Raw genomic sequence first — 55,048 nt, 5'->3', positions numbered from 1 at the left:
TTGATACATTACGTGACAAATATGGCAGCGGACATTGTCGTTATGTCACGGCGCGGTCATAAAAAAAACACATCATACCGGCGACGGTTTCAAACATGAAGCCATGAGCTTCTTCCTTTGTTGTTCACACCAGGTAGCCACTATGAAAAAAATCTGCTCCGCAGCCATCCTGCTGGCGGCGTTTGCCTCCGCACACGCCGAAAACTTCACCTTCGCCTATACCTTCGGCGACAGCCAGGCCATCACCGGCTCGCTGTCCGGCCATCTGAACGGCGATCTGGTGGAGAACGTCTCCAATGTGCACATCAACTTCAACGGCACCGATTTTACCGGCTCGCTGGCCGGCGCATCGTGGGACGCTTCCACGCACAACTGGAACAGCGCAGCGGGCGCCGTCGTGTCGACTGTCGCAGGCAAGAACAACTTCATCTTCGCCGATGCGAATCCGCAGACGAACTACAACGACATCAACAACTACTTCTTCTTCGTCACCAGCAGCGATGTGAAGATCGGCAACCAGGCCTACGCCTTGAACTGCAACGGCAACTGCACCGACCTGGCGTTCGACCAGCTAACCAACAACATCAGCTGGTCGCTGGTGGCCGCACCGGTGCCGGAACCTGGCAGCGCCGCGATGCTGATCGCCGGCCTGGGCGTGGCAGGCGTCGTCGCCCGCCGTCGCCGCCAGGCTTGATACCGCCATTCCGCCATTGACGAGAGAATACCCATGCTAAAAACTACCCTGATTTCGAGCGCCGTCGCCGGCGCCGTGCTGGCGCTGTCGGCGCCGGCCCATGCCGCCACCGCGCCTGTCACCGTGCGCGGTGTCGTCTCCGGCACCTGGTTCACGCCGCCGGTCATCGCCAACTCGCCGGCCGCCAGCGCCGCGTCGAGCACCGTCGCTTCGGTGTTCCAGTCGGTGAAGGTCTGCATCGACGCCAACGACAACGGCGTCTGCGACGCCGGTGAAACCAGCACCCTGACCAAGGCCGACGGCAGCTTCCTGCTGGCCACCCGTACGCCGGGCGCACTGGTGGCCGAAGTGTCGGCCACCTCGCTCAACGGCGGCCATCCCGCCGGCCAGCGCATGGTGCTGCGCGCCGCCGCCGACCAGGTATCGGCAGCGCTGATCAACCCACTGGTGCCGGCCAAGGTGGCGATCTCGCCGCTGACCACCGAAGTGGTGCGCATGATGGAAGAAGACCGCATCAGCTTTGAATCGGCCAAGAACAACCTGGCCATCCGCCTGAACGTTACCTCCGACACCGTGCTGGCCGACATGACCGCCGCCGGCGCCGACCTGCTGAAGGAATCCGTCATCCTCAGCAACCGCTTCGCCTTTGCCGCCAAGATGGTGGACCGCCGCGACGTATCGCCCGCCGCTCTGGCTGCGGATCCAGCCGCCACCGGCCCTGCGATCACGATGAAGGAAGCGCACCAGGCCGCGATGAACCTGGAAGGCATTCCGCGCTACGATCATGTCTTCATGATCGTCCTGGAAAACAAGGCCACGTCGTCGATCAAGAACTCGGTCTACGCGCCGCGCATCAACGCCTATCTGAACGCGGGCAACCAGTTCACCAGCTACTACGCCACCGGCAATCCGAGCGAGCCCAATCGCCTGGCCATCGCGGCCGGCGACGACTTCGGCATCACCGACGACAGCGCCTTCAACTGCTACCCGAGCGGCACCGCCGCCGCCAACGCGATTGAAGACCTGCCGCTGCCGCCTGGCGTCAACGCCTGCAACAACAACACCAACCACAATATCAAGAGCCGGCCGAACCTGTTCAACGCCTTGACCAGCAAGGGCATGAGCTGGCGCGTCTACAGCGAGTCCAAGAACCCGGGCGGCGACTGGCGCAAGGACGGCAGCGCCGACGCCACCATCACCGCGCCGGACAATCTGTACACCGCGAACGAGCCGGTCGGCGCCATCGGCACGCCGAACCTGAATGTGCGCCTGGCCGGCGCGCTATACGCGGCCAAGCACAATGGCAGCGTGTTTTTCCAGAACGTGCGCAGCTCGCCGGAATTCCTGAAGAATAACCGCACGCTGGGCGGCGGCCAATGGGATGCGGCGCTGGCGGCAGCGGCGCCGGCAGGTTGGAACGTCGACCAGTTCGGCGACGATCTGCAAAGCGGCGACGTCGGCCAGATCAACATCCTGGAACCGGACCAGTGCGACGACATGCACGGCGTCACGCTGGTCGGCACGCTGCCGGGCAGCGCCACCACCAAGCCGGCCAGCGACTGTTCCGGCAGCCCGCTGATTTATCGCGGCGATAAATACACGGATTATCTGATCAAGAAAATCCAGGCTTCGCCGCTGTGGAACAACCCGCAAAAGCGCGTCGCCATCGTCATGATGTTCGACGAAGGCACGGCCACCAGCGGCTTCAACTCGTGCTGCGGCTGGAATACCAGCGGCAGCCCGGCGGCATTGGGCCCGTTGGTGCGCAACGCCGACGGCAGCGTGTCGGTGGAAGCCGTCACCAACTACAAGCAGGGCAACAAGGGCCACGGCACCAGCATCTTCGGTGTGTTGAACAACCAGCCGGGCGCGCCGAAGGGCGTGGTCGACAGCGACGCCTACAGCCACATCTCGCTGGTGCGCACCTTGCAGGACATGTTCCAGCTGGCCGACCCTGCGGACGACTGGTCGTACATGAACCGTTCGAAGTACAGCCAGAAGTTCATCGCTGCGAACATCCTGAACCTGCCCGAATATGCAGGCAGCGCCGATGCCCACTTCGATGCGGTGCGTCCGATGAATCACGGCTACGTGATCCCGGCCGGCTACGTGCAGAAGAACGGCTACCCAACCATCAAGCAGGTTGGCCCTGACGCCGATCAGCGTAACGGCTGGGCGCTCAAGTAAATGAGACTGGCCTTGATGTTGGTGTTGAGCGTGGCGGCGGCGCAAGCCGTCGCCGCGCCGGCGGTGGCGCCGCTGAGCGCCGCCGCCGAAATCGGCAAGCAGATGTTTTTCGATCAATCGCTGTCGGGTTCCGGCAGGATGTCCTGCGCCACCTGCCACGATCCGGCGAGCGCCCACGCGCCGCCGAACAAGCTCGCGGTCCAACTGGGCGGCGCCAGACTGGCTACGGCGGGCGTGCGCGCGGTGCCGTCGCTGCGCTACCAGGAGTACACGCCGCCGTATGAGGACATGCTGGACAACCCGGACGGCATCAGCACGCCCGGCCCCGGCGGCGGCCACACGCAGGACGGCCGCGCCGCAACGCTGGCCGAGCAGGCGCGCATACCGCTGCTGGCGAAGCATGAGATGGCGAACAAGAGCGCGGCCGACGTGGTGCGCAAGCTGCGCGCCTCGGCCTATGCGGAGCAGTTCCGCCAGGCGTTCGGGCCGGAGGTGTTCAAGAACGATCAAAAGGCCTTCAGGCACGCGCTGGAGGCGCTGCAGGCCTATCAGCTGGAGGACAGCAGCTTCCACCCCTACAGCAGCAAGTACGACCTCTACTCCAGCAACAAGATCGGCGGCGAATTGTCCGCGGCCGAGATGCGCGGGTTCGCCGTCTACAGCGATGCCAACAAGGGCAACTGCTTCGCATGCCACTACAACGGCGCGGGCCTGAACGGCAGCGTCAAGCTGTTCACCGACTTCACCTATGCGGCGATAGGCGTCCCCCGCAACAAGGACATTCCTGCCAATGCGAAGGCCGGCTATTTCGACATGGGCATCTGCGACCGTCCCGATCATCCACGTCCGGCCAGCGGCCAGTACTGCGGCATGTTCAAGACGCCGACGCTGCGCAACGTCGCGACGCGTTCGGCCTTCTTCCACAACGGCGCGTTGAAGTCGCTGAAGGATGTGATCCGTTTCTACAACACGCGTGATACCCAGCCCGAGCGCTGGTATCCGACCGTCAAGGGCGTGGTGCAAAAGTACAACGACCTGCCGAGGCGCTATCGCGCCAACCTCGATAAGCAGATGCCGCTCGACGGCCGCAAGCGCGGCAGCGAACCGCCGATGACCGAGCAGGAGATGCAGGACCTGGAGGCGTTCCTCAACACGCTGACCGATAACGATCTGGTGGTGAAAAAATGAAGATGATTTCGATGGTGGCAATGCTGGCGGCGGTTTCGGTTTCCGCGCACGCCGCACCGCAACCCAGCAACAAGGCGCTGGCCGCAGGCTTGAGCAAATACCTTGCGCAGCAAGGCGACGTTTGTGTCGGCAAGTTCGACTGGCCTATCGACGTGGCGCCGGGCGACGCCGAAGCGGGCAGCCGCGATGCGGTACAGCTGCCGGTGCTGGAGCAACTTGGGCTGGCGGAAGCGGTTGGCGGCATGGTGGTGCGCCGTAACGCCGAAGGTGTGGAGCAGGAGGTTCCTGTACAGCGTTACAACCTGACCGAGGCCGGGAAAAAATTCTACTTGAAGCGCGACACCAGCACCGTCGCACCGACCGGTGAGAAGATCGCGCGCACGGGCGATTTCTGCGTCGGCAAACTCAGTCTGGTCAAGGTGGTGGCTTGGGATGCTGCGACCGCAACGGCCAGCTACACCTACAAGTTCGCCGCCGCGCCGTGGATGCACGAACCGTCCGCGCAGCAGGTATTCCCGATGATCGCCTACATCATGAAAAACGAAGGGCGGATGCCGATGAAGCAGCGCCTGCGTCTGGATAACGGCCGCTGGGTCGGCGTGCGCGATTAGTCCTGTTGCGCTATACCCGGTATCGGCGTTGCCGGCCATCGTGTCACGTTGCGGTAACAAGGCATCACTACACTTCTGCGTTCTTATTCATTCGACAGGAAGTACCATGCCATCCTCACGCTTCAACAGCGCAATCGCCTTGTGCGGCGCGCTTGCCCTGACTGCTGCGGCGCCAGCGTCCGCGCTGAACATCTTGCTCTGCAACGATGACGGCATCACCGCCGCCAACCTGCGGGCGTTGAAAACGAAGCTGTCTTCAGCTGGGCATAGCGTGGCGGTGGCTGCGCCTATCGACAATCAATCCGGCCGTGGCGGCTACATCGCTTTCCTCACACCGGTCAGCGCGCTGACCGGCAAGGAGCGCGGCGCGGTGGCCCTGGGTCTGGCCGCCGGCGCGCCTGGCGTAGGTGTGGACGCGGGCGATGCCGATGTCTCCTACGTCAACGGTACGCCAGTGGCGGCCTGCCTGTATGGCGTGGACGTGCTGGCCAAGAAGAAGTGGAACGGCGCGCCCGACCTGGTGATCTCCGGTCCCAACGAGGGCAATAACACCGGCGCGATCAACGCCAGCAGCGGCACGTTCAATAACCTGATCTATATGATCAACCGCGGCTTGCCGGCAATGGCCGTCAGCGACGCCGCCACGGCGCAGGTCAACTGGAGCGGCGCGCTGCCGGCGTCGCACCGTGCGTATGAAGTGGCGGGCATCGTGGTCAAGCTGGTCGACACGCTGATCGCCAACAAGGCCAAGGCCGGCGGCCTGTTGATGCCGGATGGCGTGGGCCTGAACGTCAACGTGCCGGACTTCGGCGCAGGTGCCGGCGCGGCGCTGCCGTACCGCTTCACCCGCATCGGCAAGGCCAGCAGCTACGTCCCGGCGTTCTATGAAAAACTGTCGGACAGCCCGCTGGCCGTCGCTTCGGGCGTCAACTTCCCCGTGCCCGGCATCAGCCTGGCCACCGGCGGAACCACGTTGCCGAGCGGCGTGGTGCTGCCCAAGGATACAGCCGCCACCTCGGAAGACAATGTGATCGCCGCGAAGACGGCGGTGACGATTTCTCCTGTCGAAGGCGTACCGCAAGCGCGTCGCGCGTTTGAAGATGCGATGAAGATCAAATTGAACGGGATCGCGCAATGAACAACACGATGAAGGCGGCCTTGCTGGCCATGGTTGCCGGCCTCGCGGGATGCAATGGCACGTCCAGCAACGAGCCGGCACCGACCAGCAGCGTGCCGGTACTGGGAGAGGGCGCTTTGCAAGGCTATGCAAATGGCGACACGGTGTCCGGCGCCAGCATCTACACCAACAAGGATGGCAAGGGCTATGTGCTGCTGTCGGCCGACGGCGACGGCGCCGCCACCGTGATGCACGTAGTCGATGGCAGCAAGGGCCGCCGCGTGCCGGTGTCCGTTGGTGGCATGGTGACGCTGGCCTACGACCGCACGCAGGCGCTGGCGCTGAATGCGCTGTCGCCCGCCAACGCGGCCGGCAACTACCAGGCGCTCATCGGCGGCAAGCCTGCGCTGTTCACGGTGGCTGCCGACGGCGCCATCAGCGCGGGCGGCAGCGATTGCAAATTGTCCGGCAAGGTGGACTTCGCCGCCACCTATGGCGGCGCGGCCGCGCTGACCCTGACAGCCAGCGGTTGCGGCAGCGCTGCCGAGGGGAGCTACAAAGGCCTGGCGCTGGCATCCGCCGACTCCGCACCCGCCGCGCTGCAACTGGTCGGCGAGAACGGCAACGCAGTGCTGGACGTGCTGGCCTATCGCTGACTTGGACTTCAGTAAGCAGCCGTGCCGGGAACTGTCGCAATGACTTCCGTGCCCATGCCCGGCTTGCTGTCGATAGCCAGGCGGGCGCCGATGTTGTGGGCGCGTTCGCGCATGCCCACCATTCCCCAGTGGCCGGGCCGGTGGCCTGCTGCGGCGACGGCGTCGTCCAGGCCCTTCCCGTTGTCGCGGATGCGCACGACGAAGGCGTTGGCGTTGTAGTCCAGTTCCAGCTCGATGCGGCTGGCGTCCGCATAGCGCGAGGCGTTGAACAGCGCTTCGCGCGCGATGGCGTAGACCTCGTCGTGGACATGCGGGCGCAGTTGTCGCGGTACGCCGTTGACCTTCATCGCAAAGGCGTGCGAGCGGTGTTCAGCCAGCCCTTTACCGAACTGCTCCAGCGTGAGCTCCAGCGCATCCGGCGAGGCGGACGCGCGCAGGTCCATGATCTGGTCCCTTCCTTCCATCAGCAATTGCTCGGCCAGATTGAGCGTCTGGTCCAGGCGCGCGCGCTCCGTTGTGCCTTCCTTCAGATTCCGGCTATGCGCGTCGAACGACATCAGCAAAGCCTGCATGCTTTGTAGTAGCGTATCGTGCAGCGCGCGCGCGATACGCGAACGTTCTGCCAGGCGCGCTTGCAGGCTTTCCTGCATGCGCTGCGTCAGGTGGCGTATCCGCAATGCGTAGGCGCTGTACAGCAGCAGCATCCCCAGCGCCGCCAGCAGCAGCTTGAACCAGCCGCTTTGGACGAAGGTCGGAGGAATGCCTATCTCCAGCGCTGCGCCTTTGGTATTCCAAAGATTGTCCTCGTTCGATGCGATGACTTCGAAGCGATAATTTCCCGGCGCCAGATTGGTGTAATACGCTTGCCGGCGGCCTGTCGCTTCCTGCCATGCGTGATCCAGGCCGACCAGCCGGTATCGCACGCGCACGCGCTCGGGTATCGACAGGCTCAGTGCCGTGAAGTCGATCTGCAGATTCTGCGATCCCGCAGGCAGGCCGAGTTCACGGCCCGACGGAATGGTGTAGCGCATGCCATCGGAAGTCACGCTGATGATTTCCACCGGAGGCGGCAGCCGATTGCGCAGGATGTTGGCCGGATCGATGGTGCCGGTCGTCGTCGATGTCGCATACCACAGCAAGCCGTCGCGCGAGAGCCTCAGCGAGGGTACCGGCCGCAGTTGCGGCGCGTGACCCATCATGCCGTCCTGCGCGTCGAAGCGCTCGAATGCCACGGTGGCATGGTCGTGGTTCAGCCATGCGTCGACATCGGCGGCGGCGATGTGATACAGGCCGTCGGCGCCGTGCAGCCACAGGTCGCCGCCCGGCAGCCTGACGATGCCGGATACTCCTCGAAAGATCTCATTGCGCTCGCCGCGCAAGGTGGCGAAGCGGCCGTCGCGATAGAGCATGACGCCATTTTCTCCACTCGCCCACATGGCCTGGCCGTCGGGGTACACCTGCATGATCGTCCCCAGTTGCAGGCCTTCCTTCGGCCCCAGTGTGCGCACCGTGCCGCCGTCGATGATGGTGATCTGGCTGCGCAGATGCGCCATCCACAGGTTCCCCTTGGCGTCGCGTGCCATCGAGGTGGTCAGCAGGTCGGTGAGTCCTTGCAGTCCGCCCGATTTGGTCCACTGGCCTTCAACGAGTTTGTACACGCCTTTGCCGGAAGAGAAGGCGGCCCACAAGGCGCCGTCTCTATCCTGCTGCAGGGCGTGGACGCGCAGGCTTTTCAGTTCGGGCGGGTAGGGGATCGACGTCACGGCGCCATCGCGGTCGCGTCGCAGCAGGGCTTCCGTCCCGCCCAGCCACAGGACGCCGTCCGGCGCGGTGTAGCTGGCGGTGATCGGCCCCAGGGCCTCGCGGCTGACGCGTCCCGCGGGGCTGTACTTCCAGAGGTCGCGTGCATAGTCGCCCACCCAGACATCGCCGGACGGCCCGGCCACCAGCGCGGGATATTCCAGTTGCGTCTCCACTGGCATGGTTCTCAGGCGATTCGGGCGCAGCCGGTCGATGCCGCCCGCCGTGCCTATCCACAGGTTGCCTTCGCGGTCCTGGAACCTCGTGCTGAGTATCGGGCCGCTGATGCCGTTTTCCTTCGACAGCCGTTGCTCTGGAAGGCTGGACCCTGCGGCCGCCACTCTGCGTTCCAGTCCATCGGTATGCATCATCCACATCGTTCCCTGGCGGTCGAAGTGCATGCCATAGCCTTCGAGTTCGGGCTTGAGGGACTCGCCCACTGAAGGCTGCGTTGAACGCACCCTGTAGTAGCCATTCTTGAAATCGTTGCCCCATATCGTACCGTCCGGCGCTTCGCACAACCAGACCAGCGCAACATGCGGCCAGGCTTGGGTGAAGCGGGTTTCGCCTGGCTTGCGGAAGAAGGCACCCGTGTTCGTCCCTATCCATGTCGTGCCGTCGCGGGCGAACAAGATCTGGAACACGCCCAGCGCTGGCAGTCCTGCCTCGGGGCCAAGGTATTGGAAGCGGCTGCCGCCACGGGGCAGCACGGCCACGCCGTCGCGCATCGCGACCCATACCGCGCCATCAGGGGCCACCTCGATATGCAAGGAGCCGACCGGGTGCAGCCCGTCCTGCTCCGCGTAGGTGCGGGCGCCATCCTTCCTGAACACGGACACGCCGCCGACGCGGTAGCCTACCCAGACCGCACCATCGGGCGCGGTGGTCAGGCCCATGATGTTGCTGGACTCCAGAGGATGGCCGTGGATGTTGTCGGTGCGTTCGAAGCGCACGCCGTCGAACCGGTACATGCCGGTTGGCGTGGCGATCCATAGCCAGCCGTCGGGGCCTTGCGCGAACTTGGTGGCGCCAGTCGGCGCACCATCCCTTTCGGACCAGGCGGTATGGCTGTAGTCGATGAGCAGCGGGCTTGGTTCTGACGCATGGGCGAAGTGCTGCCCGGCGATCAGAAACAGAAGAAGCAGTGCGTTGAGACAGCGTAAAATCAAGCAATGACCGCCGCAGTCTGGTCGAACGTAGCAACGCCGTCGCTATGGGCTACTCGCCCCCGCGCCGCCAGTTCTCCGTTGACATCCCTGAGCTCTGCGTCGGAGACAGCGCCGGAGGTGGACAGGGACAGCTGGTAGCCATCAGGCGCCACCGCTGCTGCGTTATCCAAGGCCACCGTGTGCAGCCTGTCGGTCAGCGCACGCACGACGCCTGTGTCGTAGTCGACCATGGCATGGCGCTCCAGGCACTCAGGAACGCCCAGGTCGATCTTGTAGCCATACGGTTGGCTGACGGGGGCTGCCTTGCCGCGCGTCAGCGTCCACCCCTTGGTCCACGCTGCCGCAGTGGGAACCACCTCGAATGCCGTGTTCAACGTCGTACTCTCCATGCTTAGCGGCCGGGTATCCAGTTCATCAGCCGGTCGTTCTGGGTTTGGTACTGCTTGCTCAGGCATGCATTGATGTCCGCGGCGGTGGCGCAGGCGGCGTCGCGGTCTTTCAGCCATTTGCGCTGGAAGTCGCGCAGCTCGTTGCGGGAGGCGATGTTGTCGTGGCCTTGGCGGATTTCCTTCAACAGCTTGGCCAGCGCCAGATCCTGCCTGGACAAAGCCGCATCGGCGCAGATGGTTTTTTCAACGCGCGTGGCTGCCGCCTTGCAGTCATAGGATGGACCTTCGGCCGAAGGCTCGAAGTGCGCCGCAGGTTTGAACTGTGCGGCGTCCACGCTGGTGCTGGCGCCGCGGTTGTCGATGAATTCCACGCTGACCGGTGTGACGTCGTTGGCGCTCATCCAGTCGATCAAGGCGCGGCGCGCAGGCGCCGGGATCTGTTTTGCGGACAGGCTGTTGGAACCGAGGCGCAGCGCGCCGTCGATGATGTCCGCGCCGAGGCCCTGGCCGGTCTGGGTGTCGATCCAGAAGAAGCCCTTTTCCGGGCAGGCGTGCGGCACGCAGGCCGATGCGCTGACGTAGCGCTTGTCGACCACGAATACCGGCTCCGGCGGGCCGCCCAGTCCCGCCAGCACGTCCCTGGCCAGCTTGCCGGGCACGCGCGTCTGTATCAGCTCCTTGGCGCGCTTGTCCCAGATGAAGGCGTTCGTCGATTTGCCCTCGTAGCTCAAAGGCCAGTCTATCGTGGCGGCGTGGGCCAGCGTGGATGCGCTCAAGGCCAGCAGGGCAATCAGTTTTTTCATTGGGCTTCCGTAAAGAGGCGTTTGAGTTTGCGGCCACCGGTGATTTCGAAGCCATGACGCTCATAGAACGCCAGGCTGCGGTCGTATTCCGGCAGCGGCGGCGTGCAGACTTCCAGGCGGTTCCAGCGACGCTTGCGCGCCAACTCTGCGGCGGCGTTCAGCAACTGGCCGCCGACGCCGTTGGTGCGGAAGGGCGGGGCGACGAAGAACTCCTGCATGGTCGCCAGCGCGCCTTCCGCATACAGTGCGCGGCCTTCGGAGATGCCGACGAAGCCGATAGCCTCGCCTTCCGCAATCGCGATCAGCGCCAGGTATTTTTCCTCGCGCAGCAGGGCGTGGCACAAGCTGGCGGTTTTTTGCTGCTCCAGGTTGAAGGTTTTCACACCAAGTCGCTGCGATATTTCTTCGGTCAGCGCAACGGCCATTGCGGCGATCGCGGCTGCATCTTCAGGCACGGCCAGGCGTATTCTCGTATCGGTCATTGCGTTGGTTCTTTAGTCGTAGGGTTGAACAGGATAGCAGTTTGCGATCCTTGAATACTCGCGCATTATCACGAACGAGTGACAGCCAAAAAAAAGGACGCCGTGGCGTCCCTTTCAAGGTCTGCCATCTTTAGCCGGCCAGCTTGGCCTTCAGCAGCTCGGTCAGCTGCGCCGGGTTGGCTTTGCCGCGCGATGCCTTCATCGCCTGGCCGATCAGCGAGTTCAACGCCGCTTCCTTGCCTGCGCGGTACTGCTCCACCGATTTCTCGTTGGCGGCGATGACGTCGTTGACGATCGCTTCCAGCGCGCCGGTGTCGGAGATCTGCTTCAGGCCCTTGGCGTCGATGATGGTGTCAACCAGGTTCTCGTCCGTGGATTTGGCTTCCCACATGCCGGCGAATACTTCCTTCGCGGCCTTGTTGGAGATGGTGCCGTCGGCGATGCGCTTCAGCATGGCGGCCAGCTGCACTGCCGACACCGGCGATTGATCCAGGTCCACGCCTTCGCGGTTCAGCGTCGACGACACGTCGCCCATCAGCCAGTTGGCGGCGGCCTTGGCGTTTTCCTTGCCGGCTTTTTCCACCACGGCGACGAAGTAGGTCGCCATCGCTTTTGATGCGGTCAGCACCAGCGAGTCATATTCCGGCAGCGCGTATTCGCTGACGAAGCGGGCGCGCATGGCGGCCGGCAGTTCCGGCATCGAGGCCTTGACCTTCGAAATCCACTCTTCGGAAATCATCAGCGGCGGCAGGTCCGGATCCGGGAAGTAGCGGTAATCCTGCGCGTCTTCCTTGCTGCGCATTTCACGGGTCTCTTTACGATCAGGGTCGTACAGGCGGGTTGCCTGGACCACCTTGCCGCCGTCTTCGATCAACTCGATCTGGCGGCGCACTTCGACGTGCACTGCCTCTTCGATGAAGCGGAACGAGTTCAAGTTCTTGATCTCGCAACGGGTGCCGAATTCCTTCTGGCCTTTCGGACGCACGGAAACGTTCACGTCGCAGCGGAACGAGCCTTCCTGCATATTGCCGTCGCAGACGCCCAGCCACATCACCAGCGAGTGCAAGGCCTTGGCGTAGGCCACGGCTTCGGCGGCGCTGCGGATTTCAGGCTCGGAGACGATTTCCAGCAGCGGCGTGCCGGCGCGGTTCAAGTCGATGCCGCTCATGCCGGCGTAGTCTTCGTGCAGCGATTTGCCGGCGTCTTCTTCCAGGTGGGCGCGGGTCAGGTTGACGGTCTTGGTGACGAATTCGCCATCCTTCTCGTAGCCGAAGGTCAGCGCGCCGCCGATGACGACCGGGTCTTCGAACTGGCTGATCTGGTAGCCCTTCGGCAGGTCGGGATAGAAGTAGTTCTTGCGGGCGAAGATGGACGCCGGAGCGATCTTCGCACCCACCGCCAGGCCGAAACGGATCGCGCGGTCCACCGCCTGCTTGTTCATCACCGGCAGCACGCCAGGCAGCGCCAGGTCCACAGGGCTGGCTTGCGTGTTGGCGTCGGCGCCGAACTTGATCGGCGATCCGCTGAAAATTTTAGATTCGGTCGTGAGCTGCACGTGGTTCTCAAGACCGATGACGACTTCCCATTCCATATGATTCTCGCTGTATTTTTTAAGTTAGATGCCGGCAGGTGCGCGGGTGTGCCAGTCGGTCGCCAGCTGGTACTGGTGGGCGACGTTCAGCAGTTTCGCTTCGCCGAAATGCTTGCCGATGATCTGCAGGCCCACCGGGCGGTTCTTGGCGCCGAAGCCGACCGGGATCGACATGCCAGGCAAGCCGGCCAGGCTGGTGGACAGCGTGTAGATGTCGGCCAGGTAGGCGGCAACCGGGTCGTCGGACTTGTCGCCCAGGTCCCATGCCACGGTCGGCGCGACCGGTCCCATGATGACATCGCATACGGCGTTCGGGCCGTTCAGCACCGTTTCGAAATCCTGCGCGATCAGGCGGCGGATTTTTTGCGCCTTCAGGTAGTAGGCGTCGTAGTAGCCGTGGCACAGCACATAGGTGCCGACCATGATGCGGCGCTTGACCTCCGCGCCGAAGCCTTCGGCGCGGGTCTTGCGGTACATGTCGGACAGGTCCTTGTATTCCGCAGCACGGTGGCCGTAGCGCACGCCGTCGAAGCGCGACAGGTTAGACGAGGCTTCGGCCGGCGCGATCATGTAGTAGGCCGGGATCGACAGCGCGGTGTTCGGCAGCGAGATGTCCACCAGGGTCGCGCCCATTTCGACGTACTTTGCCAGCGCTGCGCGCACGGCGTCTTCCACGTCCTTGGCCAGGCCTTCGCCGAAGTATTCCTTCGGCACGCCGATGCGCAGGCCTGCCAGCGGCTGGCCCAGTTCGCGGGTGTAGTCTTCGTCGACGCCGCCCATTTCAGGCGTCAGCGAGGTCGAGTCGCGTTCGTCGAAACCGGCCATGGCGTTGAGCAGCAGCGCGCAGTCTTCGGCGGTTTGCGCCATCGGGCCGCCCTGGTCCAGCGACGAGGCGAAGGCGATCATGCCGAAGCGCGATACGCGGCCGTAGGTCGGTTTGATGCCGGTGATGCCGCAGAAGGCTGCCGGCTGGCGGATCGAGCCGCCGGTGTCGGTGCCGGTGACGGCCGGCGCCAGGCGCGCGGCCACGGCGGCGGCGGAACCGCCGGAGGAGCCGCCGGGCACGGCGTTCTTGTCCCACGGGTTCTTCACCGCGCCGAAGGCCGAGTTTTCATTGGCCGAGCCCATGGCGAATTCGTCGCAGTTCAATTTGCCCAGCGTGACCATGCCGGCCGCGCGGAACTTTTCCACCACGGTGGCGTCGAACGGGCTGACGTAGTTGGCCAGCATTTTCGAGCCGGCGGTCGAGCGCCAGTCGCGGGTGACGAAGATGTCCTTGTGGGCGATCGGCACGCCGGTCAGCGGGGTGGCGGTGCCGGCGGCGATGCGGGCGTCCGCTTCGGCCGCTTGCGCCAGGGTCAGCGCGCGGTCCACGTGCAGGAAGGCGTTCAGGTCGCTCTTTTCGATACGGTCGAGGAAATGCGTCGCCAGTTCGGTGGCGGTGATGGCTTTGCTTTGCAGCAGCGCGGACAGCTCTTTAATGGTTTTGGTGTGCATGGCGTTTCAATTCAGATTCGGTGATCGGGATGGAGTCGGGACGCAGCCGTCCTTATTCGATCACTTTCGGCACCAGGTACAGCCCGTCCTGGGTCTTGGGCGCGACGGCCTGATAGTCTTCGCGGCGATTGGCCTCGGTGGCCACGTCTTCGCGCAGGCGCAGGGCGATGTTGTTCATGTGCGCCGCCAGCGGGTGGCTCAGCGGGGCGACGCCGTCGGTGTCGACCGCCTGCATCTGTTCGGCCAGCGCGAAAATGCCGTTCAACTGGTCCAGCGCGGTAGCGGTCTGCTGCTCGCTCATCTCAAGTTGTGCCAGTTTTGCAATGCGTGTTACGTCGGATAGGGTCAGGGACATGGCGAATGGCGCGGGCGGGCCGCGCTAGGTTTAATTGTAATATTGATAAAAAACTGGAAATTCTGCCTTTTCGCTGGCAAAAGAGAACGAATACCGCTTAACTCGCGGACTCAGCCGATACACTTTTGGCGGGATTTTCGGCAAATCGCATTCAAATTATAAGGTAGAATGGCGGGTTGATGCGTTGCCGGCGCTGAATCATTGCAGCCGCCGCCTCACCACAGGATTTCTTTCTAACGGCTTACGCGCACACCAGTAGCGCCACAGGACACACATGTTTGGTTTTTTACGCAGGTATATTTCCACCGATCTGGCCATCGACTTGGGCACGGCCAACACTCTGATCTACGTTCGCGGCCAGGGCATCGTCCTGGATGAACCGTCGGTCGTCGCGATCCGCCAAGAAGGCGGCCCTAACGGCAAGAAGACGATCCAGGCAGTTGGTAAGGAAGCAAAACAGATGCTGGGCAAGGTCCCAGGCAATATCGAGGCGATCCGCCCGATGAAAGACGGCGTGATCGCCGACTTCACCGTCACCGAACAAATGCTGAAGCAGTTCATCCGCATGGTGCACGACTCCAAATTCTTCCGTCCTTCGCCGCGCATCATCATTTGCGTACCGTGCGGTTCGACCCAGGTTGAGCGCCGCGCGATCCGCGAATCGGCGCTGGGCGCGGGCGCCTCGCAGGTCTACCTGATCGAAGAACCGATGGCTGCGGCGATCGGCGCCGGCCTGCCGGTGTCGGATGCCACCGGCTCGATGGTGGTCGACATCGGCGGCGGCACCACCGAGGTGGGCATCATCTCGCTGGGCGGCATGGTGTACAAGGGTTCGGTGCGCGTGGGCGGCGACAAATTCGACGAAGCCATCGTCAACTACATCCGCCGCAACTACGGCATGCTGATCGGCGAGCAGACCGCCGAAGCGATCAAGAAGGCCATCGGTTCGGCCTTCCCGGGTTCGGAAGTGAAGGAAATGGAAGTCAAGGGCCGCAACCTGTCCGAAGGCATCCCGCGCTCGTTCACCATCTCGTCCAACGAGATCCTGGAAGCGCTGACCGACCCGCTGAACAACATCGTTTCGGCCGTGAAGAACGCGCTGGAACAGACGCCGCCGGAACTGGGCGCCGACATTGCGGAAAAAGGCATGATGCTGACGGGCGGCGGCGCGCTGCTGCGCGATCTGGACCGTCTGCTGATGGAGGAAACCGGCCTGCCGGTGCTGGTGGCGGAAGATCCGCTGACCTGCGTGGTGCGCGGCTCGGGCATGGCGCTGGAGCGGATGGACCAGCTGGGCTCGATCTTCTCCTACGAATGATCTGACAAGACGGGGCCGCGAAACAGCGGCCCCGATGCATTGGGATGAGTTGACAGTCTCGTTGGCGCGCGAGCGCCGGATTATTGGAAGTCATGGAATACAGTCCTCCGCCACTTTTCAAGCAAGGCGCCTCCGCCCGCGTCAAGATGACGGTGTTTGCGTGCATTTCGATTGCACTGCTGCTGGTCGATGCGCGCATGCGCACCTTGACCACCGTGCGCAAGGCGGCAGCCACGGTGCTGTATCCGCTGCAAATGGCAGCCTTGCTGCCGCGCGACGCCATCTACGGCGTCGGCGATTATTTCTCCACTCTGTCGTCGCTGGAAAAGCAGGTGCGCGAGCTCAAACGCCAGCAGATCGCCGGCGCGCTGGTGCTGCAGCAGGCCCAGCTCCAGACGGCTGAAAACAACCAGCTGCGCCGCCTGATGGCCGCGCGCGAGCATCTGCCGGTGAAGTCCATGCTGGCCGAGATCCTGTACGACGCGCGCGATGTCAACAGCCGCAAGGTGATCCTCGACCGCGGCACCCAGCAGGGTGTGGCGCTCGGCCTGCCGGTGATCGACAACCAGGGCGTGGTTGGCCAGGTCACGCGGGTGTTCCCCTTTACTTCCGAAGTGACGCTGCTGACCGACAAGGAGCAGGCGATACCCGTGCAGCTGCTGCGCAACGGCTTGCGCAGCGTGGCCTATGGGCGCGGCAAGTCCGGCGCGCTGGAGCTGCGCTTCACGGCGCCGAACGCGGATATCCAGGTCGGCGATATCGTCGTCACCTCGGGCCTGGACGGCGTCTACCCGGCCGGCCTGGCGGTGGCGCGCGTGAGCCAGGTGGAAAACAGCGCGGCCGGATCGTTCGGCGGCGTGGTGTGCCAGCCGCTGGGCGGCATCTCCAACAATACGCAGCTGCTGATCTTGATGTCGACGCCGGAGATGCCTCCGCGTCCGCCGGATGAAGAGACGCGCGCGCTCAAGAAGCACAATAACAAGATGGCGCCGATCAAGGAGGCGCCGAAAGAGGGCGTCGAACCTGCTGCGCCTGCGGCCGCCGCGCCGGCCAACAACGCGCCGCCCGGCCTGATGCCGGTGATGCCGCCGCCCGCACCCAAGCCGGCGCCTGCGCCGGCCGCTGGTGCGCCTGCCGCAGCCGCGCCGGGCGCGGCACCGGCTGTGGCGCCGGCCGCAGCACCTGCCGCCACCGCCGCAGCACCTGCCGCCACCGCCGCAGCACCTGCCGCCGCAGCCGCGAACGGCCAGCCCGCAGCCGCTGCCACCAAACCGAAGGAGCCGGCACGATGAATCGTCCCCACTATATCCTGCTGCCGGTCAGCCCGCTGTTCATCGCCTTCAGCCTGTTCTGCGCCTTCCTGCTGAACCTGCTCCCCTGGGGGAACTTCATCGGCGTGCCGGACTTCGTGGCGCTGGTGCTGGTGTTCTGGGGTGTGCACCAGCCGCGCAAGGTCGGCATCGGCACCGCCTTCTTCCTCGGCCTGCTGATGGACGTGCATGACTCCACGCTGCTGGGCGAGAATGCGCTGGCCTACACGCTGCTGTCCTACTTCGCCATCATGCTGCACCGCCGGGTGCTGTGGTTCCCGCTGCTGACGCAGGCGATGCACGTGTTCCCGCTGCTGCTGATGGCGCAGTCGGTGCAGCTGATCGTGCGCTTCTTCGTCTCCGGCAAATTCCCGGGCTGGTTCTACTTCGTCGAGAGCATCATCGCCGTGGCCCTGTGGCCGCTGGCGACCTGGCTGCTGCTGGCGCCGCAGCGCCGCGCGGTGGACCGCGACCATACCCGCCCGATCTGACGCCCCGGTCGAGAAGTGACTGAGCACCGTGACTGAGCACCATGACTGAACTCAAGGACAACCAACGCGAGCTGCACCAGTTCCGCCTGCGCCTGACGGTGCTGGGCGCGCTGGTGTTCTTCTGCTTTGCCTCGCTGCTGGCGCGCTTCATCTGGCTGCAGGTCTACAAGCATAGCGACTACGTCGCGCAGGCCGAAGAGAACCGCATCGCCATCGTCCCCATCGAGCCGAATCGCGGCCTGATCTTGGACCGCAACGGCGTGGTCCTGGCGCGCAACTACTCGGCCTTCACGCTGGAGATCACGCCGTCCAAACTGAGCGCCACGCTGGACGAAACCATCGACGAGCTGTCCAAGCTGATCACGGTGGAGACCAAGGACCGCAAGCGCTTCAAGAAGCTGCTGGAGGAATCCAAGGGCTTCGAGAGCGTGCCGCTGCGCACCCGCCTGACGGACGAGGAAGTGGCGCGCTTTTCGGCGCAGCGCTTCCGCTTCCCCGGCGTGGAGGTGCAGGCGCGCCTGTTCCGCCAGTACCCGCTGGGCGAGATCGCCTCCCACGTGATCGGCTACATCGGCCGCATCAACACCACCGAGGCCCGGGCCATCGCCGACACCGAGGATGCCGCCAACTACAACGGCACCGACCATATCGGCAAGGAAGGCCTGGAGAAGAGCTACGAGAAGCAGCTGCACGGCATCACCGGCTACGAGGAAGTGGAGAAGTCGGCCGGCGGCCGCGCCATCCGCACGCTGTCGCGCACGCCCGCCACGCCGGGCAGCAACCTGATACTGTCGATCGACATCGAACTGCAAAAAGTGGTCGAGGAAGCCTTCGGCGAATGGCGCGGCGCGCTGGTCGCCATCGAACCCGAGACGGGCGATATCCTGGCCTATGTGTCGCGGCCCGGCTACGATCCCAACCTGTTCGTCGACGGCATCGACACGCAGAGCTGGAACGAACTCAATACCTCACTGGACAAGCCGATGGTCAACCGTCCGCTGTCCGGCACCTATCCGCCCGGTTCCACCTTCAAGCCCTTCATGGCGCTGGCCGCGCTGGAGCTGGGCAAGCGCACGCCGGGCCAGACCATCTTCGATCCGGGTTCGTTCACGCTGGGCGGCCACAAGTTCCGCGACGATAAACCGGGCGGCCACGGCACGGTGGACATGTACAAGTCCATCGTCGAATCCTGCGACACCTACTACTACATCCTCGGCAACGAGTTGGGCATCGACGCCATCAGCGATTTCATGAAGCCGTTCGGCTTCGGCCAGCTGACCGGCATCGACCTGGAACACGAGAAGCAGGGCGTGCTGCCGTCGAAGGAATGGAAGCGCAACCGCTTCAAGAAGAACGTAGCGGCGCAGAAGTGGGTGGGCGGCGACACCATCTCCATCGCCATCGGCAACGGCTTTAACAACTACACGCCGCTGCAGATGGCGCACGCGGTGTCCAACCTGGCCAACAACGGCATCGTCATGAAGCCGCACCTGGTGAAGATCATCGAAGACGGCGTCTCGCGCACCCGCAAGCTGACGGTGCCCAAGGAAAGCTATCGCATCGCGCTCAAGCAGGAAAATATCGACATCATCAAGAACGCCATGGTCGGCGTGACCATCGGCGGCACGGCGGCGCGCGCCTTCGCAGGCGCCGGCTACACCTCGGGCGGCAAGACCGGCACCGCGCAGCTGGTGGCGATCAAGAAGAACGAGAAGTACAACGCCAACCTGATCGCCGAACGCCTGCGCGATAACGCGCTCTACACTGCCTTCGCCCCGGCCGACAAGCCGCGCATCGCCATCGCGGTGGTGGTGGAGAACGGCGGCTTCGGCGCCGGCGTGGCCGCGCCCATCGTGCGCAAGGCGCTCGACTACTACCTGCTGGGCAAACGCCCGAACGAAAAAGAAACCACCCGCGTGCCGAAGGAGGACGCCGAGCTGCGCTCCGTGCAGGACGTCCAGGCCGAACAGGGCGTCAGCGACGACAAGAAGCCCGGCGCTGAAACACCCGGCAACAAGGAATAAAGGACCAGCATGCGCATCAACGAAAGGCGTTCCCTGTGGCGCCGCCTTCGCCCGTACTTCACCGTTTTCGACATTCCGCTGGCGCTGATCATCTGCGCGCTGCTGTCGGTTGGCCTGGTCACGCTGTACTCGGCCGGCATCGGCATTCCCGGCAAGGTGGAAGACCAGCTGCGCAACATCTTCCTGGCCTTCGTCGTGATGTGGTTCGTGGCCAATGTGTCGCCGCAGATGATGATGCGGATCGCCGTGCCGGCCTATGTGGTCGCGGTGGCGCTGCTGGTCGGCGTGGCGCTGTTCGGCACCATCAAGCTGGGCGCGCGGCGCTGGCTGCACCTGGGCGTCGATATCCAGCCGTCCGAATTCATGAAGATCGCCATGCCGCTGATGCTGGCGTGGTTCTTCCAGCAGCGCGCCGGCCACCTGCGCTGGCAGGATTACGGTATCGCCGCCGTGCTGCTGGCGATACCCGTCGGCCTGATCGTCAAGCAGCCGGACCTGGGCACCGCCTTGCTGGTGGTGGCCGCGGGCTTCTGCGTGATCTTCCTGGCCGGCCTGGCGTGGAAGGCGCTGATCGCATTGTTCGTGGCCGGCGCGGCCAGCCTGCCGGTGATCTGGTCGGTGCTGCACGACTACCAGCGCGAACGCGTGATGACGCTGATCGATCCGACCTCCGACCCGCTGGGCAAGGGCTTCCACATCATTCAATCGACCATCGCGGTGGGCTCGGGCGGCATCACCGGCAAGGGCTGGACCCACGGCACGCAGGCCCACCTTGAGTTCATCCCCGAACGCACCACCGACTTTATCTTCGCCGTGTTCTCCGAGGAGTTCGGCCTGACCGGCAACCTGGTGCTGATGTTCCTGTACCTGCTGCTGATCGGCCGCGGCCTGATGATCGCCGGGAACGCGCCCAACTTCTTCACCCGCCTGCTGGCCGGCGCGGTAACAATGATTTACTTCACCTACGCCTTCGTCAACATGGGCATGGTCAGCGGCATCCTGCCGGTGGTCGGCGTGCCGCTGCCGTTCATGAGCTACGGCGGCACGGCGCTGCTGACGCTGGGCCTGGGCGCGGGCATCCTGATGAGCATCCAGCGCCACCGCAAACTGGTGCAGACCTGATGCGCGTGCATGACGGGCGCCCGCTGTGGCAGCGGGTGCGGCCCTACTTTGCGGTGTTCGACGCGCAGCTGGCCGTCATCATGCTGATGCTGCTGTCGGTGGGGCTGGTAACTCTGTACTCGGCCGGCATCGCGATTCCGGGCCAGATGACGGGCCAGGTGCGCAATATCTGCATGGCGTTCCTGGTGACGTGGATCGCGGCGAACACGCCGCCGCAGGTGATGATGCGCATCGCCGTGCCGGCCTACGCGCTCGGCGTGGCGCTGCTGGTGGCGGTGGCGCTGGTCGGCACCATCAAGGGCGGCTCGCGCCGCTGGCTGACGCTTGGCGTGCAGGTGCAGCCTTCCGAATACATGAAGATCGCCATGCCGTTGATGATGGCGTGGTTCTTTCAGCGGCAGCAGGGGCAATTGCGCTGGCATTCCTACCTGGTTGCGGCGCTGCTGCTGGCGATACCCGTCGGCCTGATCGCGCGCCAGCCCGACCTGGGCACGGCGATGCTGGTGGTGGCGGCAGGCGCCTATGTGATCTTCCTCGGCGGCCTGTCGTGGAAGGCCCTGGCGGCGATGATCGCGGCGGCCTGCGCGGCCTTGCCTGTGCTGTGGTCCGTGATGCACGACTACCAGCGCGACCGCGTGCTGACGCTGATCGACCCGTATCACGACCCGCTGGGCAAGGGCTTCCACATCATCCAGTCGATGATCGCCATCGGCTCCGGCGGCTTCGGCGGCAAGGGCTGGACCCACGGCACGCAGGCCCACCTGGAATTCATCCCCGAGCGCACCACCGACTTTATCTTCGCCGTGTTCTCCGAGGAGTTCGGCCTGACCGGCAATATGGTGCTGCTGGTGCTGTACCTGCTGCTGATCGTGCGCGGCCTGAATATCGCCGTCAACGCTTCCACCTTCTTTACCCGCCTGCTGGCGGGTTCCATCACCATGATTTACTTCACCTACGCTTTCGTCAACATGGGTATGGTCAGCGGCATCGTGCCGGTGGTCGGCGTGCCGCTGCCGTTCATGAGCTACGGCGGCACCGCCCTGATGACGCTGGGCCTGGGCGGCGGCATCCTGATGAGCATCCAGCACCATAGCCGCGGCGTGCGCGGTGGCGCCGCCACGCGGGCGTGGGGAGGTGCGGCATGATGGAGGTGAAGGACACGGAGCGCGAGCTCCAGCAGTTCCGCACCCGCATCACGGTGCTGGGGGCGATGGTGTTCATCTGTTTCGGCCTGCTGCTGGCGCGCTTCATCTGGCTGCAGGTGGTCAAGTACAAGGACTTCGCCGTCAAGGCGGAGGAAAACCGCATCGCCATCGTGCCCATCGTGCCCAATCGCGGCCTGATTTTGGACCGCAACGGCGTGGTCCTGGCGCGCAACTACTCGGCCTTCACGCTGGAGATCACGCCGTCGAAACTGAGCATGACGCTGGACGAAACCATCGACGAGCTGTCCAAGCTGGTCGAGATCGAAGTCAAGGATCGCAAGCGCTTCAAGAAGCTGCTGGAGGAATCCAAGGGCTTCGAGAGCGTGCCGCTGCGCACCCGTTTGAACGACGAGGAAGTGGCGCGCTTTTCGGCGCAGCGCTTCCGCTTTCCCGGCGTGGAAGTGCAGGCGCGCCTGTTCCGCCAGTATCCGCTGGGCGAGACGGCGTCGCACGTGATCGGCTACATCGGCCGCGTCAGCCGCGCCGAGGCCAAGGCCATCGAGGAAACCGACGATGCCGCCAACTACAAGGGCTCCGACCATATCGGCAAGGAAGGCCTGGAGAAGAGCTACGAGAAGCAGCTGCACGGCACCACCGGCTACGAGGAAGTGGAAGTGTCGGCCGGCGGCCGCGCCATCCGCACGCTGTCGCGCACGCCGGCGGTGGCGGGCAGCAACCTGATACTGTCGATCGACATCGAGCTGCAGAAGGTGGTCGAGGAAGCCTTCGGCGAACGGCGCGGCGCGCTGGTGGCCATCGAACCCGAGACGGGCGACATCCTGGCCTACGTGTCGCGGCCCGGCTACGATCCCAACCTGTTCGTCGACGGCATCGACGCGCAGAGCTGGAACGAACTCAATACCTCGCTGGACCGGCCGATGGTCAACCGTCCGCTGTCCGGCACCTATGCGCCGGGGTCCACCTTCAAGCCCTTCATGGCGCTGGCCGCGCTGGAGCTGGGCAAGCGGCGGCCCGGCGATACGACCTACGATCCGGGTTTCTACTACCTCGGCGGCCACAAATTCAACGACGACGTGGTGGGCGGCCACGGCTCGGTCGACATGCACAAGTCCATCGTCGTCTCCTGCAATACCTACTACTACGCGCTGGGCCACGACATGGGCATCGACGCCATTTCCGGTTTCATGAAGCCGTTCGGCTTCGGCCAGCAGACCGGCATCGACCTGGAAAACGAAAAGACCGGCGTGCTGCCGTCGCAGGAGTGGAAGCGCAAGCGTTTCAAGGGTGCGGCGGGGCGATGGGTGGGTGGTGATACCATCTCGGTCAGCAATGGCTCGGGCTACAACGCCTACACGCCTTTGCAGATCGCGCACGCGGTGGCCAACCTGGCCAACAACGGCGTGGTGATGAAACCGCACCTGGTCAAGATCGTGGAAGACGGCGCTACCCGCGCCCGCAAGCTGACGGTGCCCAAGGAGAGTTACCGGATTCCGCTCAAGCAGGAGAATATCGACACCATCAAGAGCGCCATGGTCGGCGTGACCACCGAGGCGGGCGGCACCGGCGTGCGCGCGTTCGCCGGCGCAGGCTACACGGTGGGCGGCAAGACCGGCACCGCGCAGGTGATCACCATCCGCTCCGGCGAAAAATACAACGCCGCGCGGCTGGCCGAACGCCTGCGAGACAATGCGCTGTTCACGGCTTTTGCGCCGGCGGACAAGCCGCGCATCGTGCTGGCGCTGGTGGTGGAGAACGCGGGCAAGGGCGGCGCCGAAGCGGCGCCTATCGCCCGCAAGGCGCTGGACTACTACCTGCTGGGCAAGCGTCCGGCCGAGAAGGACAGCACCAAGGTGCCGAAGGAGGATGCGGAGATGGTGGTGCCGGTCGAAGGGCAGACGCTGGAAGAGCAGGCCGCGCTGGCCGAATTCGAACGCCGCGCGCCGTCGCAGCCGCCGCAGCCGCAGCCGCCGCAGCAGCAGCCGGCGGGAGCCGCCCCTGCCGCTCCGGTGCCGCCGGTGCGAAAGAAACCGTAAGGAAGATGTTATGCGTATAAACCGTGGTCGTATTTTGAACGTCTGTACCGGGCTGGCCTTGCTGGCGCTGGTCGGCTGCGGTACTGCGCCGACAGTGAGCGATACCGCGACGACGCCCCGGCCGCCCCGTACCTCGGGGCCGGTGATCAAGGCGCCGTCCACCGGCAAGCCGGATGCAGGCCTGCCGGTGCTGCCGCCGGCGAATTCGGGCCGTGGCGGCTACTACCAGGACGACGGTCCCGGCGACGCGCCGCCCGCCAACCTGGCCGACGTGCCGGACGCCGACGTGCGCAACGATCCGCTGCTGCCGTACTCCAACCGTCCTTACGTCGTCTTCGGCAAGACCTACACGCCGATCACCAACAACCAGCCGTTCACGCAGATCGGCGTAGGCAGCTGGTACGGCAAGAAGTTCCATGGCCAGCGCACCTCGTCCGGCGAGATCTACGACATGTACAAGATGACGGCCGCGCATCCGACGCTGCCGATTCCATCCTATGCGCGCCTGACCAATCTGGTGAGCGGCGCGGTGGTCATCGTGCGCATCAACGACCGCGGGCCTTTCCACGCCAACCGCGCGATCGACGTGTCGTACACGGCGGCGCTGAAACTGGGCTTGCTGGGCAAGGGCAGCCATGAGCTGCAGATCGAACGCATCCTGCCCGATGAGGTGGACCGCATGCTGGCGGTGCGTGGCGGCGTATCGAACTCGGTGTCGCCGCGCTTGCAGTCGCAGTCGTCGCCACGGAAGGCGTCTTCCGGCGGCCTGGGTGGCGGCCCGCTGTTGCTGACGCCATCGACCACGCTGAGCGAGCCGCTGGTGCTGGCGCCCAAGGCCATGCCAGGTACGCCGTCCTCCGACGCGGAAGCGCTGATGCTGGCCGACCGCGCGCCGGCTAGCACCGAAACGCTCGCCGCCAGCACCGCCAAGGGCGGCTTCTACCTGCAGCTGGGCGCCTACTCGCGCGCCGACAATGCGGAAGTGGTGCGCAACAAGCTGTCCGGCAAAGGCTTGAACGGATTGGAAGTGGTGCAGGGCGGCTCCGTACACCGGCTGTTCACCGGCCCGTTCGCCACCCGCCAGGAAGCGCTCCAGGCGGCGCAAGGCCTGCCGTCATCGCTGAACCTCAAGCCCATCGTCGTCCAGCGCTAATCCATGCGCTACATCAACGGTTCGCAAGGGTTCGCTGGCTAGACTGAACCTCCACTATCAATGGAGGTAATCATGGAAATCCAGGACGATACCGAGGTGCTGCGCAAGCTGTTTTCAGACATGAACCCGGATTCGGGCGAGGTCGAATCGGTCCACAGGGCGGAGCTGGACCCGGACATGGCGCTGTCGCTGATGGCCAACCCCAAGGCCGCGCTGAAGGCGATGAACATCCCCGTCAGCGCCGAATCGCGCGTGGACCTGACGATGAAGAACCGCGCCGACCGCGCTCCCATGGAGCTGGGCCTTGCCTCGGCGGCCCGGCTGCGGCGCATCATCGTCATCGTCATCCACTACCGTAACTGCGACGCCGACATCATCATCATCGCCACCCGCTAAGCCGCTCGTCGTCCTGCGCTAAACCGCCGACAGCACCTGCGCCAGCCGCTCCGCGCGGAAGCGCTCGACGACAAATTCCACGAAGGCCCGCGTCTTCGCCGGCAGCAGCTTCTGCGCCGGATAGTAGATCGACACGGAGCCGCCGTCCACATGCCAACCCGGCAGCACCCGCACCAGCGTGCCCGCTTCCAGATGCGCCAGCGATTCCGAGTAGTTGATCAGGGCGATGCCCAGGCCCAGCGCCGCCGCGTCGCAGGACGCGCCGGGATCGCTCATGGTCATGCGCACCCTTAGCGTGACGGGCGCCTGCTCCTTGCCGCGGTTGACCAGCGCCCACGGACGTATCCTGCCGGTCTGCGGCGAACGTATCAGGATGCCGTCATGCTCGTGCAGGTCGGCGGGCGACTTCGGCGCCGCATGTTCGGCCAGATAGGCCGGCGACGCCACCAGTATCCGGTGCGCGGGGCACAAGCGGCGCGCCACCACGCCGGGAGACAAGTCGATGCCGCCGCCCACCGCCGCATCGTAACCCTGGGCGATCAGGTCCACCGGACGGTTGTCGAAAGCCCAGTCGGGCGAGATGGCGGGATAGCGCTGCAAAAACTCGCCCAGCATCGGCACGATGTACTTGCGGCCGAAGTTGGTCGGCATGCTGACCCGCAGTGTGCCGGCCGGCTGGCCGCCCGCGCTGGCCAGGTTGGCGACCGCGTTCTGTATGGTCGACAGGCTGCCGCCCACCTCATCGAGGAACTGCCGCCCGGCCTCCGTCAGCGACAGGCTGCGGGTGCTGCGCTGGAACAGGCGCACGCCCAGCCGCGCCTCCAGCCGCGAGATGTTCTTGCCGACGGCGGCGGGCGTCAAACCCAGCCTGCGGGCCGCCTCCGAAAAGCTGCCCGCTTCGGCGCTGCGCACGAAGCATTCGATGCTGATCATGGTTTCCATGGTTTTTATTTTAAACCAATGGGATCAACTGAAGATAGTAACTATGGTCTAGTCGCGACATAATTACAGGCGGATACTGAAGGCTCCAAATCACTCACCAGGAGCTTCAAATGATCGACGGTAAAATCGCATTCGTACAGGGCGGCTCGCGCGGCATCGGCGCGGCTATCGCAAAACGGCTGGCAGCGGACGGCGCCACCGTCGTGCTGACGTATTCCAGCTCGGCCGACAAGGCCGCGCAACTGGTGGCGGAAATCGAAGCCGCCGGCGGCAAGGCGCAAGCCGTCAAGGCCGACAGCGCCGACGCATCGGCGTTGAAAGCCGCCATCCGCAACGCCGCCGAAGCCCACGGCCGCATCGACATCCTGGTCAACAACGCCGGCGTGCTGGCGATCGCGCCGCTGGAAGACTTTACGCTGGAAGACTTCGATCGCACGCTGGCCATCAACGTGCGCAGCGTGTTCGTGGCGACGCAGGAAGCGGCGCGCCATATGGGGCAGGGCGGCCGCGTGCTCACCATCGGCAGCACCAATGCGGAGCGCATGCCGTTCGGCGGCGGCGCCGCCTACGCGATGAGCAAATCGGCGCTGGTCGGCCTGACCAAGGGCATGGCGCGCGACCTCGGCGCGCGCGGCATCACCGTCAACAACGTGCAGCCAGGCCCTGTCGATACCGACATGAACCCGGACAGCGGCGACTTCGCCGGTGCACTGAAAGCCATGATGGCACTGCCGCGTTACGGCAAGGTGGAGGAGATCGCCGGTTTCGTGTCGTACCTGGCGGGTCCGGAAGCGGGCTACATCACCGGCGCCAGCCTGACGATAGACGGCGGCTTCAGCGCCTGAGCCTGGGTTACTTGCAGGCGTGGCTCTCCGCGTCGGGATAGCCGGCGCGGAATTGTTCCAGCTTGGCCTTCAGCTCCGCATCCACATCGCGGAACTGGAAGGCCAGCAGTTTGCTGCCGCTCATGCGCGGCGCGACGCGCGCGGTGCGCACGCCTTGCTTCATCAATGCGGCCAGCTGGTTCTGCGCCGCGCCTTCGGTCTTGAACACGCCCAGCGAAATCCCCCAGCGCAGCGGCGAATTGTCGTTCATGATGAAGTAGTTGGTGACGCCCAGCGCGCGCAGTTCGCCGGCCTTCTTGTCGGCGCCTTCCTTGCTGCCCTGCGGCGGCATATAAACGATATAACTCGATACCTCGGTGCCCGGCAGGTTGTGGCGCGACTGGCGGTCGCCCAGCTTGAGCGGCGCCAGCTGGGTTTCGAAGCGGCGCGCGTCGGCCAGCACGAAGCTGCCGATCTCCACGCAGGCCAGCACTTCCGGCGCCGGCTTGGCGCTGGCGGCGGCGCTGGCCGTTGCTGCCGTCGCCGCCGATGCCTCATTGGCCTTGTCGGCGGAGATGATGGCCAGCTTGTCGGCGTTGAGTTGCTTGAGCAGGCGCTCCGGCTCGCGCTCGTTGCCGCTGAAATGGCCGAGATATCCTTTGCCGTACGCGAACAGCGCGGCATTGACGGCGACCAGCGACCAGAAAATAAATTTCAGCACGGAGCTTCCCTTGCAACCTTAGTCGGCGCTGCCGGCGGCAGCATGCAAACCGATTAACACGATGTTGTCGACGATACGGTAAGGCACCTTCAGCATCGGCGCGATGTAGGGCGCCGCGCCGCCGGAGATGATGCACTCGCTGGCCTTGTGCCGCGCGAACGCATGTTCGATGGCGCCGCTCTGCGCGGCCAGGCAGCCGCTCAGGATGGCGTCGTCGGTGTTGTCGGCGAATCCGTCCGGCAGCTTACCGTCTTGCGCAATTTGCGGCAACTGCGCCGTGTTGCGCGCCAGCGAACTGGCCATCAGGCCCAGGCCCGGCAGGATCATCCCGCCCAGGAACATGCCGTCGGCCGTGATGGCGTCGATGGTGGTGGCGGTGCCGCAGTTGGCGACGATGACTTCGCGCCCGGCCGCCAGCGCGTGGCCGGCGATGGCGGCGGCGAAACGGTCGCAGCCCAGCTGCCCGGGATTGCGGTAGCCGTTGGTGACGCCGGCCAATGCCGGCAGCGAGGCAAACCATTCGATCGCCTGCTGCGGCAATATCATGGCCGGGAAGGTCCGCTGCAGCACGTATTCCAGCTGCACGCGCAGCGCGCCGCCGGCCACGTTGGCGATCAGGATGCGGTCGACGCCGCGGTCGGCCACGGCCTCGCTCAGGTGCAGTTCCAGCTGTTGCAGGTCGGCGTGCATGACGGCGCCGTGGGCGATCCATGCGCCCAGTTCCGTACCCGTTTCGGCCAGCGCCCATTTGACGCGGGTGTTGCCGGCATCGATCAGTAAAATCATGTTGGTCCGATAGAAGAAGCGATAGTTGACGACAGGCGCAGCGAGACGTCGCCGGACAGCACTTCGGCGCGGCCCTGTTCCGTGTCCAGCATCAGGCGGCCGATGGCGTCGACGCCGGCGGCGCGGCCCTGTTGCAGCACCTTGCCGTTGTCGAGGATGACGACCTGCTGGCCCTGCCACGCGTGCAGCGTGTTCCAGCGTTCGGCGAAGGGCGCGAAGCCGGTGTCGTCGAATTCGGCCAGCACGGCGGCCAGGCGGCTGAGCAGGGCGGCCATCAGCTGGTTGCGGTCCATCTTGGCCAGCCATGGCGCGGCCGCCACTTCGCGGCCGATCTGCGCCTCCAGCTCGTCGGGCATCAGCAGGTTGATGCCGACGCCGATCACGGCCCAGATGGCGCCGTCGCCGTCCTTGCGGGCGGCCTGGGTTTCGACCAGGATGCCGGCCAGTTTTTTACCGTCGCGCAGCAGGTCGTTGGGCCACTTGATCTGCACCGGCACGCCCAGTCCGGCGATGGTTTCGGCCAGCGCGACGCCGACCGCCATCGGCAGGCCGGACATGCTGTGCAGCGGGCCCTTGAAGCGCCAGGCCAGCGAGAACATCAGCGCGGCGCCCGGCGCGGACAGCCAGCTGCGGCCGGCGCGGCCGCGTCCCGCCGTCTGGTTGCCGGCGATGCGCAGCACGGGGCCGGCCAGCGTGTCGATGCGGGCCAGCAGGTCGGCGTTGGTGGAGCCGGTTTCGGCGACGGTTTCTATCGCCACGTGCGAGGCGCTGGTGGCGCAGCTGGCGCGGATGGCGTCGGCGTCGAGCATGTTCATGATGCGGCCTTGCGTGGCTTGTGCGGCGCCTTGGCGAAGGCCAGGTCGTAGAGTGGGTTCGGCAGCATGCGCAGCACTTTGGCGACGACGCCCATCTGCCACGGGATCACCTTGTAGCTGCTGCCGGCGGCGATGGTGCGCGCGGCCTTGGCGGCGAATTTTTCAGGCGCCATCAGGAACGGCATCGGATACGGATTCACCTGGGTCATCGGCGTGTCGATGTAGCCGGGGCAGATGGTGACGACGCGGATGCCGTAGGGTTTCATCTCCAGCCGCAGCGATTCGCAGTAGCTGATCACGGCCGCCTTGGAGGCGCTGTACGCCTCGGCGCCCGGCAGGCCGCGTATGCCGGCCACGCTGCCGATGCCCACCAGCCGCGCCGGTCGGTTTTGCGTTGCCATCTGCGCTTTCATCGCCGGAATGAAGGGCGCGAAAGTGGCGGCGGTGGCCACCACGTTGGTGGCGATGACGGCTTCGAATACGGGGATGTCTTCGGCGAACTCGGTCAGCGTGCCGACCGAGATGCCGGCGTTGGCGATCACCACGTCGATGCCGCCGGCGTGCGCCATGAAGGCTTGCGCGGCGGTGGCGATGGCGGCGTGGTCGCGCACATCGACCGCATAGGCGCGGTGGCGTTCTGGGTTGGGGAGGGAGGCGATCAGCCGGTCCAGCATCTCGCTGCGGCGGGCCAGCAGGCCCAGGGTGGCGCCCTGCGCCGCATACTGCGCGGCGAGGGCCGCACCGAGGCCGCTTGAGGCGCCGGTGATGAAGACCCGCTCCGGCCCGGCGCCCTGGTTGTTCATCTTTATTTCTTTTCCGCTTTCGCCTTGGCGACCAGGATGTCCATCACCTGCACGGCCTGGGTGTGCAGTTCGGCCTCGGTGGTGGCGGACTTGGAGCCTTCGTTGGCCATGGTCGGCGAGGTGACGTACTTGCCGTCGATGGCGATCATCGGCCAGGAATCGACGCCGTAGGCATCCATCATCGATGCCGAACGGCGCACGCTGCCGCTGACGCCCAGGCCGCGATAGATTTCGATGAACTTCTGGCGGTCCACGCCCTGCTTGGCGACGAAGTCGAAGGCCATCTCGTCGCGGTTCATGCGGTTGCGGTTGACGTGCATCTCGGTGAAGATCTTGGTGTGCATGGCGTCGTTCAGCAGGCCCATGGCGCTGAGCGTGAGGAACATTTTTTGCTGCGGCAGGTCGGTGCCGCTGCGCGAGATGTGCACGCGCTTGAAGACGATGGCGTCGCCCTGTTTCTTGATCCAGGCGGACAGCGATGGATCGAACGCGAAGCAGTGCGGGCAGGCGTAGTCGAAGAACTCGATCACTTCGACCTTCTTGCCGCTGTCGGTAGGCTGCGCCGCGGCCAGTGTTTTGTATTCGACGCCGGTTTTAGGATCGGCAGGGGAGGCTTGCGACAGGGCCGCAACGCTCAGCATCAACGCACCAACAACGAATTTCATGAATCGCATCTGGATACTCCTGGCTTATTTTTGATTACGAACGACGGCGACGTCGATGCCGTTTTCGGACAGCTTGCTACGAACCTTGTTCATGGTTTCGACCTGGTTGAACGGACCCAGTCGCACGCGGTGCAGCACACCGGTGTCGGTGGCGCGGTCGGAGACGTTGGCCTCGAAGCCCAGCAGGGCCAGCTTGGCGCGCGCGCTTTCGGCGTCGGCGATCTCGCGGAAGGCGCCCGCTTGCAGGTAGTAGATGAACTTGTCGTCGCCGCTGTCGGCGGCGGCAGGTGCGGCCTTGGCCGGTACCGGCGCGACGTTGACGGCGGCCGGCGCGGCCGCTGCAGCTTTCGGTTTTTCGGCAGGAGCCGGCGCCGCCGGTGTGGGCGTGCCCTGGATCTTGTCGACCACCGCTTGCAGCGGATCGGCCGGCGGCGGCGCTTTCGGCGGCTCCTTGGCGAAGTCCTTGGCCGCCTCGCGCGCCGCCTCCTTGTTGCCGTACATCGGCTTGTTCGGATCGGCGGCCTGTCCCGCAGTCGGTTCCGCTGCCTTGCTGGTACGTCCCTTGTCGGTGAACGGCGTCGAGCCCTTGTTGATCACCAGGGCCACGACCACGGCGATCGCCAGGCCGATGACCAGGCCGATGACGATGCCGATGATGGTGTTGCCGTTCTGACGGGTACGTGGGGTAAGGCTGGAGCGGAAATTCATTGTGCGGGATGTCCTTCGCAATTACATTTTGTTGGGAGCGGAGACGCCGATCAGCGCCAGGCCGTTGCGCAGCACCTGGCGGGTGGCGACCATCAGCGCGATACGGGCCGCCTTCAATGCCTCGTCGTCGACCAGCACGCGTTCGGCGAAGTAGAAGCTGTGCAGGTTGGCGGCCAGGTCGCGCAGGTAGAACGCGATCTGGTGCGGGCCCAGTTCCGCTTGCGCGCGCGCCAGCGTTTCCGGGTAGGCGGCCAGCGTGGCCAGCAGCGTCGCTTCGGTCGGTGCGGTCAGCGGCGACAGGTCGACCTTGGCCAGGTCGGCTTCGGCGCCGGTCCACTGTTCCAGCATGCGGCAGATGCGCGCGTGGGCGTACTGCACGTAATACACCGGATTTTCGTCCGAGGTTTTCAGCGCGACGTCGACGTCGAATACGAATTCGGTGTCGGCCTTGCGGGAGATGAGGAAGAAGCGCACGGCGTCGCGGCCTTTTTCGATGTCGCCGCCGCCCGACCATTCGATCAGGTCGCGCACGGTCACGTAGGAGCCGGCGCGCTTGGAGATCTTGACCTCTTCGCCGCCCTTCATCACCGTGACCATCTTGTGCAGCACGTAGTCGGGGTAGCCCTGCGGGATGCCGACATCGACCGCCTGCAGGCCGGCGCGTACGCGGGCGATGGTGCCGTGGTGGTCCGAACCCTGGACGTTGATCGCCTGGGTAAAGCCGCGCTGGAACTTGACGATATGGTAGGCCACGTCCGGCACGAAGTAGGTGTAGGTGCCGTCCTTCTTGCGCATCACGCGGTTCTTGTCGTCGCCGTAGTCCTCGGTGCGCAGCCACAGCGCGCCTTCTTCCTCGTAGGTCTTGCCGGACTTGTTGAGCATGTCGACGGCGGCGTCCACCTTGCCGTCGGCGTACAGCGACGATTCGAGGTAGTAGTTGTCGAACTTGACGCCGAAGGCTTGCAGGTCGATGTCCTGCTCGTTGCGCAGGTAGGTGACGGCGAAGTGGCGGATCGATTCGATGTCTTCGATGTCGCCCGAGGCGGTGGCCGGCGAGCCGTCCGAAGCCGATACGGTTTTCTTCAGCAGGAAGTCGGCGGCGATGTCGGCGATGTAGTCGCCGTTGTAGGCCGATTCGGGCCAGGCGGCGTCGCCCGGCTTGTGGCCGCGCAGGCGGGCCTGCACCGAGTTGGCCAGGGTCTGGATCTGCACGCCGGCGTCGTTGTAGTAGAACTCGCGGGTGACGGCGTAGCCCTGGGAGCCGAACAGCGACGACAGCGCGTCGCCCAGCGCCGCCTGGCGGCCGTGGCCCACGTGCAGCGGGCCGGTCGGGTTGGCGGAGACGAATTCGATGATGACGCTCTTGCCCTTGCCGGCTTCGGCGGTGCCGAACGCGGCGCCCTGCGCCAGCACGGCCTTGACCACGGCCTGTTTGGCGGCGGCGCTCACGCGCAGGTTGATGAAGCCCGGGCCGGCGATGTCCGCCGATTCGACCAGGCCTTTGCCGGCCGGATTGGCCAGCAGCGCGTCGACCACTTTGGTGGCCAGTTCACGCGGGTTCATTTTCAGCTGCTTGGCCAGTTGCATGGCGATGTTGCAGGCCACGTCGCCATGGGACGGGTCGCGCGGTCGCTCCAGGACGACGTTGGCGGCGACTTCGGTGCCGGCCAGGATGGGAGCGAGGGCGGCCTGGAACAGGGCGGTGATATCTTGTTTTTGTTGGGCGAGCATGAGCAAAAAGGCGGCTGAACCGCGTGTATGAATACATCCGAAAGCGAAAACGGCCGGGGCGCAGGCGCCGGCCAAACAGCGGTAATTATACTGGTTTGCCGCTGCCGGGTCATCGTAGCGGGACGACGGGGCCTGGCGGCATAGTCTAGCCCGATTGTTGACGCAAAACAGATGGGGAGTGTTGAAAAAGTAAAATCATGGTTGGCTGGGTAGTTTCCTTCTTTCTTCATTTTTTGAATCGAATTCATCCTTTCCCGGCGGAGATATTGGACTTTATTACAAAGTTTGAACTATATTTGGTTTATGGTGACTCAGTGTTATGTGCGTTCGTGTTGTTGGGCGGCGCATTCCGCTTTATCGCCGAAGGATGGGGGGATCGGAAATGAAGAACAGATTGTTGAGCGCGTTCTCCGAAGGCTTCAAGAACAGTTTCCGCTTATCGGCATCGCTTGTTGCGTCGGTCGCTGCGACTATCACCACCTTCGCCCATCACAATCCTGCGGACCTTCCCGAGGTATCCGACAACCAGAAAATATTGAGGAAACCCAGGAAACGATAGGCGTCGATTTGCCCAAAGTCTCAGCCATCGAGACGCGAAGGTTACAAGCGTTACAATCAGCTTCATCCCCTTGTCATATGCACTGCTGTATACTGCGCGATCACGCCCGCCGGCAATACCTGGAATTAGCATATGAACAAGCGTCCGACGCTCTCCTTAAAGTCCCCCGCCAAGGCGGCTGCGCCCAAGCTGCGCGCCAGCCATGCACGAGAGTTCAAGCCGGCGCCGCAAACCAGCTTCCAGACCGGCCTCAAGCCCGATTCGCTGGCCTACAGCCTGATCGGCGCCGCCCAGGCGGTGGCCCAGGTCCGCACCGGCACCAACCTGCCGCAGGCGCTGGCCCAGGTCTGGGCCAGGGGCGAGGCCACGCCGCAGGCGCGCGGCGCGATGCAGGACATCGCCTACCGCTGCATGCGCCAGCTGGGCCAGAGCGAAACCCTGATCGGCCTGATGGCGCCGAAAGCCCCGGAACCGCTGGTGGCGGCCCTGCTGGCCTGTGCGCTGGCGCTGATGACGGCGCCGGACGAGGTGGCCCCGTACGAAGAATTCACCGTGGTCGACCAGACCGTGACGGCGGCCGACGCCCATCCGGACACCGCCCGTGCCAAGGGCATGGTCAACGCCGTGCTGCGCCGCTTCCAGCGCGAACGCAAGGCGCTGCTGGAAACCGCGCTGCTGCAGCCGCTGGCCAAGTGGAACTACCCGCAATGGTGGATCGACGCCGCCAAGGCCGCCTGGCCGCAGGACTGGCAGGGCGTGCTCGCCGCCGGCAACGGCGCGCCGCCGCTGACCTTGCGCATCAACGCCCGCAAGACCACGATGACCGCCTACCTGGCGACGCTGGAGGCGGCCGGCATGGCGGCGACCCAGATCGGCCCGTATGCGGTACGGCTGGCCAGGCCGGTCGGCGTGACCCTGATCCCCGGCTTCGCCGACGGCCTGGTGTCGGTGCAGGACGCCGGCGCCCAACTGGCCGCGCCGCTGCTGGACGTGCGGGACGGCATGCGCGTGCTGGACGCCTGCGCCGCCCCCGGCGGCAAGACTTGCCACATCCTGGAACTGGCCGACGCCAGCGTGACGGCGCTGGACGCCGACGCCAAGCGCCTGGCCCGGGTCGGCGAGAACCTGGAACGGCTCGGCCAGCAGGCCACGCTGCGCACCGCCGACGCCCAGGGCGCCGGCTGGTGGGACGGCAAACCGTTCGACCGCATCCTGGCCGACGTGCCGTGCACCGCCTCGGGCATCGTGCGCCGCCACCCGGATATCCGCTGGCTGCGCCGCAAGGGCGACACGCTCCAACTTGCAACACTTTCGTCCAAAATCCTCGACAACCTTTGGCAGATGCTCGCACCGGGTGGTAAATTGCTATTCGTGACATGTTCCTTGTGGCCGCAAGAATCGGAGGCGCAGGCAGCCGCGTTTGCAGTACGAAACCAGGCTGTGCGGCTCGATGCGCCAGGCCAGTTGCTCCCCGCCGGTGGCGCAGGGCAGGATCACGATGGTTTGTTCTACGCGCTGTTCCAGAAAAATGCGTAACCGTTTTGCCTGCTTAGTTAGCAGCTTAGCTGCCCATTTGCTACCGACGGACCTTTTGAGCACCGGCCCCCACGTGACATCACGATTTTTTCGCCTCCTGATCGGACAACTGCTGCTGGTACTGGCCTGCGTGCTGCCGCAGGCCGCGCACGCCGCCGACGGCGTGGAAATCCGCCGCTGGCTGATCGAGGCCAGCGACGAGGGCTACAAGCTCAACGCCAAGTACAGCTTCGAACTGACCCACGACATGGAGGACACGCTGCAGTACGGCGTGACCCTGTACTTCACCACCGAGATCGAATTCACCCGTCCGCGCTGGTACTGGTTCGACGAGAAAGCCATCGTCAAGCGCCAGACCATCAGCCTGTACTACAACGTGCTGACGCGCCAGTACCATGTGACGGTCGACGGCAATGTGCGCCAGACCTTCTCCTCGCTGGACGATGCGCTGTTCCTGATCCGCAGCCCCAACCGCTGGCTGGTGGCGCCGCGCGGTGCGCTGGAGGTCGGCAAGACCTATAACGTCAAGCTGAGCATGGGACTGGACCCGAACTATGTGTCCAAGCCGCTCAAGGTCACAGCCCTGAACAGCAGCGAATGGCGCCTGGCGTCCGACAAGAAAATCTTCCAGTACAAGGCGGAGTAAGTGAGCACGGCCTTGCGGTACTTTTCCGTCGTCGGCGGCGCCCTCATCAGTATCCTGCTGTTCCTGCTGGCCTCCGCCTCCGACAATTCCGGCTTCTTCGACCGCTACTACGCCTGGCTGCTGGGCCTGAACGCGGCGGTGGCCGGCGCGCTGCTGCTGCTGGTGGCCATTTCCCTGTTCCGGCTCTACGCGCGCTACAAGAGCGGCAAGTTCGGCTCCAAGCTGATGACGCGGCTGGTGCTGCTGTTCGCCGCCATCGGCGTGCTGCCGGGGCTGGTGATCTTCCTGGTGTCGGTGCAGTTCGTCTCCCATTCGATCGAATCGTGGTTCAACGTGCCGGTCGAGGAGGCGCTGGAGTCCGGCATCAACCTCAGCCGCGCCGGCCTGGACACGGCGCTCAAGGACTTGAGCGCGACCGCCAACAAGACCGTGCTGCAGCTGGCCGAACGGCCCTACGGCACCGAGCGCGCTGCGCTGGCCGGCCTGGTCAAGGAACACAGCGGCATGCAGAACGCCATCATCGTCGACGCCGACGGCGGCCTGATCATCAGCGCCCGCGCCAACCGCAGCGGCAACCTCAGCGCCGACCTGCCGACCCGCGAAATGATGGCCAAGGCCAAGGACGGCGGCTACGGCGCGCCCGAGGGCGGCAGCGAGCTGCGCAGCAACCTGATCAACGCCCCCGTCAACGCCCAGGACAGCGCCAGCCAGCTGCGGCTGCGGGTGGTGATGGCCATTCCCGACTTCGTGCAGGCCAACGGCACCCACCTGGCGCCGCGCTATCTGCAACTGATCCAGCTGGCGCCGGCGCAGCTGGCGGCCGACGGCGAGACCATCCGCAGCGCCTATTCGGACTACAAGGAACGCTTCGTGGCCCGCGTCGGCCTGCGCAAGATGTACATCGTGACGCTGACCCTGACCCTGCTGCTGGCGGTGTTCGGCGCCATCGCCAGCGCCTTCCTGATCGCCAGCGACCTGGCCCAGCCGCTGCTGCTGCTGGCCGAGGGCACGCGCGCGGTGGCCGAGGGCGACCTGTCGCCGCGCCCCATCGTCGCCACCTCGGACGAGCTGGGCACGCTGACGCAATCGTTCAACACCATGACGCGCCAGCTGTCGGACGCCCGCAGCGCGGTCGAGCGCAACCGCGCCGCGCTGCAGAACGCCAAGACCCACCTGGAATCGGTGCTGGCCAATATGTCGGCCGGGGTGATGGTGCTGGACCACGAGTTCCACCTGATCAGCTGCAACGACTCGGTCGAGCGCATCCTGCAGCAGGCCGGCGTGACGATGATAGGCCAGAAGCTCGACGAGATCGAAGGCTTGCAGGAATTCGGCGGCGCCATCGTGGCGGCGTTCGCGGCGCAGAGCGCGCAGTCGGCGGCCGGGCGCAACCTGCAGCGGCTGCACTGGCAGCGCCAGATCGAGGTGCCGCGCCGCAGCGCCGCGCTGGACGACAACGACCAGACCCTGCTCACGCGCGGCTCGCGCCTGCCGATCGAGGGCGGCGGCAGCGGCTACCTGGTGGTGTTCGACGATATTTCCGACGTCATCTCGGCGCAGCGCTCGATCGCCTGGGGCGAGGTGGCGCGCCGCCTGGCGCACGAGATCAAGAATCCGCTGACGCCTATCCAGCTGTCGGCCGAGCGCCTGCAGATGAAGCTGGAAGGCAAGCTGGCGCCGGCCGACATCGAGCTGCTCAACAAGGGCACGGCCACCATCGTCAACCAGGTGGCGGCGATGAAGCGCATGGTCGACGATTTCCGCGACTACGCCAAGACCCCGCCGGCCATGCTGGAGCCGCTGGACCTGAACGCGCTGGTGGAGGAGATCCTGCACCTGTACCTGCGCGGCGAGGGCGACGACATCATCCACCCGCAACTGGCCCCGGGCCTGCCGCTGGTGATGGGCGACGCGACCCAGCTGCGCCAGGTCATCCACAATCTGCTGCAGAATGCCCAGGACGCGATGGCCGAGCTGCCGGCGGGCGCACCGCAGCCGCACATTGACGTGATCAGCGAAGCCATTCATTATCAGGGCGCGGACGGCAGCACGCGCACGGCGGTGCGGCTGGCGATCTCCGACAACGGGCCCGGATTCGCGCCGAAAATCCTGGCGCGGGCGTTCGAACCGTATGTCACCTCGAAGGCCAAAGGCACGGGCCTGGGGCTGGCGATGGTGAAAAAAATTATCGATGAACATGGGGGCAGGATCGATATCCAGAACCATGTCGATAGAAGTGGCGCGTCGGTAGTGATTTTGCTGTTAAAGTTAGCACCGGCGACGCAAATTACCTGAGTAGCACGGATTAAAAAAATCATTGCCGGCCATGAGCTGGCGAAATGAGGAAGGCAAGGGAAGATGGCAAACATTCTGGTAGTGGACGATGAAATGGGTATCCGTGAGTTGCTCTCGGAAATCTTGAGCGACGAAGGACATGCTATACAACTGGCGGAAAACGCCCAGCAGGCGCGCGAAGCGCGGGCCGGCGGTGCGCCCGACCTGGTGCTGCTCGATATCTGGATGCCGGATACCGACGGCGTCACGCTGCTCAAGGAGTGGCAGCGCGACGGTCTGTTGACCATGCCGGTGATTATGATGTCGGGTCACGCGACCATCGATACGGCGGTCGAGGCCACCCGCATCGGCGCGCTCAATTTCCTGGAAAAACCGATCGCCCTGCAAAAACTGCTGAAGGCGGTCCAGCAAGGCCTGACCCGCGCCCAGGAAACGGTGCGCGCGCCGGCGCTGGCGCCGCGTCCGGTGGCGGCGGCCCAGCCCGAGGAGGCGCCCAACGCCGGCTTCAACCAGCCCAACCCGGCTGCGGCGATTGCCGTGCGCGGCGGCGCCACCATCGCCGGCGCCGACAACCACATGTTCAACCTGTCGTTCGACCTGCCGCTGCGCGAGGCGCGCGACGCCTTCGAACGCATGTATTTCGAACACCACCTGGGCCGCGAAGGCGGCAGCATGACGCGCGTGGCCGAGAAAACCGGCCTGGAACGCACGCACTTGTACCGCAAGCTCAAGCAATTGGGCGTGGAGCCGGGCAAACTCGCAAAAAAGGGCGTCTGAGCCCGTGACCGGACCCAAGTCCGCCGGCGCAGCCCCATCACGGGCGCCGGTGCCGACCTGGCTGGTAACGGGCTCCCGCGCCAACGAGCGCGAAACCGCCATCGCCGCACGCCTGGAAACAGGCGTGCCCAGCGTCGCTATCCTCGAAGGCCTGTCGGGCGGCAGCTCGGCACTGGCCTTCGACCCCGCCGAAGGCCCCATCCCCTTCGATCCCGTACCGCAAGTGTTGCGTATTGCCCCAGGCTGTCTCCATTGCAGCGGCAATCTCATTTTGCGAGTAACATTGAACCGGGTGCTGCGCCGTCCTCCGGCGCGGCTCTACATCAGTCTGGCTTCCGCCGAACACCTTGAACTGCTGCGTTCCTGGTTGTCCGAGGCGCCCTACGGCGCGTTGCTGGAGTTGCAACCCGACATCGCGGCCTAAGCCCCGCCCGCTGATCGGCCTGTTTTTGGCCTTGAATCGTCCGCTTTCAGCCCCATTTCGGTACTGAAGGCGCAACCGAGTAGTGTTACGCCCCTTGTGAAAGGAAGCAACATGAACCTCATCTATAACAGCGAGCAATACAGTGTTGTCGAATTCGGCGCCGACCGTACCCTGGATGCGCTGCGTTTCGGCGGCTATGAAATCGTCGACAAAGGCGGCAAGCGCGAAATCTTCATCAACGGCATCCTGGCGCAGAATTTCCGCCGCGACGTCAACGAGTTGATCGCGGGCGAGCCGACGATGGCTGAAATCGACGAGTTTTTGGGCAGTTATGATGAGCTGATGAGCCATCCGGTGCTGCTGCACTAAAAAAAGCACGCGGCGCATGGTATGGTTCGCCTGTAACAACAGAGAACCAGACCATGTGCCAACTCCTAGGAATGAACTGCAATGTCCCGACCGACATTGTGTTCAGCTTTACCGGCTTCGCCATGCGCGGCGGCCAGACCGATACCCACCATGACGGCTGGGGCATCGCCTTTTTCGAAGGCGCCGGCGTGCGCCACTTCGTCGACCACCAGGCTGCGATCGCCTCGCCGATCGCCGAGCTGATCAAACGCTACCCGATCAAGTCCACCAACGTCATCGCCCATATCCGCAAAGCCACCCAGGGCCAGGTGGCGCTGGAGAATTGCCATCCCTTCGTGCGCGAGCTGTGGGGCCAGTACTGGGTGTTCGCCCACAACGGCGACCTGAAGGAATTCGCGCCGGTGCTCAACGGCGCCTACCGCCCGGTCGGCAATACCGACAGCGAACGGGCGTTTTGCTACATCCTGCAGCATCTGCGCGCCCGCTTCGGCGAGCAGCGCCCGCCGCTGGCCGAGCTGCGCGCCGCGCTGGCCGACATGACGCGCGAGATCGCCGGCTATGGCACGTTCAACATGCTGCTGTCGTCCGGCGGCGAATTGCTCGACCAATCTGTTCTACCTGGTGCGCCAGCACCCGTTCGACAAGGCCGTGCTGTCGGACGAGGATGTCAGCGTCGATTTTTCGCAAGTGACCACCCCCAACGACCGCGTCGCCATCATCGTCACGCAGCCGCTGACCACCAACGAGCAATGGACGGCGTTCGGCGCCGGCGAGCTGAAACTGTTCATCGACGGCGTTCCGCAGGGCGGGGACTGAGCCAAATTATCCAAGACAGGGCCAGATATTGCTGTCAAAATATTAGTACGGCGAAATATCAGCCCCATGTTTTGTACTGATAGAAGCAATGATCGATCTCTCCCTACACGATACCGGTCCCCGGAATCTGCGCGTGCGCGAATTCTATCTGGGGCGCCAGCCCATCCTGGACCGTAACCAGACCCTGTTCGGCTACGAGTTGCTTTTCCGCAACGCTCCGGTGGGTCCGGCCAACGTCACCAACGAGCTGGCGGCGACGGCGGCGGTGATCGCCCATGCCTCGCAACTGGGCATGGAAAAGACCATCGGCGACGCCCTGGGCTTCGTCAACGTCGATGCCGACGTCCTCATGACCGACATCTTTCCCTTCCTGCCGCGCGAAAAAGTGGTGCTGGAGATCGCCGAAACCCTGCCGCTGACGCCGCCGCTGCTGGCGCGCATGACCGAACTGGCGAGCCACGGCTTCCGCTTCGCGCTGGACGACGTGACGGGCGAATCGGCCAACGTGGCGGCGCTGCTGCCGCTGGTCGACTACGTCAAGATGGATCTGCGCAACCTGCCGCTGGCCACGCTGACGAAGCTGGTCCCGCGCTTCCGCCAGGAGCAAAAAAAGCTGGTGGCGGAAAAGGTCGAGACCCGCGAAGAATTCAAGAACTGCCTGGACCTGGGCTTCGACTTCTTCCAGGGCTATTACTTCTCCAAACCCGTCATCATGAGCGGCAAGAAGCTGTCGCCGTCGCAGCTGGCGGTGATGGAGCTGATGACGCTGGTGACGTCCGAGGCGGACAACCAGGAAATCGAGCGCGCCATCAAGCGCGACGTGTCGCTGGCGCTGAACCTGCTGCGCCTGGTGAACACGCCGGCCGTCGGCGCGCGCCAGCGCATCGACTCGCTGAGCCAGGCCGTGACGATACTGGGCCGCCGCCAGCTGCAACGCTGGCTGCAGATCATGCTGTATGCCGAACCGAGCAAGCGCGGCCATAGCATGACGCCGCTGCTGATGCTGGCCACCACGCGCGGCCGCCTGCTGGAGCTGTTGGCCGGCAAGCTGCGCCCGAGCCAGCGCCACTCGGCCGACATCGCGTTCACGGTCGGCATCATGTCGCTGATGGACACGCTGTTCGGCATACCGATGTCTGAAATCCTGGCGCAGATACCGGTCAACGAGGAAGTGTCGGAAGCGCTGCTGTATCGCGGCGGCTTCTTCGGCGACCTGCTCAAGCTGGCCGAATGCATCGAGCGCATCGAGGAAATGGACGACCACATCGTGCCGACATTGCGCGACCTCGCCATGTCCACCGACGAACTGGTGGAACTGGAAATGGCCGCCTTCGAGTGGAGCGACAACGTGGTGCGTTACGCGCTGTAAGTAACCCCGCAAACCAAGGGGGCTGACCCCGTACGGGGTCAGACCCCGGCCGCAGCGCTGTGCGGGGTCAGGTGGCGTGGCCCGCGCCCGGCCAGTGCTTGTGCAGCTCGGGATCGGTCTGCATTTCCCACAGCGCCAGCACGACGACCGCGATGCCCACCACGACCGAGTTCCACATCAGCTCGCGGTTGTCGGCGATCTTCAGCACCCACGGTGAAATCGCCACCCATATCCCCACCAGCAGATTGAGCAACACGGCCCAGAAATAGGTCTTGTACAGATCGAACGCGGCCAGCAGCGCCACCACTGCGCCGGAGATGAACGCGGTCCACGCCTGGATCGACGGGATTGGATACGCGAACACCCACGGTGAAATAAAGAACCACAGCCCCAGCAGCAGGATCAGCTGGTCCTGCCAGCGTTTGACGGACGGATTGGTTGCCATATGCGCCTCCCTAGTCAGGCCGCCCGGATGGCGGCATTCACTTCTTAGGCCGCGCAACAACGCAAAAGTTCACCGCCGGGACAGGCAACTTGCCATTTAGGTATCGCGACGCTATGCTTGCCGCTTATCGAATACTCAACAGGGCGGCTATGGCTTCGGTACTACTCAGCGTGAATCAGGTCTCCAAATCCTACGGCGCGCGCAAGGCGGTGGACGGCGTGTCCTTCCAGGTGCAGCAGGGCCAGACCGTCGGCCTGATCGGCCCCAACGGCGCCGGCAAGTCGACCACCGTCAGCATGATCTGCGGCTTGCTGCGCAGCGACAGCGGCAGCATCGTCATGGATGGCGAGACCATCGGCCAGGGCCCCAGCGAGGCCAAGCGCAAGATCGGCTTCGTGCCGCAGGACCTGGCGCTGTATGAAGACCTGTCGTCGCTGGAAAACCTCAAGCTGTTCGGCGCGCTGTACGGCCTCAAGGGCGCGCTGCTGAAGCAGCGCTGCGAGCAGGCGCTGGCGCTGGTCAACCTGGCCGACCGCGCGCAGGACAAGCCGGCCACCTTCTCCGGCGGCATGAAGCGCCGCCTCAACATCGCCGCCGCGCTGCTGCACGACCCGCAGCTGCTGATCCTCGACGAGCCGACCGTGGGCGTCGATCCGCAAAGCCGCAACGCCATCTTCGACACGCTGGAAACGCTGAAGACGCAAGGCCGTTCGCTGATCTACACCAGCCACTACATGGAGGAGGTGGAGCGGCTGGCCGACCACATCGTCATCATCGACCACGGCAAGGTGCTGGCCGACGAAACCCCGGCCGCGCTGTATCGCCGCCTGCCGGCCCAGGCCGCGCTGCGCGCCGAACTGGCCGCCGCGCCGTCGGCCGCGCTGCTGTCCGGCGTGCAGGCCCAGCCCGGCGTGACCGGCGTGCAGGGCGAGGGCAACGCGCTCGACATCGGCCTGGCCGACGCCGCCCACGCGCCGGCCGTGCTGGCCTGGCTGGCGCAGCAGGGCACGCCGCTGCTGCACTTCGCCACCGCCAAGACTTCGCTGGAAAACATCTTCCTCAACCTGACCGGCCGCAGCCTGCGCGACTGATAGGAACACCATGACTGCATTGATCGCCCTGGTCCGCAAGGACTTGATCCTCTATATCAACGACAAGCGCGCGCTGATGCTGCACCTGCTGATGCCGGTCATCCTGGCGGCCTTCTTCGGTTCGCTGTTCGGCGGCGGCTCCGAAGCCAAGACCAGCAAGATCGAAGTCGGCCTGGTGCAGCTGGACCAGTCCGACAGCGGCAAGAAAATCGCCGCCGGCCTGAAAGCCGACAGCGCGCTGACCATCATCGAACTGAGCGACGCCGAGGCCCAGGCCAAGGTGCGCGCCGGCAAGCTGTCGGTGGCGGTGGTGATACCGGCCGGCTTCGGCGACGCCGCCGCCGGCGCGCTGTTCAGCGGTCGCAACAAGCCCGAGCTGCCGGTCTACTACGATCCTTCGCAATCGACCATGCTGGCCATGGTGAAGGGCTTGCTGACGCAGCAGGTGATGCAGGTGACTAGCGCCGCCGCCATGGGGCCCAAGGGCCACCTGACCACGGAAAAGCAGCTGGCCGAATTGCGCACCGAAGCCGCCGGCGATCCCTCCAAGGCCCAGCTCAGCGAGTTCCTCGTCAGCCTGAAGAAGTTCCAGGACCAGCGCGCCGCCGACGAGGCTGGCAAAGAGGCCGCCGCCAAGGCCGAGGGCAAGCCGGCGCCGGCCGATGCGCCGGTCGGCATGACCATGCCTTACACCACGCGGGACCAGGCGCTCAGCAGCGGTCCCAAGTACAACGGTTATGCGCATTCGTTTGCCGGCATGGGCGTGCAGTTCATCCTGTTCATGGGGATAGACATGGGCGTTGGCATCTTGCTGGCGCGTCGCACCGGCGTCTGGAACCGCCTGCTGGCGGCGCCGGTGTCGCTGACCACGGTGCTGGGCGGCCGCGCCGTATCGGGCGCCATCATCGCCATGGGGCTGATGTGCGCGATGTTCGTCTGCGCCATGCTGATCTTCAAGGTGCAGATCAGCAGCGTGCCCGGCTTCCTCGGCATGGCCGCCAGTTTCTCGCTGATGACGGCGGCTTTCGGCCTGCTGATCGCCGCCTTCGGCAAGACGCCGGAAGCGGCGCGCGGCATCGCCACCTTCGCCACGCTGATCATGGTGATGCTGGGCGGAGCCTGGGTGCCGTCGTTCGTGTTCCCGGCCTGGGTGCAACAGGCGACGCTGGTGGTGCCGACGCGCTGGGCGGTCGACGGTTTCGACGCCGTCACCTGGCGCGGCCTGGGGCTGGATGGCGTGCTGCAGCCGATCGCTGTGCAGCTGGCGTTTGCCGTGGTGTTCGGCGGTATCGCGGGCTGGAAATTCCTGCGGGACCAAAAATAATGAAATTCGACTGGCACGGTGCGGAAATTTCGCGGGCAACCGAAATTGATGCCGACTACAGGAACACACAGAACGTGCGGCGCTTTCTTGCCGGGCAGTGCGGGCCGGATTTCAAGTTCGACCGTGAGCTGATGGCCTGGGTGCGTAGCGGCGCCGCGAAGAACATGGGCGATGTGGCCGATGAATGGACGCGCCGCCACGAGCGGGGGCGGGCATGAAAGAACTCAAGTTCAATATTTTCGGAAAGTTTATAGCGATCACCGGCACAGCCGGAGCCTGGCGCGCTTTCTACCTTGGCACCGACGGCAAGCGCCGGCCGGCAGACTTCATCGTCCCGGGCGACATCGCCGAGCATGACCTGTGCGAGTATCTGGCCGACCTCTATCATGAAAATGCCACGCCTCGGAATTGCCAGGCGGTACAGCTTCTGTAAGGGTAGCGCTGGGCCGGAAACGGCCTGTCAAAACGAAAGGATTAATGCATGTTGAGCCTTGAAGACGCCCAGTGGAAGGAGTTCCACGGTGGTTATAGAATCCCATATGATGCATCGGTAGCCCTGCGTTCCATGCAGGACGGAATGGATGTATGGGACGAACTATGGAATGAGCTTCACCATCAAGGGGATGTCGATGTCGCTTCTTACGCGGTCGTTCCCCAGATGGTCCGCATCGCAGCCGGTAGGATCAAACGTGATTGGAATTTTTACGGATTGGTGGCGACCATCGAAGTTGCGCGCCATCGAAAAGACAATCCGACCGTACCCGAGTGGTTGAGAGCCGACTACGACAGTGCTTTGACAAAAGCGTCCGGGTTAGCGTTGGTGGACATCAATTCGGCAATCGACAGTGATACAACTTGCGCCATCCTCAGTGTACTTGCCCTGGCAAAAGGCGAATTGAAGCTTGGCGCCATGCTTTCGGGTTTGGATGAATCCGAACTGGACGAATGGCTGGAAGAGCGACTAGCCTGGTCTGATTTGTACGAAGAGTAGTATTTAACTTTCGGTCACGAGTGGCCGGACGTGTTGTGCACCGCATAGGGGAGCAAGTATTGAAGGTTACGTTGCAAGTGCAGGTTGAACGCTTCGTTGATGATCACCAACCAGGCTTTGTTGCCTGCGCGCTGATTGACGCTGAAGGCCGACGTCACGAGTTCATTGAAAAAGGGCCAGTGGTTAGTAAGGGCAATCTTTGGTCGGACAGCTTGTATCCTCAGGCAGGATTTTTCGGTTGCTGCATTGAAGATGAATGGACGGATAAGGCAGGAAGACGCTTGGTCCGCGTAAGCACAGAAAGACCTTGGGCAATCGAGTCTATAGTTGGAGAGACGGTTTTCACTGTCCATGAGCAGCAGATCGTGCGTGCGTGAGAAAAGTCTGCGAGCGGATAGGTCCGCGCAATCAAACTGCATAAATGGCTTATTTGTGGCAGATGTGATTGCAGTCGAGTCCGCCGGCCAAAGCAGCCATTTTATAGGCGGGATGGGGCAGGTCTAAAGGACAGGGCCGGTTCCGACGAAGTAAGACTCCATATGAAACTTCATATTATTTATACGGAATCGACCATGCTGCTGTCAAAGAAGGACTACGCGACGTGGCAAGATATCCAGCGGGATTTTCCGGAATTCAAAGCATCGTTGGGTCCATGGCCTTGCAGCGAGATGGCCGAGTATCTTAGCGAAGAGTATCCCGGTATTTCGCCTAGCGCCCAAGCCCAGATTGCCGAGCTACGAGATTCCGATTCTGTATTTTTGGAGGTTCGGTTTGTGAAGTAAACGACGGACTTGCAGCTGAAATCGGCTAGAAGCGGCAGCTCGCAAGTCTGACGTAATTTCTAAGCGAAACATATGACCTCGAATTTGAAAACGATGCAACTGCCAGAAATTGAGGCCCTCCGCCGCAGATGTATGGCGCTAGCGATGCTCGATGCACTCATGTGTCCCGAGTGGGAGTATCGGTATTACAGCTTCAATCCGCAGTGGTCCGTAACAGAAGAAATGGCATCGATGAGGAACGGCCATGGAGATGATTGGTTCCTCTTGTTCGACAAAGTTGGCGCCGCCCTAAAAGGGTTTACACGTGATTCCGGCATTGCGAAGACAGACTACGCGCAGAGAATTCAAATCGAAGTTCCACAAAGCTTCACCGCTTTTCTTTTTGAGCCCGCGTTTTCGATGGAGTTCGCTACGTTCTGTTACTGGAGAAACGCTAGTGACTCCGCGTGGTCGAAGGTGAGTGCAGGTATTGAGAGGGCAAACGTTGATGATGGTAGTCAAGCGTCGCTCTCCCTTCTCATCGGTTCCGCGAGCGCGTATCAGGAATTTGCGAACGACTACTATGAAAAAAATATTTCTGTTGAAGTCATCCAGGCTGTATATGATCTTGCGCCCCTGACCGAACGACTAGTTACGAATTTAAATCCAAGTCTTGCAGTCGTCGATGCGGGGTTCCTCGCAAAAGAGATAGGCTATCCATTTGAACGTGCGCTTGAGGGCAACTAACCTTTATTCTGATGGGGACCCTGATGAGCGAATGATTCAGTTTTTTTGACTGTGACGCAAGCAAGGACGGCACTTCCTGGGATATCTCTTTCCGCATTACTGCTTCCATTACAAATCTCCTTCATTCAAATCAAACCGAGCAGAACTTTAACCTAAAGTTTCCGCAAATCAATCCGATACATAAGGATACAAACCGTTTTCGTGAGCTTTTGAATGGCGCAATCCGTCAGGGCCCTGATCGCGCACTGCGTGAACCAGGTGATCCGCCAGTACTACCCCGAACAATATTGTTCGCTGTGCCACGTCTACGCCATCGTCGGCTCCAACCTGATCAGCATTGTGCTGGGCCGGGTGTACCGGCCGGTGGCGGGACTGGCCGCTGTCGATTGCGGCGGCGGCGAGTTGATGCGCATGATGGATAACGCCGCCTTCGCCAACCCCGCAGGCGGCGCCTACCACTGCTGGATCGAATCGGCCGACGATCTGCTGACCGAACGCGAAGTGGTCGATCTGACCTTCCGCCACAATCACACCTACGCTGAAAAGAACGGCCACGGCTGGCGGCGCGAACTGCCGCCGGATTTCCTGTGGGGGCCGCAAAGCCAGATCGCCGTGCAGGCGCCGATCGATGCGATACCCACTTCCTTCCCAGACGGCATGGTCTGGCTGCAAGAAACCGACGAGGGCTGGGAATGGATGACGGGCCAACTGCTGGAACATCAGAACGCTTTTGTCGCACTGACTGCAGAAGCCTACAAACTGTTCCAGGCCAGCCTGCCGCCGGACAGCAGGCTGCTGGCCCAGGCGCAGGCTGCGCCGCACGCGAATGCGGCGGCCACCGAGACGATGGCCGCGCAGTAAGACATCAGGACAGGTTGGGAGCCAGCCAGCGTTCCATATCGGCCTTGTCCACCTGACGACGCGCAGCCATGTCGTTCAACTGATCCTCGCCGATCTTACCGACCACGAAGTACTTCGACTCCGGGTGCGCGAAGTAGAAGCCCGACACCGCCGCGCCAGGATACATGGCGAACGATTCGGTCAGCACCATGCCGATGTCTTCGGCCTGCATGGTGTCGAACATCTCGCGCTTGACGGTGTGCTCCGGGCAGGCCGGATAACCCGGCGCCGGACGGATGCCCACATACTTTTCGGCGATCATGTCGTCGTTGCTCAAGGCCTCGGTGGGCGCATAGCCCCACAGGTCGGTACGCACGCGCTCGTGCAGGTACTCGGCGAAGGCTTCGGCCAGGCGGTCGGCCAGCGACTTGAGCATGATCGACGAGTAGTCGTCATGCGCATCCTCGAAGCGCTTCTCGTACTTCTCGATGCCCAGGCCCGCCGTCACGGCGAACATGCCGATGTAATCCTTGATGCCAGATTCCTTGGGCGCGATGAAGTCGGCCAGGCACTGGTTGGGCCGCTGCACGCCGTCCACCACCGGCTTGACGCCCTGCTGGCGCAGGCCGTAGTAGGTGAAGTCGACGGTGCTGCGCGTGTCGTCGGTGTAGATCTCGATGTCGTCGTCGTTGACGCTGTTGGCCGGCAGCAGCGAGATCACGCCGTTGGCGGTCAGCCAGCGGCCGTCGATCAGTTTCTTCAGCAGCGCCTGGCCTTCGGCGTACACCTTGGTCGCCGCTTCGCCGACCACTTCATCGGTCAGGATGGCGGGGAAGGGGCCTGCCAGGTCCCAGGTCTGGAAGAACGGGCCCCAGTCGATGTACTTGGCGATGGTCGCCAGGTCGACGTTCTTGAACTCGCGGCGGCCGATGAACTTCGGCTTGACCGGTGCGGCCGCGCCGGTGAACGGCACCACCATCTTGTTGGCCCGCGCATCCTTCAGCGACAGCATCGGCAGCGCCTTCTTGTTGGCGTGCTGCTCGCGGATGCGCACATAATCCTGCTCGATCTCGTCGATGTACTGCTGGCGGCTCTCCGGCGTCAGCAGCGACTGCGCCACCGACACGGAACGCGACGCATCCGGCACGTACACCACCGGACCCTCGTAGTTGTGGGCGATCTTGACGGCGGTGTGGGCGCGGCTGGTGGTGGCGCCGCCGATCAGCAGCGGGATCTTCATCATGCGGAAGTGTTCGTCGCGCTGCATTTCCTTGGCCACGTGGGCCATCTCTTCCAGCGACGGCGTGATCAGGCCGGACAGGCCGATGATGTCGGCGTTTTCCAGCTTGGCGCGCGCCAGGATCTCGGAGCAGGGCACCATCACGCCCATGTTCACCACTTCGAAGTTATTACACTGCAGGACCACCGAGACGATGTTCTTGCCGATGTCGTGCACGTCGCCCTTGACGGTGGCGATGACGATCTTGCCCTTCGGCTTGGCGACGATGCCGGTACGCGCTTCCTCGGCCTTCTTCTCTTCCTCGATGTAGGGGATCAGGTGGGCCACGGCCTGCTTCATCACACGCGCCGACTTGACCACCTGCGGCAGGAACATCTTGCCCTGTCCGAACAGGTCGCCGACGATGTTCATGCCGTCCATCAGCGGGCCTTCGATCACGTGGATAGGACGGCCGTTGGCGGCCAGCACCTGCTGGCGCATCTCCTCGGTGTCGTCGGTGATGAACTGGGTGATGCCGTGCACCAGCGCGTGCGCCAGGCGCTTCTCGACCGGCGCGTTGCGCCACTCCAGGTTCTGCGCATCCTGCTTGCCGGCGCCGGCCTTCAAGGTGCCGGCGATGTCGATCATGCGTTCGGTGGCGTCGTCGCGGCGGTTCAGCACCACGTCCTCGACGCGCTCGCGCAGCTCGGCCGGCAGGTCGTCATACACGCCGACCATGCCGGCGTTGACGATACCCATGGTCATGCCGGCCTTGATGGCGTGGTACAGGAACACGGTGTGGATCGCTTCGCGCGCCGGGTCGTTGCCGCGGAAGGAGAACGACACGTTAGACACGCCGCCCGAGATCTTCGCATGCGGCAGGTTGTCCTTGATCCAGCGGGTGGCGTTGATGAAGTCCACCGCGTAGTTGTTGTGCTCTTCGATGCCGGTGGCGATGGCGAAGATGTTCGGGTCGAAGATGATGTCTTCCGGCGGGAAGCCGACGGTGTTCACCAGCAGCTTGTAGGCGCGCTCGCAGATTTCGATCTTGCGTTCGAAGGTGTCGGCCTGGCCTTTTTCGTCGAAGGCCATGACGATGACGGCGGCGCCGTAGCTGCGGCACAGCTTGGCCTGGCGGATGAATTCTTCTTCGCCTTCCTTCATCGAGATCGAGTTGACGATGGACTTGCCCTGCACGCACTTCAGGCCCGCTTCGATCACCGACCATTTCGACGAGTCGATCATGATGGGCACGCGCGAGATGTCCGGTTCGGAGGCGATCAGGTTCAGGAAGCGCGTCATGGCCGCCAGCGAATCGAGCATCGCCTCGTCCATGTTGATGTCGATGACCTGGGCGCCGTTCTCCACCTGCTGGCGGGCCACGCTGAGGGCCTCGTCGTACTGCTCGTTGAGGATCATGCGCGCGAAGGCCTTGGAGCCGGTGACGTTGGTGCGCTCGCCGACGTTGACGAACAGCGAGTCGTCGTCGATGGTGAACGGCTCCAGGCCGGACAGGCGCTGCGCCACCGGCACTTTCGGCACGCTGCGCGGCGTGACCTTGGCGAGGATCTCGCCGATGGCCTTGATGTGGTCCGGCGTGGTGCCGCAGCAGCCGCCAGCGATGTTGATGAAGCCCGCCTCGGCGAACTCCTTCAGCAGCGCCGAGGTGTCGGCCGGCAGCTCGTCGAAGCCGGTGTCGCTCATCGGGTTGGGCAGGCCGGCGTTCGGGTAGATGCAGACGAAGGTATCGGCGATCTGCGACAGCTCTTCGGCGTAAGGGCGCATCAGCGCCGCGCCCAGCGCGCAATTGAGGCCGATGGTCAGCGGCTTGGCGTGGCGTACCGAGTTCCAGAAGGCCGGCACGGTCTGGCCGGACAGGATGCGGCCGGAGGCGTCGGTCACGGTGCCGGAGATCATCAGCGGCAGGCGTGGTACTTCCGGATTCTCTTCGTAGAATTTGTCGATGGCGAACAGCGCGGCCTTGCAGTTCAGCGTGTCGAAGATGGTTTCGACCAGCAGCACGTCGACGCCGCCTTCGATCAGGCCCTTGGTCTGCTGGTGGTAGGCGTCGACCAGCTGATCGAAGGTGATGTTGCGGGCGGCGGGGTCGTTGACGTCCGGCGAGATCGACGCGGTTTTCGGCGTGGGCCCGAGCGCGCCGGCGACGAAGCGCGGCTTGTCGGCGCTGCTGTACTTGTCGCAGGCGGCGCGCGCCAGCTTGGCGGCTTGCACGTTCATCTCGTAGGCCAGGTGGCCCATGTGATAGTCGTCCTGGGCGATGGTGGTGGCGCCGAAGGTATTGGTCTCGATCAGGTCGGCGCCGCCGGCCAGGTAGCGCTCGTGGATCTCCTGGATCACGTGCGGCTGGGTCAGCGTCAGCAGCTCGTTGTTCCCTTTGACGAACAGCTCGCGCGCGCCGGAATCGGCCGGCGCGGCGAAGTCGATGAAGCGGCCGTTGGGGCCGCCGCGGTATGCGGTTTCATCCAGCTTGTACTGCTGGATGATGGTGCCCATCGCGCCGTCGAGGATCATGATGCGGCGTGCGAGGATCTCACGCAGCTGGGCATCGGTCTTGGACATGACGGGGCGGGACACGTTGTTGTTCATTTATTACTTTCTGAGGTCGTGGACGAGCGCGACGGGAGTTGCCGACGGTCTAAAATTATACGGCATCACGGAATTTGCTTCAGAAGACTGCTGCGACGCAGCAACAATCTGCCAAATTTGCCTACATTTACATCGCGCAGTGTTGCGACACATAGCGATACGTAAGCGATACGCAAGCGCTACAGTGCGCAATCCGCCTGCAACATGGTGTCGAGAGAATGAGCTTTCTTTATTCTCCAGGCGCCACAATGAAAATCACCGTCATCATTTCGGCGCACCGCAAGGGCCGCGAGCTGGAATGCGTGCTGACCGGCTATGCCATGCAGACCCGCAAACCCGATCAAATCATCATCGCACAGGATGGCCGCGACCCGGCGATCGGCGCCGCGCTGGAGGCGGTGCGGCGGCGCGGCTGGACGATTCCGCTGCTGTACCAGAACCAGGAGCAGCGCGGCTTCGGCAAGTACCGCGCGCTCAACCGCGCAGTGCTGGCGGCCAGCGGCGACCTGCTGCTGTTCACCGACGGCGATTGCATCCCGCGCGACGATTACGTGGCCAACTATGTGCGGCTGATGCGGCCTGGGATCTTTCTGTCGGGCGGCAGCCATGTCAGCATCCCCGAGGCCTATCACCTGCGGCACGACCTGCTGGAGGCGGTGCGCGACCAGAGTGTGTTCGACTATGGCTACCTTCGTGCGATCCCGGGCTTTTGCAAGAGCGCCAACCGGCTCACGCGCAAGCGCTGGCTGGCGCGGGCGCTGGACCTGCTCACGCAGCGCAACGCCTTCAGCGGCTCCAACAGCTGCGCGTGGCGCGACGACGTGCTGGCCGTCGGCGGCTTCGACGAGCAGATGGCTTACGGCGGCGGGGATCTGAATATGGGGCTGCGGCTGAACCACATCGGCGTGCGCGGCGTGCGGGCGCGGCATACGCTGGTCAGCCTGCACCTGGACCACGGCCGCAGCTACTACTGCGCCGACAAGGAGCGCGCCAACCACGACTGGAACCGCCAGGTGCGCCAAGCCCGCCTGGTGCTGCCGCGCGAGTCGCAGATTTGCACGGACTTCGCCCAGGCCGTGTGAGATGCACCGCTGATCCATCGCAAGTGATCGGCCGCCGGCCACGAGCACACTTCGGTGAGGCGCGCGGCTGCGGCGCGTTCTATACTGTGATGGAGCGGATATGCTCTATGAATGGGACGAGGGTAAAAATCAACGGAACATCAGGAAGCATGGGGTCAGCTTTGAAGATGCATCGATCATCTTTGAGCAACCGACGTTGACCTATTTTGATCCCAATGCCGGGAACGATGAGGACCGATATGTTGCGATCGGCCTTAGCGGTGTTCGCATGCTGACAGTTGTTTTTACAGAGCGGGGCGACGATGCCGTCAGAATTATCTCGGCCAGAAGGTCGTCGCCGTCTGAGGAGAAACGATATGAACGAGGCTATTGATTTCAGCGACATCCCGGAGCTTGACGATGAGTTCTTCAAGCGCGCCAAGATGAGAACGCCGCTGACGCAGAAAGACACAATACTCTTGGATCACGATATCTATGAGTGGTTCAAAAGCCAAGGGCCAGATTTTCAGCAGAGGATTAATGTGCTTCTGCGTAGCCATATCGGCAAGTCATAAGCCTGCATGCTGTCTAGGCGCAGCGCCGGCAAAGAACATGTCGTTGGCGCGCTCTACCAGTTGCCGGATTTCTTGTGGCGACAGCGGCGGCGGATCGCGCTGGTACAGGCGCACGTCCACTTCCGCCGTCAGCAGCGCCAGGAACTGTTGCGCTGTGACTTTGGGATCGGCCCGGCGGATCTCGCCGCGCTCCATGGCGCCCGACAGCAGCGCCGCCAGCGTCGCCACCGACGTACTCGGACCCGCGTCGTAAAACAGCTGGCCGACATCGGAGCGGCCCGACTCGGCCACCACCATGCGATAGACCGCCAGCGCGCTCTTGTCGTTGGCCAGCACGCCCAGCATCCGCACGCCAAAATGCTCCAGCGCCGACTCCAGCCCGGCGCGGTCCATCGGCGCGGTCGATAAATCCCGCGTCGCATCGGCCAGATGGCCGGTGGCGCAGGACTGCACCACCGCGCTAAACAGCGCTTCCTTGGACGGGAAGTAGCCGTACAGCGTGACCTTCGATCCGCCCCAGCGCTTCGCCACCTCACTCATCGACGCGCCTTCATAGCCGGTTTCCTGAAACAGCGCATCGGCTGCCTCGACGATGGCCTGGCGGCGCGCCTCGGTACGTACCTTCATTGCTACTCCATATCTGAACCCTGCCGTACATTTTATGCGCAAACTCGCTTGACAGTGGTGGTTAATCAATCAATACTGTACTGGTGTGTTCAGTTATGGAATTCTCCAGCGCGTGCTTCTTCCCCCCCCAAATAAGGCCATGCCATGTACTCCTCACTCAAATTGCAGTTTCCCATCCTGCTCGCCCTGTGCGGCGCCATCGCCGGTTGTGCCAGCACCCAGCCGGTCGCTTATAGCGGCCTGGCGTCGGCAGCCCAGCTGCGGCCGAATGCCGATGACAAGTCCGGGCGCGTTCCCTACAGCTATTCGACCACGGTCACGCTGCGCGATTATTCGAGCATCATCGTCGATCCGGTGCTGGTCTATCGCGGCCAGGATAGCCAGTTCGAGGAGGTGAGCGATGAGCAGAAGGACATGCTGGC

Annotated in this window: 55 protein-coding genes and 1 pseudogene (2 of these 56 only partly in view); 37 read left to right on the top strand and 19 right to left on the bottom strand. The window is 64.0% G+C overall.

Going from position 1 to position 55,048, the window contains the following annotated elements; translation table 11 throughout:
- On the bottom strand, positions 1-9 hold the 5' portion of the coding sequence (locus DUGA2_RS19790) for a nucleotidyltransferase family protein (RefSeq protein WP_210402584.1). 573 nt of this gene lie to the left of the window's left edge; only the first 9 of its 582 coding nucleotides appear in the window; the start codon lies at positions 7-9; its stop codon lies beyond the left edge, outside the window.
- A 133-nt stretch (positions 10-142) separates the two neighbouring features.
- Between DUGA2_RS19790 and DUGA2_RS19785 the strand changes: the two genes are divergently transcribed.
- The 6 genes from DUGA2_RS19785 to DUGA2_RS19760 all read left to right on the top strand — a co-directional run bounded on the left by DUGA2_RS19785 (position 143) and on the right by DUGA2_RS19760 (position 6,453).
- Positions 143-694 (top strand): PEP-CTERM sorting domain-containing protein, encoded by a 552-nt coding sequence (locus DUGA2_RS19785; RefSeq protein WP_070271203.1) that lies wholly within the window; start codon positions 143-145, stop codon positions 692-694.
- Between the two features lie 33 nt (positions 695-727).
- Positions 728-2,881, top strand: coding sequence for an alkaline phosphatase family protein (locus tag DUGA2_RS19780; protein WP_070271202.1), 2,154 nt, complete (start codon positions 728-730; stop codon positions 2,879-2,881).
- 15 nt (positions 2,882-2,896) lie between these two features.
- Complete coding sequence (locus tag DUGA2_RS19775; protein WP_229214731.1) at positions 2,897-4,069, top strand: cytochrome-c peroxidase; 1,173 nt, start codon at positions 2,897-2,899, stop codon at positions 4,067-4,069.
- Positions 4,066-4,680, top strand: a complete 615-nt coding sequence (locus DUGA2_RS19770; protein WP_070271201.1) for a hypothetical protein — start codon at positions 4,066-4,068, stop codon at positions 4,678-4,680. Before DUGA2_RS19775 ends, DUGA2_RS19770 begins: the two co-directional genes overlap by 4 nt.
- Before the next feature lie 106 nt (positions 4,681-4,786).
- A complete protein-coding gene (locus DUGA2_RS19765; protein WP_070271200.1) occupies positions 4,787-5,818 on the top strand; it encodes a 5'/3'-nucleotidase SurE in 1,032 nt (343 codons plus the stop codon).
- A complete protein-coding gene (locus DUGA2_RS19760) occupies positions 5,815-6,453 on the top strand; it encodes a hypothetical protein (RefSeq protein ID WP_070271199.1) in 639 nt (212 codons plus the stop codon). The genes DUGA2_RS19765 and DUGA2_RS19760 overlap by 4 nt, the downstream gene beginning before the upstream one ends.
- A gap of 8 nt (positions 6,454-6,461) precedes the next feature.
- On the opposite strand, the gene DUGA2_RS19755 is transcribed toward DUGA2_RS19760, so the two are convergent.
- From DUGA2_RS19755 to gatC, 7 genes are all read right to left on the bottom strand, one after another.
- A complete protein-coding gene (locus DUGA2_RS19755) occupies positions 6,462-9,422 on the bottom strand; it encodes a sensor histidine kinase (protein WP_070271198.1) in 2,961 nt (986 codons plus the stop codon).
- Positions 9,419-9,796 carry a hypothetical protein gene (locus DUGA2_RS19750; RefSeq protein ID WP_141753321.1) on the bottom strand — a complete coding sequence of 126 codons (378 nt, stop codon included), beginning with the start codon at positions 9,794-9,796 and terminating at the stop codon, positions 9,419-9,421. The genes DUGA2_RS19755 and DUGA2_RS19750 overlap by 4 nt, the downstream gene beginning before the upstream one ends.
- Before the next feature lie 17 nt (positions 9,797-9,813).
- On the bottom strand, positions 9,814-10,614 hold the full coding sequence (locus DUGA2_RS19745) for a lysozyme inhibitor LprI family protein (protein ID WP_070271196.1): 801 nt from the start codon (positions 10,612-10,614) through the stop codon (positions 9,814-9,816).
- On the bottom strand, positions 10,611-11,096 hold the full coding sequence (locus DUGA2_RS19740) for a GNAT family N-acetyltransferase (protein WP_070271195.1): 486 nt from the start codon (positions 11,094-11,096) through the stop codon (positions 10,611-10,613). Before DUGA2_RS19740 ends, DUGA2_RS19745 begins: the two co-directional genes overlap by 4 nt.
- A 130-nt stretch (positions 11,097-11,226) precedes the next feature.
- Positions 11,227-12,687, bottom strand: a complete 1,461-nt coding sequence (gatB, locus tag DUGA2_RS19735; RefSeq protein ID WP_070271194.1) for an Asp-tRNA(Asn)/Glu-tRNA(Gln) amidotransferase subunit GatB — start codon at positions 12,685-12,687, stop codon at positions 11,227-11,229.
- A 24-nt stretch (positions 12,688-12,711) separates the two neighbouring features.
- Positions 12,712-14,184 carry an Asp-tRNA(Asn)/Glu-tRNA(Gln) amidotransferase subunit GatA gene (gatA, locus tag DUGA2_RS19730; RefSeq protein ID WP_070271193.1) on the bottom strand — a complete coding sequence of 491 codons (1,473 nt, stop codon included), beginning with the start codon at positions 14,182-14,184 and terminating at the stop codon, positions 12,712-12,714.
- Between the two features lie 52 nt (positions 14,185-14,236).
- Positions 14,237-14,539 carry an Asp-tRNA(Asn)/Glu-tRNA(Gln) amidotransferase subunit GatC gene (gatC, locus tag DUGA2_RS19725; protein WP_070271192.1) on the bottom strand — a complete coding sequence of 101 codons (303 nt, stop codon included), beginning with the start codon at positions 14,537-14,539 and terminating at the stop codon, positions 14,237-14,239.
- A gap of 274 nt (positions 14,540-14,813) precedes the next feature.
- Between gatC and DUGA2_RS19720 the strand changes: the two genes are divergently transcribed.
- From DUGA2_RS19720 to DUGA2_RS19680, 9 genes are all read left to right on the top strand, one after another.
- Complete coding sequence (locus DUGA2_RS19720) at positions 14,814-15,857, top strand: rod shape-determining protein (protein ID WP_008445008.1); 1,044 nt, start codon at positions 14,814-14,816, stop codon at positions 15,855-15,857.
- A 92-nt stretch (positions 15,858-15,949) separates the two neighbouring features.
- Positions 15,950-17,149, top strand: coding sequence for a rod shape-determining protein MreC (gene mreC / locus DUGA2_RS19715; RefSeq protein WP_070271239.1), 1,200 nt, complete (start codon positions 15,950-15,952; stop codon positions 17,147-17,149).
- Complete coding sequence (mreD, locus tag DUGA2_RS19710; protein ID WP_070271191.1) at positions 17,146-17,658, top strand: rod shape-determining protein MreD; 513 nt, start codon at positions 17,146-17,148, stop codon at positions 17,656-17,658. Before mreC ends, mreD begins: the two co-directional genes overlap by 4 nt.
- Positions 17,659-17,699: 41 nt before the next feature.
- Entirely contained in the window at positions 17,700-19,682 is a 1,983-nt protein-coding gene (gene mrdA / locus DUGA2_RS19705; RefSeq protein ID WP_070271190.1) for a penicillin-binding protein 2, read from the top strand.
- Between the two features lie 9 nt (positions 19,683-19,691).
- Positions 19,692-20,804, top strand: coding sequence for a rod shape-determining protein RodA (gene rodA, locus DUGA2_RS19700; protein WP_070271189.1), 1,113 nt, complete (start codon positions 19,692-19,694; stop codon positions 20,802-20,804).
- Positions 20,804-21,949, top strand: coding sequence for a rod shape-determining protein RodA (gene rodA / locus DUGA2_RS19695; protein ID WP_070271188.1), 1,146 nt, complete (start codon positions 20,804-20,806; stop codon positions 21,947-21,949). The genes rodA (DUGA2_RS19700) and rodA (DUGA2_RS19695) overlap by 1 nt, the downstream gene beginning before the upstream one ends.
- A complete protein-coding gene (mrdA, locus tag DUGA2_RS19690) occupies positions 21,946-24,003 on the top strand; it encodes a penicillin-binding protein 2 (RefSeq protein WP_070271187.1) in 2,058 nt (685 codons plus the stop codon). Before rodA (DUGA2_RS19695) ends, mrdA (DUGA2_RS19690) begins: the two co-directional genes overlap by 4 nt.
- 10 nt (positions 24,004-24,013) lie before the next feature.
- The gene (locus DUGA2_RS19685) at positions 24,014-25,156 is read left to right on the top strand and encodes a septal ring lytic transglycosylase RlpA family protein (protein WP_070271186.1); all 1,143 of its coding nucleotides are present in this window, start codon (positions 24,014-24,016) and stop codon (positions 25,154-25,156) included.
- Between the two features lie 72 nt (positions 25,157-25,228).
- On the top strand, positions 25,229-25,552 hold the full coding sequence (locus DUGA2_RS19680) for a hypothetical protein (protein WP_070271185.1): 324 nt from the start codon (positions 25,229-25,231) through the stop codon (positions 25,550-25,552).
- Between the two features lie 18 nt (positions 25,553-25,570).
- Here the strand turns inward: DUGA2_RS19680 and DUGA2_RS19675 are convergent, their stop codons facing one another.
- Positions 25,571-26,494 carry a LysR family transcriptional regulator gene (locus DUGA2_RS19675; RefSeq protein WP_070271184.1) on the bottom strand — a complete coding sequence of 308 codons (924 nt, stop codon included), beginning with the start codon at positions 26,492-26,494 and terminating at the stop codon, positions 25,571-25,573.
- A gap of 110 nt (positions 26,495-26,604) precedes the next feature.
- Between DUGA2_RS19675 and DUGA2_RS19670 the strand changes: the two genes are divergently transcribed.
- Positions 26,605-27,339, top strand: coding sequence for a 3-oxoacyl-ACP reductase family protein (locus tag DUGA2_RS19670; RefSeq protein ID WP_070271183.1), 735 nt, complete (start codon positions 26,605-26,607; stop codon positions 27,337-27,339).
- Between the two features lie 7 nt (positions 27,340-27,346).
- Here DUGA2_RS19670 and DUGA2_RS19665 read toward each other — a convergent pair whose 3' ends face one another.
- Genes DUGA2_RS19665 through argS form a run of 7 tightly spaced genes read right to left on the bottom strand, consistent with a single transcriptional unit; the run spans position 27,347 to position 33,547 of the window.
- Positions 27,347-28,039 carry an SPOR domain-containing protein gene (locus DUGA2_RS19665; protein WP_070271182.1) on the bottom strand — a complete coding sequence of 231 codons (693 nt, stop codon included), beginning with the start codon at positions 28,037-28,039 and terminating at the stop codon, positions 27,347-27,349.
- An 18-nt stretch (positions 28,040-28,057) separates the two neighbouring features.
- Positions 28,058-28,825, bottom strand: coding sequence for a type III pantothenate kinase (locus DUGA2_RS19660; protein ID WP_070271181.1), 768 nt, complete (start codon positions 28,823-28,825; stop codon positions 28,058-28,060).
- A complete protein-coding gene (locus DUGA2_RS19655) occupies positions 28,822-29,640 on the bottom strand; it encodes a biotin--[acetyl-CoA-carboxylase] ligase (protein WP_070271180.1) in 819 nt (272 codons plus the stop codon). Before DUGA2_RS19655 ends, DUGA2_RS19660 begins: the two co-directional genes overlap by 4 nt.
- On the bottom strand, positions 29,637-30,443 hold the full coding sequence (locus DUGA2_RS19650; RefSeq protein WP_070271179.1) for an SDR family oxidoreductase: 807 nt from the start codon (positions 30,441-30,443) through the stop codon (positions 29,637-29,639). The genes DUGA2_RS19655 and DUGA2_RS19650 overlap by 4 nt, the downstream gene beginning before the upstream one ends.
- A 2-nt stretch (positions 30,444-30,445) precedes the next feature.
- A complete protein-coding gene (locus tag DUGA2_RS19645; RefSeq protein WP_070271178.1) occupies positions 30,446-31,117 on the bottom strand; it encodes a thiol:disulfide interchange protein DsbA/DsbL in 672 nt (223 codons plus the stop codon).
- 15 nt (positions 31,118-31,132) lie between these two features.
- Entirely contained in the window at positions 31,133-31,816 is a 684-nt protein-coding gene (locus tag DUGA2_RS19640) for an SPOR domain-containing protein (RefSeq protein ID WP_070271177.1), read from the bottom strand.
- Positions 31,817-31,837: 21 nt separating this feature from the next.
- Positions 31,838-33,547 carry an arginine--tRNA ligase gene (gene argS, locus DUGA2_RS19635; RefSeq protein ID WP_070271176.1) on the bottom strand — a complete coding sequence of 570 codons (1,710 nt, stop codon included), beginning with the start codon at positions 33,545-33,547 and terminating at the stop codon, positions 31,838-31,840.
- A gap of 691 nt (positions 33,548-34,238) precedes the next feature.
- Between argS and rsmB the strand changes: the two genes are divergently transcribed.
- From rsmB to DUGA2_RS19595, 8 genes and pseudogenes are all read left to right on the top strand, one after another.
- The gene (rsmB, locus tag DUGA2_RS19630) at positions 34,239-35,642 is read left to right on the top strand and encodes a 16S rRNA (cytosine(967)-C(5))-methyltransferase RsmB (RefSeq protein ID WP_070271175.1); all 1,404 of its coding nucleotides are present in this window, start codon (positions 34,239-34,241) and stop codon (positions 35,640-35,642) included.
- Positions 35,635-36,288, top strand: coding sequence for a DUF4390 domain-containing protein (locus DUGA2_RS19625; RefSeq protein ID WP_083296381.1), 654 nt, complete (start codon positions 35,635-35,637; stop codon positions 36,286-36,288). Before rsmB ends, DUGA2_RS19625 begins: the two co-directional genes overlap by 8 nt.
- Positions 36,289-38,583, top strand: a complete 2,295-nt coding sequence (locus DUGA2_RS19620; protein ID WP_070271174.1) for an ATP-binding protein — start codon at positions 36,289-36,291, stop codon at positions 38,581-38,583.
- Between the two features lie 63 nt (positions 38,584-38,646).
- Positions 38,647-39,360: a response regulator gene (locus tag DUGA2_RS19615; protein WP_008445040.1), complete on the top strand. Its 714-nt coding sequence runs from the start codon at positions 38,647-38,649 to the stop codon at positions 39,358-39,360.
- 49 nt (positions 39,361-39,409) lie between these two features.
- Positions 39,410-39,784: a GTPase gene (locus tag DUGA2_RS19610; RefSeq protein WP_229214728.1), complete on the top strand. Its 375-nt coding sequence runs from the start codon at positions 39,410-39,412 to the stop codon at positions 39,782-39,784.
- Between the two features lie 111 nt (positions 39,785-39,895).
- The gene (locus DUGA2_RS19605) at positions 39,896-40,153 is read left to right on the top strand and encodes a DUF3567 domain-containing protein (protein ID WP_020704859.1); all 258 of its coding nucleotides are present in this window, start codon (positions 39,896-39,898) and stop codon (positions 40,151-40,153) included.
- Positions 40,154-40,206: 53 nt separating this feature from the next.
- A pseudogene (locus tag DUGA2_RS19600) lies at positions 40,207-40,969 on the top strand (class II glutamine amidotransferase).
- A gap of 88 nt (positions 40,970-41,057) precedes the next feature.
- Positions 41,058-42,338: an EAL and HDOD domain-containing protein gene (locus DUGA2_RS19595; protein WP_070271172.1), complete on the top strand. Its 1,281-nt coding sequence runs from the start codon at positions 41,058-41,060 to the stop codon at positions 42,336-42,338.
- A 67-nt stretch (positions 42,339-42,405) separates the two neighbouring features.
- On the opposite strand, the gene DUGA2_RS19590 is transcribed toward DUGA2_RS19595, so the two are convergent.
- Positions 42,406-42,783 carry an SPW repeat protein gene (locus DUGA2_RS19590; RefSeq protein ID WP_070271171.1) on the bottom strand — a complete coding sequence of 126 codons (378 nt, stop codon included), beginning with the start codon at positions 42,781-42,783 and terminating at the stop codon, positions 42,406-42,408.
- A 149-nt stretch (positions 42,784-42,932) separates the two neighbouring features.
- On the opposite strand from DUGA2_RS19590, the gene DUGA2_RS19585 reads away from it, so the two are divergent.
- From DUGA2_RS19585 to DUGA2_RS19550, 9 genes are all read left to right on the top strand, one after another.
- Positions 42,933-43,874, top strand: a complete 942-nt coding sequence (locus DUGA2_RS19585) for an ABC transporter ATP-binding protein (protein WP_070271170.1) — start codon at positions 42,933-42,935, stop codon at positions 43,872-43,874.
- A gap of 10 nt (positions 43,875-43,884) precedes the next feature.
- Positions 43,885-45,198: an ABC transporter permease gene (locus DUGA2_RS19580; RefSeq protein WP_070271169.1), complete on the top strand. Its 1,314-nt coding sequence runs from the start codon at positions 43,885-43,887 to the stop codon at positions 45,196-45,198.
- The gene (locus tag DUGA2_RS19575) at positions 45,198-45,416 is read left to right on the top strand and encodes a DUF6434 domain-containing protein (protein ID WP_070271168.1); all 219 of its coding nucleotides are present in this window, start codon (positions 45,198-45,200) and stop codon (positions 45,414-45,416) included. Before DUGA2_RS19580 ends, DUGA2_RS19575 begins: the two co-directional genes overlap by 1 nt.
- A complete protein-coding gene (locus tag DUGA2_RS19570; protein ID WP_070271167.1) occupies positions 45,413-45,631 on the top strand; it encodes a hypothetical protein in 219 nt (72 codons plus the stop codon). The genes DUGA2_RS19575 and DUGA2_RS19570 overlap by 4 nt, the downstream gene beginning before the upstream one ends.
- A 48-nt stretch (positions 45,632-45,679) precedes the next feature.
- On the top strand, positions 45,680-46,189 hold the full coding sequence (locus tag DUGA2_RS19565) for a hypothetical protein (protein WP_070271166.1): 510 nt from the start codon (positions 45,680-45,682) through the stop codon (positions 46,187-46,189).
- A gap of 59 nt (positions 46,190-46,248) precedes the next feature.
- On the top strand, positions 46,249-46,566 hold the full coding sequence (locus DUGA2_RS33645; RefSeq protein ID WP_141753320.1) for a hypothetical protein: 318 nt from the start codon (positions 46,249-46,251) through the stop codon (positions 46,564-46,566).
- 162 nt (positions 46,567-46,728) lie between these two features.
- Positions 46,729-46,971 carry a hypothetical protein gene (locus DUGA2_RS19560; protein ID WP_070271165.1) on the top strand — a complete coding sequence of 81 codons (243 nt, stop codon included), beginning with the start codon at positions 46,729-46,731 and terminating at the stop codon, positions 46,969-46,971.
- 72 nt (positions 46,972-47,043) lie between these two features.
- The gene (locus DUGA2_RS19555; RefSeq protein WP_070271164.1) at positions 47,044-47,697 is read left to right on the top strand and encodes a hypothetical protein; all 654 of its coding nucleotides are present in this window, start codon (positions 47,044-47,046) and stop codon (positions 47,695-47,697) included.
- A 213-nt stretch (positions 47,698-47,910) separates the two neighbouring features.
- The gene (locus DUGA2_RS19550) at positions 47,911-48,558 is read left to right on the top strand and encodes a hypothetical protein (protein ID WP_070271163.1); all 648 of its coding nucleotides are present in this window, start codon (positions 47,911-47,913) and stop codon (positions 48,556-48,558) included.
- Positions 48,559-48,562: 4 nt separating this feature from the next.
- Here the strand turns inward: DUGA2_RS19550 and metH are convergent, their stop codons facing one another.
- Entirely contained in the window at positions 48,563-52,336 is a 3,774-nt protein-coding gene (gene metH, locus DUGA2_RS19545) for a methionine synthase (protein ID WP_070271237.1), read from the bottom strand.
- Positions 52,337-52,611: 275 nt separating this feature from the next.
- On the opposite strand from metH, the gene DUGA2_RS19540 reads away from it, so the two are divergent.
- From DUGA2_RS19540 to DUGA2_RS19535, 3 genes are all read left to right on the top strand, one after another.
- Positions 52,612-53,445: a glycosyltransferase gene (locus tag DUGA2_RS19540; protein ID WP_070271162.1), complete on the top strand. Its 834-nt coding sequence runs from the start codon at positions 52,612-52,614 to the stop codon at positions 53,443-53,445.
- 100 nt (positions 53,446-53,545) lie between these two features.
- Positions 53,546-53,818 carry a BrnT family toxin gene (locus DUGA2_RS32835; RefSeq protein WP_071658951.1) on the top strand — a complete coding sequence of 91 codons (273 nt, stop codon included), beginning with the start codon at positions 53,546-53,548 and terminating at the stop codon, positions 53,816-53,818.
- Positions 53,802-53,999 (top strand): BrnA antitoxin family protein, encoded by a 198-nt coding sequence (locus DUGA2_RS19535; RefSeq protein WP_229212215.1) that lies wholly within the window; start codon positions 53,802-53,804, stop codon positions 53,997-53,999. Before DUGA2_RS32835 ends, DUGA2_RS19535 begins: the two co-directional genes overlap by 17 nt.
- Here the strand turns inward: DUGA2_RS19535 and DUGA2_RS19530 are convergent.
- The gene (locus tag DUGA2_RS19530) at positions 53,994-54,626 is read right to left on the bottom strand and encodes a TetR/AcrR family transcriptional regulator (protein ID WP_070271161.1); all 633 of its coding nucleotides are present in this window, start codon (positions 54,624-54,626) and stop codon (positions 53,994-53,996) included. The genes DUGA2_RS19535 and DUGA2_RS19530 overlap by 6 nt on opposite strands.
- A gap of 144 nt (positions 54,627-54,770) precedes the next feature.
- On the opposite strand from DUGA2_RS19530, the gene DUGA2_RS19525 reads away from it, so the two are divergent.
- A protein-coding gene (locus DUGA2_RS19525) for a DUF3313 domain-containing protein (RefSeq protein WP_070271160.1) crosses the window boundary here: on the top strand, positions 54,771-55,048 show its start. 385 nt of this gene lie beyond the right edge of the window; the window shows 278 of its 663 coding nt (coding positions 1-278); its start codon is at positions 54,771-54,773; the stop codon falls past the right edge of the window.

The organism is Duganella sp. HH101, from assembly GCF_001758795.1.
Classification (GTDB): domain Bacteria; phylum Pseudomonadota; class Gammaproteobacteria; order Burkholderiales; family Burkholderiaceae_D; genus Rugamonas; species Rugamonas rivuli.
Note: the sequence above shows the minus strand (reverse complement) of the source record. Positions and strands in the feature narration are given on the sequence as shown.

What these genes read in the sequence shown, in the direction of transcription:
- mreD (WP_070271191.1), top strand. Translation starts at nt 17,146, where the DNA reads ATGAATCGTCCCCACTATATCCTGCTGCCGGTCAGCCCGCTGTTCATC.
- DUGA2_RS19720 (WP_008445008.1), top strand. Translation starts at nt 14,814, where the DNA reads ATGTTTGGTTTTTTACGCAGGTATATTTCCACCGATCTGGCCATCGAC.
- mrdA (WP_070271190.1), top strand. Translation starts at nt 17,700, where the DNA reads ATGACTGAACTCAAGGACAACCAACGCGAGCTGCACCAGTTCCGCCTG.
- DUGA2_RS19540 (WP_070271162.1), top strand. Translation starts at nt 52,612, where the DNA reads ATGAAAATCACCGTCATCATTTCGGCGCACCGCAAGGGCCGCGAGCTG.
- rodA (WP_070271189.1), top strand. Translation starts at nt 19,692, where the DNA reads ATGCGCATCAACGAAAGGCGTTCCCTGTGGCGCCGCCTTCGCCCGTAC.
- mrdA (WP_070271187.1), top strand. Translation starts at nt 21,946, where the DNA reads ATGATGGAGGTGAAGGACACGGAGCGCGAGCTCCAGCAGTTCCGCACC.
- DUGA2_RS19780 (WP_070271202.1), top strand. Translation starts at nt 728, where the DNA reads ATGCTAAAAACTACCCTGATTTCGAGCGCCGTCGCCGGCGCCGTGCTG.
- DUGA2_RS19585 (WP_070271170.1), top strand. Translation starts at nt 42,933, where the DNA reads ATGGCTTCGGTACTACTCAGCGTGAATCAGGTCTCCAAATCCTACGGC.
- metH (WP_070271237.1), bottom strand. Translation starts at nt 52,336, where the DNA reads ATGTCCAAGACCGATGCCCAGCTGCGTGAGATCCTCGCACGCCGCATC.
- DUGA2_RS19775 (WP_229214731.1), top strand. Translation starts at nt 2,897, where the DNA reads ATGTTGGTGTTGAGCGTGGCGGCGGCGCAAGCCGTCGCCGCGCCGGCG.
- DUGA2_RS19565 (WP_070271166.1), top strand. Translation starts at nt 45,680, where the DNA reads ATGTTGAGCCTTGAAGACGCCCAGTGGAAGGAGTTCCACGGTGGTTAT.
- DUGA2_RS19660 (WP_070271181.1), bottom strand. Translation starts at nt 28,825, where the DNA reads ATGATTTTACTGATCGATGCCGGCAACACCCGCGTCAAATGGGCGCTG.
- DUGA2_RS32835 (WP_071658951.1), top strand. Translation starts at nt 53,546, where the DNA reads ATGCTCTATGAATGGGACGAGGGTAAAAATCAACGGAACATCAGGAAG.
- DUGA2_RS19680 (WP_070271185.1), top strand. Translation starts at nt 25,229, where the DNA reads ATGGAAATCCAGGACGATACCGAGGTGCTGCGCAAGCTGTTTTCAGAC.
- DUGA2_RS19550 (WP_070271163.1), top strand. Translation starts at nt 47,911, where the DNA reads ATGGCGCAATCCGTCAGGGCCCTGATCGCGCACTGCGTGAACCAGGTG.
- DUGA2_RS19605 (WP_020704859.1), top strand. Translation starts at nt 39,896, where the DNA reads ATGAACCTCATCTATAACAGCGAGCAATACAGTGTTGTCGAATTCGGC.
- DUGA2_RS19595 (WP_070271172.1), top strand. Translation starts at nt 41,058, where the DNA reads ATGATCGATCTCTCCCTACACGATACCGGTCCCCGGAATCTGCGCGTG.
- DUGA2_RS19785 (WP_070271203.1), top strand. Translation starts at nt 143, where the DNA reads ATGAAAAAAATCTGCTCCGCAGCCATCCTGCTGGCGGCGTTTGCCTCC.
- DUGA2_RS19765 (WP_070271200.1), top strand. Translation starts at nt 4,787, where the DNA reads ATGCCATCCTCACGCTTCAACAGCGCAATCGCCTTGTGCGGCGCGCTT.
- rodA (WP_070271188.1), top strand. Translation starts at nt 20,804, where the DNA reads ATGCGCGTGCATGACGGGCGCCCGCTGTGGCAGCGGGTGCGGCCCTAC.
- DUGA2_RS19740 (WP_070271195.1), bottom strand. Translation starts at nt 11,096, where the DNA reads ATGACCGATACGAGAATACGCCTGGCCGTGCCTGAAGATGCAGCCGCG.
- DUGA2_RS19535 (WP_229212215.1), top strand. Translation starts at nt 53,802, where the DNA reads ATGAACGAGGCTATTGATTTCAGCGACATCCCGGAGCTTGACGATGAG.
- DUGA2_RS19655 (WP_070271180.1), bottom strand. Translation starts at nt 29,640, where the DNA reads ATGAACATGCTCGACGCCGACGCCATCCGCGCCAGCTGCGCCACCAGC.
- mreC (WP_070271239.1), top strand. Translation starts at nt 15,950, where the DNA reads ATGGAATACAGTCCTCCGCCACTTTTCAAGCAAGGCGCCTCCGCCCGC.
- DUGA2_RS19580 (WP_070271169.1), top strand. Translation starts at nt 43,885, where the DNA reads ATGACTGCATTGATCGCCCTGGTCCGCAAGGACTTGATCCTCTATATC.
- DUGA2_RS19590 (WP_070271171.1), bottom strand. Translation starts at nt 42,783, where the DNA reads ATGGCAACCAATCCGTCCGTCAAACGCTGGCAGGACCAGCTGATCCTG.
- DUGA2_RS19530 (WP_070271161.1), bottom strand. Translation starts at nt 54,626, where the DNA reads ATGAAGGTACGTACCGAGGCGCGCCGCCAGGCCATCGTCGAGGCAGCC.
- DUGA2_RS19675 (WP_070271184.1), bottom strand. Translation starts at nt 26,494, where the DNA reads ATGGAAACCATGATCAGCATCGAATGCTTCGTGCGCAGCGCCGAAGCG.
- gatB (WP_070271194.1), bottom strand. Translation starts at nt 12,687, where the DNA reads ATGGAATGGGAAGTCGTCATCGGTCTTGAGAACCACGTGCAGCTCACG.
- DUGA2_RS19685 (WP_070271186.1), top strand. Translation starts at nt 24,014, where the DNA reads ATGCGTATAAACCGTGGTCGTATTTTGAACGTCTGTACCGGGCTGGCC.
- DUGA2_RS19560 (WP_070271165.1), top strand. Translation starts at nt 46,729, where the DNA reads ATGAAACTTCATATTATTTATACGGAATCGACCATGCTGCTGTCAAAG.
- rsmB (WP_070271175.1), top strand. Translation starts at nt 34,239, where the DNA reads ATGAACAAGCGTCCGACGCTCTCCTTAAAGTCCCCCGCCAAGGCGGCT.
- DUGA2_RS19625 (WP_083296381.1), top strand. Translation starts at nt 35,635, where the DNA reads ATGCGTAACCGTTTTGCCTGCTTAGTTAGCAGCTTAGCTGCCCATTTG.
- DUGA2_RS19650 (WP_070271179.1), bottom strand. Translation starts at nt 30,443, where the DNA reads ATGAACAACCAGGGCGCCGGGCCGGAGCGGGTCTTCATCACCGGCGCC.
- DUGA2_RS19640 (WP_070271177.1), bottom strand. Translation starts at nt 31,816, where the DNA reads ATGAATTTCCGCTCCAGCCTTACCCCACGTACCCGTCAGAACGGCAAC.
- DUGA2_RS19760 (WP_070271199.1), top strand. Translation starts at nt 5,815, where the DNA reads ATGAACAACACGATGAAGGCGGCCTTGCTGGCCATGGTTGCCGGCCTC.
- argS (WP_070271176.1), bottom strand. Translation starts at nt 33,547, where the DNA reads ATGCTCGCCCAACAAAAACAAGATATCACCGCCCTGTTCCAGGCCGCC.
- DUGA2_RS19645 (WP_070271178.1), bottom strand. Translation starts at nt 31,117, where the DNA reads ATGCGATTCATGAAATTCGTTGTTGGTGCGTTGATGCTGAGCGTTGCG.
- gatC (WP_070271192.1), bottom strand. Translation starts at nt 14,539, where the DNA reads ATGTCCCTGACCCTATCCGACGTAACACGCATTGCAAAACTGGCACAA.
- DUGA2_RS19555 (WP_070271164.1), top strand. Translation starts at nt 47,044, where the DNA reads ATGACCTCGAATTTGAAAACGATGCAACTGCCAGAAATTGAGGCCCTC.
- gatA (WP_070271193.1), bottom strand. Translation starts at nt 14,184, where the DNA reads ATGCACACCAAAACCATTAAAGAGCTGTCCGCGCTGCTGCAAAGCAAA.
- DUGA2_RS19570 (WP_070271167.1), top strand. Translation starts at nt 45,413, where the DNA reads ATGAAAGAACTCAAGTTCAATATTTTCGGAAAGTTTATAGCGATCACC.
- DUGA2_RS19770 (WP_070271201.1), top strand. Translation starts at nt 4,066, where the DNA reads ATGAAGATGATTTCGATGGTGGCAATGCTGGCGGCGGTTTCGGTTTCC.
- DUGA2_RS19615 (WP_008445040.1), top strand. Translation starts at nt 38,647, where the DNA reads ATGGCAAACATTCTGGTAGTGGACGATGAAATGGGTATCCGTGAGTTG.
- DUGA2_RS19745 (WP_070271196.1), bottom strand. Translation starts at nt 10,614, where the DNA reads ATGAAAAAACTGATTGCCCTGCTGGCCTTGAGCGCATCCACGCTGGCC.
- DUGA2_RS19575 (WP_070271168.1), top strand. Translation starts at nt 45,198, where the DNA reads ATGAAATTCGACTGGCACGGTGCGGAAATTTCGCGGGCAACCGAAATT.
- DUGA2_RS19670 (WP_070271183.1), top strand. Translation starts at nt 26,605, where the DNA reads ATGATCGACGGTAAAATCGCATTCGTACAGGGCGGCTCGCGCGGCATC.